Source organism: Croceicoccus hydrothermalis, from assembly GCF_022378335.1.
GTDB lineage: Bacteria > Pseudomonadota > Alphaproteobacteria > Sphingomonadales > Sphingomonadaceae > Croceicoccus > Croceicoccus hydrothermalis.
Genome location: NZ_JAIQCI010000036.1, coordinates 1 through 51,394 on the forward strand (window position 1 = coordinate 1; position 51,394 = coordinate 51,394).

The window sequence follows — 51,394 nt, forward strand, 5'->3', positions numbered from 1 at the left end:
GACACCCAGTTCCTAATTCAGATCAGAGGCTTAGGCCACTCCCGCTAACCCTTTAGGACCGGTCCGGTGAATACGACGGGCTAAAACTTCTCGAGCAGGTAGCTGAATTGACTAAAGAAAATTCCCAATTGAAAGACCGATCAATAAATAATTCAGGAACAGAAATCGACCACTATCTTCAATCGGGAAGTGATCCGCTGAAAATTTTTGGAGAGTGGCGTTTGTTGAATGATGAGACTGAAACTTGGGCGGATCACACTTGGGAAATTAACTCCACATGGGATGATATTTTTAAACTCATTGGTCCTGCTTTAATCGGTGAAGCAAACGAGTGAGAGATCCGGAGTATTCTATCAAACTTGCAAACGGCCTCGAAGGTTGAAGGGCCTTATAGTTCATACCGCCCAGGGGGGTGTTACCCTGGAATGCTGGAACGAGGTTATCACGCAATTTCGGGCGCTAGATTTGATTAAGGAGGGTGAGCGACGACGCGCGGTCGCTGATCGCCAAACGTATTGGGGTATCACGCCGCGTGGCGACAAGCATTTGTTGACTTTGTTGGCTAAGCGAAAAGAAATTACGGATTGACCGCAATGGGATCGCCCTTGACCCCGCGGCCATTCTCCCCTAGGCGCGGCGCACGAAAGGTTGGATTCGTCCAACAGTCATAGAGCTGAACATTGCCGGTGAGGCGCGCACATGCGCGAATATCCGTCAAAGTAACCCTGCGGGCCATGCGTCGGGGTGGAGTGTTTTTCGGCTCACCGAACGGCGTCGGGCGGCGTATTTTATACACCGCCGTTTTCGCGCGTGACGTGAACCACCGAAACCAACATATCCGCATACCGCGCATGCCTTGCCATGCAGGCGAAGGATTGCGGCGTGTCGTCCCATTGGGGCAGCGCGCAACAGGAAGAAATTGCCCTTTCCCATCCGCCGAAACGCGCGGGGAAGGGCGGAACCGGCGGGAAACCTCCTGTCGGAAACAAGGAAGATACTATGCCGACGATCAATCAGCTGGTCCGCAAGGGCCGCGTGCCGCAAAAGGCGAAGTCCAAGGTTCCGGCGATGGAAGCCAACCCGCAGAAGCGCGGCGTTTGCACCCGTGTCTACACCACCACCCCGAAGAAGCCGAACTCCGCGCTTCGCAAGGTGGCCAAGGTGCGCCTGACCAATGGCCGCGAAGTCATCACCTACATCCCGGGCGAAGGCCACAACCTTCAGGAACACTCCGTCGTGCTGATCCGCGGCGGCCGTGTCCGCGACCTTCCCGGCGTGCGCTACCACGTGCTGCGCGGCGTTCTCGACACGCAGGGCGTGAAGGATCGCAAGCAGTCCCGTTCGAAATACGGCGCCAAGCGTCCGAAGTAAGCCGCGCGGGGTGCAGGCCGCATGCCCGCGCCCCCGGCTGCTCTTTTCAGGAGTTAATGTAACATGTCACGTCGTCGTCGCCCCGAAAAGCGCGTCATCCTGCCCGATCCCAAGTTCGGTGATCAGATCCTGTCGAAGTTCATGAACAATCTCATGTACGACGGTAAGAAGTCCACCGCCGAATCGATCGTCTATGGTGCGCTCGAAACCGTCGAGACCCGCGCCAAGACCGACCCGGTGCAATTGTTCCACGATGCGCTGAACAACATCATGCCGCAGATCGAGGTCCGCAGCCGCCGCGTCGGCGGTGCCACCTATCAGGTCCCGGTCGAGGTTCGCCCCGAGCGTGCGCAGGCGCTGGCCATTCGCTGGCTCATCACGGCGGCCCGCAACCGCCCCGAAACGACCATGGCTGCCCGCCTTTCGGGTGAGCTGATGGACGCGTCGAACAACCGCGGCAACGCGGTCAAGAAGCGCGAAGATACCCACCGCATGGCCGATGCCAACCGCGCGTTCAGCCATTACCGCTGGTAACATGCGCCGATGAGGCGAAACGGTGGATAGACATGGCGGATCGTCTCCGCCCTGTCTTCCGCCGGTCATATTTATAACTATATGGGGCAGGTCCGGCCACCGCAGGCCGTCCATCCCATAGCACCCGAGGAAACTCCCATGGCCCGCGAATATCCGCTGGAACGCTATCGCAATATCGGCATTATGGCGCATATTGACGCTGGCAAGACCACGACCACCGAACGCATTCTCTACTACACCGGCAAGTCCTACAAGATCGGCGAAGTCCACGACGGCGCCGCCACCATGGACTGGATGGAGCAGGAGCAGGAGCGCGGCATCACGATTACGTCCGCCGCAACGACGACCTTCTGGGCCGCCGAAGACGGCGCAGGTCCCAAGCACCGCATCAACATCATTGACACCCCCGGCCACGTGGACTTCACCATCGAAGTCGAACGTTCGCTGCGCGTGCTCGACGGTGCGGTCGCAGTATTCGACGGCGTTGCCGGCGTTGAGCCGCAGTCGGAAACCGTGTGGCGCCAGGCGGACAAGTACAAAGTTCCGCGGATGTGCTTCATCAATAAATTGGACCGCACCGGCGCCGACTTTTATTATTGCGTTAATTCCATCGTCGAACGTCTCGGTGCGACCCCGCTTGTTCTGTATCTCCCGATCGGTGCAGAGGCGGACTTGCAGGGTGTTGTCGATCTCGTGAACAATCGCGGCATCGTTTGGGAAAACGACGGTCTGGGCGCGACCTTCAACTATGTCGACATCCCGGCCGACCTCGCCGACAAGGCTGCCGAATATCGCGAGAAGCTCATCGAAACTGCCGTGGAGCAGGACGATGAGGTCATGGAAGCCTATCTCGAAGGGCAGGAGCCCGATGCCGCGACGCTCAAGCGTCTGATCCGCAAGGGTACGCTGGCGCAGGCATTCGTGCCCGTCATCTGCGGCTCGGCGTTCAAGAACAAGGGCGTGCAGCCTTTGCTCGACGCCGTCGTCGATTACATGCCCTCGCCGGTCGACGTGCCCGCCATTCGCGGAGTGCTCCCTGACAGCGACAAGGAAGAGACCCGTCCGTCGAGCGACGATGCGCCGTTCTCGGCCCTCGCGTTCAAGATCATGAACGATCCGTTCGTCGGCACGCTGACGTTCACACGCATCTACTCCGGTCAACTCGCCAAGGGTTCGGTCCTGAACTCGGTGAAGGACAAGAAGGAAAAGATCGGCCGCATGCTGCTGATGCATTCCAACAACCGCGAAGACATCGATGAGGCGTTTGCCGGCGATATCGTCGCGATTGCGGGCCTGAAGGAAACGACGACAGGCGACACGCTGTGCGCATCGTCCGCGCCGATCATCCTCGAGCGCATGGAATTCCCCGAGCCGGTCATCGAACTGTCGGTGGAACCCAAGACGAAGGCCGACCAGGAAAAGATGGGCGTCGCGCTCAATCGCCTCGCCGCCGAGGATCCCTCGTTCCGGGTGACCACCGATCACGAATCGGGTCAGACGATCATCAAGGGCATGGGCGAGCTTCACCTCGACATTCTCGTCGATCGCATGAAGCGCGAGTTCAAGGTCGAGGCGAACGTCTGCGCACCGCAGGTGGCGTATCGCGAGTCGCTCGCCAAGGAAGTCGAAGTCGACTACACCCACAAGAAGCAGTCGGGTGGCTCCGGTCAGTTCGGCCGCGTCAAGGTCGTCGTCACCCCCGGTGAACGCGGCCAGGGCGTTGTTTTCATCGACGAGATCAAGGGCGGCAATATTCCGCGCGAATATATCCCGTCCGTTGAAAAGGGTTTCCGCGAGCAGGCCGAAAGCGGCTATCTCGTCGGCTTCCCGATCATCGACTTCACGATCAAGCTGGTCGACGGCGCGTATCACGATGTCGACTCGTCCACCGTGGCGTTCGAAATCGCGGGTCGCGGCGCAATGCGCGACGTTGCGCAGAAGTCGGGCATCAAGCTGCTCGAGCCGATCATGAAGGTCGAGGTGATCACGCCCGAGGATTACCTCGGCGACGTCATCGGCGATCTCAATTCGCGGCGCGGTCAGATTCAGGGCACCGACACCCGCGGTATTGCGCAGGCGGTCGATGCCTTCGTGCCGCTGGCGAACATGTTCGGCTACGTCAACGAGCTTCGTTCCTTCACGCAGGGGCGTGCGCAGTACTCCATGCAGTTCTCGCACTATGACGAAGTTCCGGCAAATGTCGCAGCCGAGGTGAAGGAGAAGCTTGCCTAAGCGGCAGGTTCGGTTTAGGGGCGGCGCCTGATTCAGCGGGTGCCGTCCTTCCCGCAGTCAATTTAAATCAGACGAACAGAGGTTTTACATCATGGCGAAAGCTAAATTTGAGCGGAACAAGCCGCACTGCAACATCGGCACCATCGGTCACGTCGACCACGGCAAGACCACGCTGACCGCCGCGATCACCAAGGTGCTCGCCGAAACGTCGGGCGGCACGGCCGTCGATTTCGCAAATATCGACAAGGCGCCCGAAGAGCGCGAGCGCGGCATCACGATCTCGACCGCGCACGTCGAATACGAGACCGATGCGCGCCACTATGCGCACGTCGATTGCCCCGGCCACGCCGACTATGTGAAGAACATGATCACCGGCGCGGCGCAGATGGACGGCGCGATCCTGGTGGTGAACGCTGCTGACGGCCCGATGCCGCAGACCCGCGAGCACATCCTGCTCGCACGTCAGGTCGGCGTGCCGGCTCTGGTCGTGTTCATGAACAAGGTCGACCAGGTCGACGACGAAGAGCTGCTCGAGCTCGTCGAACTCGAAATCCGTGAGCTGCTGTCCAGCTACGATTTTCCGGGCGACGATATTCCGATCGTTGCCGGCTCGGCTCTCGCCGCCCTCGAAGGCCGCGACGACAACATCGGCAAGGAAAAGATTCTCGAGCTGATGAAGGCTGTCGACGACTACATCCCGCAGCCCGCTCGCCCGGTCGATCAGGCATTCCTGATGCCGGTCGAGGACGTCTTCTCGATCTCGGGTCGTGGTACGGTTGTGACCGGTCGCGTAGAAACCGGCATCGTGAAGGTTGGTGAGGAAGTCGAGATCGTCGGCCTCAAGGACACCACGAAGACCACCGTGACCGGCGTCGAAATGTTCCGCAAGCTGCTCGATCAGGGCGAAGCCGGCGACAACATTGGTGCTCTGGTTCGCGGTGTTGCCCGTGACGACGTCGAGCGCGGCCAGGTTCTCTGCAAGCCCGGCTCGATCACGCCGCACACCGAGTTCAACGCCGAAGTCTACGTCCTGTCGAAGGACGAGGGCGGTCGTCACACGCCGTTCTTCGCGAACTATCGTCCGCAGTTCTACTTCCGCACGACCGACGTCACCGGCGAAGTGATCCTTCCCGAGGGCACCGAAATGGTTATGCCGGGCGACAACGTGACCATCGCGGTCAAACTGATCGCGCCGATCGCGATGGACGAAGGCCTTCGCTTCGCAATCCGTGAAGGTGGCCGGACTGTCGGTTCGGGGGTTGTCAGCACGATCACGAAGTAATATACGCGCTCCATCGACCGGGTCGTAACAGATTCGGTCGACCGGAATTTTCGGAAGGGCCGCCCCTTCCCACGCCAGAAGCCTTCGGGATATGGCGATGGAGAGGTGGGGCGGTTCTTTCTTTGTTATGGAATGGCATTTGTCATTCTCGGCTCTTTCGCATCGGTAGTTGGAAATGGAAGCTCAGAATATTCGTATTCGCCTCAAGGCGTTCGATCATCGCGTTCTCGACCAGGCGACTGGCGAAATCGCAGAAACCGCGCGCCGCACCGGCGCACTCATTCGTGGCCCCATTCCGCTGCCGACGCGTATTGAGAAGTTTACCGTGAACCGCGGTCCGCACATCGACAAGAAGTCGCGGGAGCAGTTCGAGGTTCGCACCTACAAGCGTCTGCTCGATATCGTGCAGCCGAATGCCTCGACCGTCGATGCTTTGATGAAGCTAGACTTGGCCGCTGGTGTGAACGTGGAGATCAAGCTCGCTTGATTTTCCTGTCCTCGGGTAACCGAGGGCGAAGATTTCGGGATACCGCCGGGCAACCGCCCGGGCTGCGTCCCCCGTCTCGCTTCGTTCGTGAAGCACATCGGCCCGGACGGGGCGACGCATGACAAATTGGGCCGATCAAGCCTGCTGGATGGTCCGGCAGGCCTCTGTAAGGAGATTTGATCATGCGCACTGGCGTGATCGCCAAAAAGGTGGGGATGACCCGCCTTTTCCAAGAGGACGGCCGGCATGTACCGGTGACGGTCCTGGCGTTGGAAGATTGTCAGGTTGTTTCGCACCGCACCCTTGACCGCGACGGCTATGTCGCGGTGCAGCTCGGTGCCGGCGAAGCAAAACAGAAGAACGTTGCGAAGCCGCAGCGCGAGCATTTCGCGAAGGCCGAGGTTGGCCTCAAGATGAAGCTCGCCGAGTTCCGTCTCGAAGGCGAGGACGGCTTGCTGCCTGTTGGCGCATCGATTTCTGCGGAGCATTTCGTTGCCGGGCAGAAGGTCGACATCACCGGGCATACGCAGGGCAAGGGCTTTGCCGGTGCGATGAAGCGCTGGGGCTTCGGCGGTCTGCGCGCAACGCATGGCGTATCCATCTCGCACCGTTCGCACGGTTCGACGGGTAACCGTCAGGATCCGGGCCGCGTCTTCAAGAACAAGAAGATGGCCGGTCACATGGGCGATCGCCAGCGCACGCAGCAGAATCTCGAAATCGTGCGTACCGACGCAGACCGCGGCCTGCTCTTCGTCAAGGGTTCGGTGCCGGGTGCGAAGAATGGCTGGCTGATCGTGCAGGACGCGGTGAAGCTTCCGCTTCCCGAGGGCGTCCCGTTCCCCGGCGCGCTGCTCGAGAAGAAGAACACGCAGCCCGATCATCAGGAAGCCGATGCCGGCATGGTCGAGACGGCTGCAGAGCACGCTGTCGTCCCCGAGGTCGATGCCGAGCAGCAGGCAAAGCTGCTGAACGAGCAGGAAGCCGGCGCCGATACGCTGAGCAATGACACCACCGCCGGCACGTCCGACGGTGCAGCCAAGGAGTCCTGATCGTGAAGGTCAATGTTAAGACCCTCGAGGGCAAGGCCAATGGCGATGTCGAGCTGTCGGATGCCGTGTTCGGTGTTGAGCCGCGCGCCGACATCTTGCACCGCGTCGTTACCTGGCAGCTTGAAAATCGCCGCGGCACCGCCCGTCCCACGCGTGAGCGTTCCGACGTTGCGCGCACCGGCAAGAAGTACGGCAATCAGAAGGGCGGCGGTACCGCGCGTCACGGCGATCGCAAGGCACCGATCTTCATTGGCGGCGGCAAGGCTCACGGTGCGCGCAAGCGGGATTTCGATATCTCGCTTCCCAAGAAGATCCGTGCGCTCGGCCTGAAGATGGCGCTTTCTTCCAAGGCGCAGAACGACAATATCGTCGTTCTTGACAGCCTCGAGATGAAAGACGCCAAGACGAAGGTCCTGCTGTCGAATTTCGAGAAGCTGGGCTTTGGCCGCAAGGTGCTGGTCATCGATGGCGAGAGCGTCGACGAAGGCTTCCGCAAGGCATCGGGCAATCTGATCGGGGTGGACGTGCTCCCCGCGATCGGCGCCAATGTCTATGACATTCTGAACCACGACACGCTGGTGCTGACGAAGTCCGCTGTCGAAAAGCTGGAGGCGCGGTTCAATGGCTAAGCAGCAGGACATCGACGTGCGGCATTACGACGTGATCGTTGCGCCGCACATTACCGAGAAATCGACGCTGTTGTCGGAAAACAACGCCGTGGTCTTCAAGGTCGCCGATTCGTCGACGAAGCCCGAGATCAAGGCGGCCGTCGAGGCGCTGTTCGACGTCAAGGTCACGAATGTGAACACCGTCGTCCAGAAGGGTAAGACGAAGCGTTGGAAGGGCAAGCCCTACAAGCGCACCGACATGAAGAAGGCGATCGTGACGCTGGCCGAAGGCCAGTCCATCGACGTCACCAGCGGGATCTGAGGCGCGGAACATGGCACTCAAGAATTACAAACCGACGAGCCCGGCACGCCGCGGCCTCGTCCTCGTCGACAAGTCGGCGCTCTGGAAAGGTCGCCCAGTCAAGGGGCTGACCGAAGGCAAGCGCAAGACCGGCGGCCGTAACAACAAGGGGCATGTGACCTCGCGCGGTATCGCAGGCGGGCACAAGCAGAAGTACCGCTATATCGACTTCAAACGTCGCAAGTGGGACATGCCGGCTACGGTCGAGCGCCTTGAATATGACCCCAACCGCACGGCGTTCATCGCCCTCGTCAAGTACGAAGACGGCGAGCAGTCCTATATCCTCGCGCCGCAGCGTCTCGCCGTTGGCGACACGGTCGTCGCATCGGAGAAGGCGGATACGAAGCCCGGCAATGCCATGCTCTTGTCCACCATGCCGGTCGGCACCATCTGCCACAATCTGGAGATGAAGCCGGGCAAGGGCGGGCAGATCGCCCGTTCGGCAGGCACCTACGCCCAGGTCGTTGGGCGTGACCGCGGTCTCGTGATCGTTCGCCTGAATTCGGGTGAGCAGCGTTACCTGCGCGGCGATTGCATGGGTACGGTCGGGGCAGTTTCGAACCCCGACAATTCGAACCAGACTCTGGCGAAGGCCGGTCGCAAGCGCTGGATGGGTCGTCGCCCGCTGACGCGTGGTGTGGCCAAGAACCCGGTCGACCACCCGCACGGCGGTGGTGAAGGCCGGACCTCCGGCGGTCGTCATCCGGTGACCCCGTGGGGCAAGCCGACCAAGGGTGCTCGTACCCGCAAGAACAAGCAGACGGACAAGATGATTATCCGTTCTCGCCACGCGAAGAAGAAGAGGTAAGCCATGGCACGTTCCGTCTGGAAAGGCCCCTTCGTCGATCTTCACCTTCTCAAGAAGGCCGAGGCTGCGCAGGACGGCGCAACCCGGGGTGCGATCAAGACCTGGTCGCGTCGTTCGACGATCCTGCCGCAGTTCGTCGGCCTGACGTTCAGCGTCTATAACGGCCACAAGTTTATTCCCGTGTCCGTCAGTGAGGACATGGTTGGGCACAAGCTCGGTGAATTCGCGCCCACGCGCAGCTTCCCGGGTCACGCCGCTGACAAGAAGGGCAAGCGCTGATGGGCAAGCAATCCGCTCCCCGCCGCGTAGGCGACAACGAGGCTCTCGCCGTGGGCACGACCATTCGTGGTTCCGCGCAGAAGCTGAATCTCGTTGCCGGCCTGATCCGCGGCAAGAAGGCCGAGGATGCGTTGAACATCCTCTCCTTTTCGAACAAGGCGATGGCGCGCGACGCGCAGAAGGTTCTCGCATCGGCCATCGCCAATGCCGAGAACAATCACAATCTTGACGTCGACGCTCTCGTTGTCGCCGAGGCCAGCGTCGGCAAGTCGATCACCATGAAGCGTTTCCACACGCGCGGTCGGGGCAAGAGCACCCGCATCCTGAAGCCGTTCAGCCGGCTGCGCATTGTGGTTCGCGAGCAGGAAGAAGAGGCGTAAGATGGGTCAGAAAAGCAATCCGATCGGCCTGCGCCTGCAGATCAACCGCACCTGGGACAGCCGGTGGTACGCCGAAGGCGGCGATTACCGTCAGCTGCTCAAGGAAGACATCGAGATCCGCAAGTATATCGTCGATACGCTGCCACAGGCCGCCATTTCGAAGGTCGTGATCGAGCGTCCGGCAAAGCTTTGCCGCATCTCGATCTATGCTGCCCGCCCCGGTGTCATCATCGGCAAGAAGGGCGCGGACATCGAAAAGCTGCGCGCGAAGCTGTCGAAGATGACGTCGAGCGAGGTCAAGCTGAACATCGTCGAGATCCGCAAGCCGGAAATCGATGCCAAGCTCGTCGCGCAGGGCATTGCCGATCAGCTGGTTCGCCGTGTGGCCTTCCGTCGTGCGATGAAGCGCGCGGTGCAGTCCGCGCTGCGCCTTGGTGCCGAGGGCATCAAGATCACGTGTGGCGGCCGTCTCGGCGGTGCCGAGATCGCCCGCGTCGAATGGTATCGCGAAGGTCGTGTTCCGCTGCACACGCTGCGCGCGAACGTCGATTACGCCGATGCCGAGGCGCTGACCGCCTATGGCATCATCGGTATCAAGTGCTGGATCTTCAAAGGCGAGATCCTCGGCCACGACCCGATGGCGCAGGACCGCCTGATGATGGAAGCCCAGACTTCCGGCGTCCGTCCGGCACGCTGAGAGCTTGGGAGCTGAGTAGATAACATGCTGCAACCGAAAAAGACCAAGTTCCGCAAGGCGTTCAAGGGCAAGATCCATGGCACGGCCAAGGGTGGCACCACGCTGAACTTCGGGTCCTATGGCCTGAAGGCGATGGAACCCGAGCGGATCACCGCGCGCCAGATCGAGGCGGCTCGCCGTGCGATCACGCGCCACATCAAGCGTCAGGGGCGTCTGTGGATCCGCGTGTTCCCGGACGTTCCGGTTTCGAAGAAGCCTGCCGAAGTCCGTCAGGGTAAGGGCAAGGGTTCGGTCGAATACTGGGCCGCTCGGGTGAAGCCCGGCCGTATTCTGTTCGAGCTGGACGGCGTTGCCGGTCCGCTCGCGGCCGAAGCGTTCGAACGCGCCGCAATGAAGCTGCCGATCAAGACCAAGGTCGTTGCTCGCCTCGGCGACAGCTCCCACCTTGGTGGCGAATAAAGGAAGTCGAGAAAATGGCAAAGATTGAAGATCTTCGCGGGAAGACCGACGACCAGCTTTCGTCCGATCTCGCTGAGCTGAAGCGCGAGGCATTCAACCTCCGTTTCCAGGCTGCAACCAACCAGATCGAGCGTCCGGCGCGGATCAAGGAAGTTCGCCGCGACATCGCCCGCATCAAGACGCTTCAGACCGAACGGACCCGTTCGGCCGAAGCGCAGGCTTGAGGAAACACCGATGCCCAAACGTATTCTGACCGGCACCGTGGTGTCCGACAAGACAGACAAGACCGTCGTGGTGAATGTCGAGCGCAAGGTGAAGCACCCCCTTTACGGGAAGATCATCCGCCGTTCGAAGAAATATCATGCACACGACGAAGAGAACGCCTACAAGCCCGGCGAAGTCGTGCGGATCGAAGAGACGAAGCCCATGTCCAAGCTGAAGACGTGGCGTGTCATCGACCGGATCGTCGCCGGCAAGGGTGAGGCCGTCGAGGCGGATCTCTCCGAAAACGCCTGAGGCGTTAGACAAGTTTGTGGAACTGCCGGACATATCGTTCCGGCAAGCCAATTGAGAAGGAACCGGATCCATGATCCAGATGCAATCCAACTTGGATGTCGCTGACAACAGCGGCGCCAAGCGCGTCCAGTGCATCAAGGTGCTGGGCGGCTCGAAGCGGCGCACCGCGAGCGTTGGCGACGTGATCGTCGTCTCCGTGAAGGAAGCGCAGCCGCGTGCCAAGGTGAAGAAGGGCGACGTGCACCGTGCCGTGATCGTCCGCACCCGCAAGGATGTGCGCCGCCCGGACGGCAGCGTCATTCGTTTCGACGGCAATGCCGCCGTGCTGGTGAACAAGAACGAAGAGCCGATCGGCACGCGTATCTTTGGCCCCGTCGTGCGCGAACTGCGCGGACGCGGTTTCATGAAGATCGTCAGCCTGGCTCCGGAGGTGCTGTAATGGCTTCTGCAAAGATCAAGAAGGGTGACAGCGTCGTTGTCCTGTCTGGTAAGGACAAGGGGCTGACCGGCACTGTGCTGCAGGTCATGCCGAAGGATGGCAAGGTGCTCGTGGACGGCGTGAACGTCGCCACCCGTCACCGCAAGCCGACGCAGGCGAACCCGCAGGGCGGCATCGACCGCAACCCTGCGCCGATGGCGATCTCCAAGGTTGCCGTCGCCGACCCGAAGGATGGCAAGCCCACCCGCGTCCGCTTTGAAGAGCAGGACGGCAAGAAGGTGCGTGTCGCCGTCAAGTCCGGAGAGAAGATCGATGGCTGATTATACCCCCCGTTTCCGCGCCAAGTACGATGACGAAATCGTTAAGGCGATGACCGAGAAGTTCGGCTACAGGAACGGCTTCGAGGTTCCGCGGATCGAGAAGATCACGCTCAACATGGGCGTCGGCGAGGCGAGCCAGGACAAGAAGAAGGTCCAGACCGCCGCAGCCGAAATGGAGCTGATTGCCGGGCAGAAGCCGGTCATCACCAAGGCAAAGAAGTCGATCGCACAGTTCAAGCTGCGCGAAGACATGCCGATCGGTTGCAAGGTCACCCTGCGCCGCGAACGCATGTACGAATTTCTCGACCGGCTGGTCACCATTGCCATGCCGCGTATCCGCGACTTTCGCGGACTGAACCCGAAGAGCTTCGACGGGCGCGGCAATTACGCGATGGGCATCAAGGAGCAGATCATCTTCCCCGAGATCAGCTACGACCAGATCGAAACGGTGCGTGGGATGGACATCATCGTCACCACCACTGCCAAGACCGACGAGGAAGCGCACGAGCTGCTGCGCCTGTTCGGTTTCCCGTTCCCTGCCGATGAGCAGGACAAGAAGGAGGCGGCGTGAGCCGCCCCGGAAAGAGAGCTTAAGTCCATGGCGAAACTGAGTTCCATCAACAAGAACGAGCGTCGCAAGAAGCTCGCTCTGAAATATGCTGCGAAATACGCGAAGCTCAAGGCTATCGCGGACGACGAATCGCTCGAGGAATCCGAGCGTTGGGTCGCGCGGCTTCAGATGGCCGAAATCCCGCGCAACGGTAATCCGACGCGCATCCGCAACCGCTGTACGACCACCGGTCGCCCGCGTGGTTATTACCGCAAGTTCGGTCTCAACCGTATCGAACTGCGCGATCTTGCCAACAAGGGCATGATCCCGGGCGTAACCAAGTCGAGCTGGTGAGGATCTGAACGATGGCAATGACCGATCCCCTGGGTGACATGCTCACCCGTATCCGCAACGGCCAGCAGGCGAAGAAGGATTCCGTCCTTTCGCCGGCGTCCAAGCTGCGCGCGAATGTCCTGTCGGTTCTGGAGCGCGAAGGCTACATCCGTGGCTATAGCGAAGACGAAACCGGCAAGCACAAGGCGCTGCGGATCGAACTGAAATATTTCGAAGGCGAACCTGCGATCAAGCATGTCGCCCGCGTGTCCAAGCCGGGCCGCCGCATCTACTCGGGCAGCAAGGAGCTTCCCAGCGTGCGTGGCGGTCTTGGCATCACCATCGTCTCGACGCCGCGTGGCGTGCTTTCGGATGCCGAAGCGCGCAACGAGAACGTCGGCGGCGAAGTGCTTGCGGAGGTGTTCTGATGAGCCGCATCGGTAAACGTGCCGTCCCCATGCCCAGCAATGTCGAGGCGAAGATCGCCGACGACGTGCTGACGGTGAAGGGGCCGAAGGGCACGCTGACCCTCGGACTGGCCGACAACATTTCCTACGAAGTGCGTGATGGCGAGATCTCCGTGCAGCCTGCCAATGATTCCAAGGAAGCACGCGCTTTCTGGGGTATGCAGCGCACGCTCGTTTCGAACCTCGTCGAGGGTGTGACCGAGGGTTACACCAAGGTCCTCGAAATCAATGGCGTCGGCTATCGTGCGCAGGCTTCGGGTCGCAAGCTCAAGCTGCAGCTCGGCTTCAGCCACGACGTCGATCTCGATGTGCCTGAGGGTGTTGAGGTCAAGACGCCGGATCAGACCACGGTCGAGATCAGCGGCATCGACAAGCAGGCCGTCGGCCAGTTCGCCGCCGAGATCCGCCGCTGGCGCAAGCCCGAACCCTATAAGGGCAAAGGCATCAAGTATCGCGGCGAGTATGTCTTCCGCAAGGAAGGGAAGAAGAAGTAAGATGGCAAAGCTTTCCCTTTTCGAACGTCGCCGCCGCCGGGTCCGTACCGCGCTGCGCGAGCGTGGCAATGGCCGCCCGCGTCTCTCGGTGCACCGCACCGGGCGTCATATCTATGCCCAGGTTATCGACGATGCGCAGGGTCGGACCCTGGCCGCGGCATCGACGCTGAACGGCAAGACCACCGGCGCCACCGCGGATGCCGCCGCTCAGGTGGGCAAGGATATTGCCGCCGCCGCCAAGAAGGCGGGCGTGACGTCCGTTGTGTTCGACCGTGGCGGTTTCCTTTTCCATGGCCGCGTCAAGGCGCTGGCCGACGCCGCACGCGAGGGCGGGCTGGAGTTCTGATGATGGCTGACGAAAACAACAACGAAGCGACGCAGGTCGACAACGCGGGCACCACGCCCACGCCGACGACGGCAAGCACCGAAGCGGCCGACAATCAGTCGTCCGCCGCCGGTGATCCCTCGCAGCCGCGCGAACAGCGCGGTCGCGGCGGACGCAACGATCGTGGCGGCAACGAGCGTGGCGGTGGCCGCGGTCGTGGGCGCGGCGGGCGTGACGATCGCCGTGGCGGTCGCGGCAACAATGACGATGGCGAGGAACTGATCGAAAAGCTCGTTCACATCAACCGGGTTTCCAAGACGGTAAAGGGCGGCAAGCGCTTCGGCTTTGCGGCGCTGGTCGTGGTCGGCGACGGCAAGGGCCGGGTCGGGTTCGGCAAGGGCAAGGCCCGCGAAGTTCCCGAGGCGATCAACAAGGCCACCGCCGCCGCGAAGAAGACGATGGTCCGCGTTCCCCTAAAGGAAGGCCGCACCCTTCACCATGACGGCAAGGGCCGTTTCGGTGCGGGCAAGGTCAATGTCCGCACGGCTCCGGCCGGTACGGGCATCATCGCGGGCGGTCCAATGCGCGCCGTGTTCGAGAGCCTGGGCGTTGCCGACGTCGTGACCAAGTCGGTCGGCACGTCCAATCCCTACAACATGATCCGTGCGACGTTCTCGGCACTGGCGAACCAGTCGTCGCCGAAGTCCGTGGCGCAGCGTCGTGGCAAGAAGGTCGCCGACCTGCTGGGCCGCGGTGGATCGACCGAGGCCGAGGCAGAAGCCGAAGCCGCGGCAGTCGTGGAGTAAGCGATCATGGCCAACACCATCAAGATTAAGCAGACCGGTTCGCCGATCCGCCGCCCCGAATCGCAGCAGAAGATCCTTGTCGGCCTGGGGCTGGGCAAGATGCACCGCGTAGTCGAGCGTCAGGACACGCCCGAGGTTCGCGGCGCGATCGCGAAGATCCCGCACCTGGTGCAGATCATCGATTGATCGACACCGGACGTGACGATTGAAAGGCCGGGCAACTGCTGCCCGGCCTTTTTCGTGAAGACGACAATACCGCGGGGACAATCCTTCGGCGCGGGGGGTGACATTTCCCTGCGCTATGGCTAAGGCGCCCACTTCCGACGGTTCCTTCCGGGACCGAAAGCGCGAATCAAAGCGAAAGCGAGTGCAGATTATGAAATTGAATGAAATTCGTGACAACGATGGTGCCCGCAAATCCCGCATGAGGGTGGGCCGTGGTATCGGCTCCGGCAAGGGCAAGACCAGCGGTCGCGGTCAGAAGGGTCAGAAGAGCCGTTCGGGCGTCGCCGTCAAGGGCTTTGAGGGCGGTCAGATGCCGCTCCACATGCGTTTGCCGAAGCGCGGCTTCAACAACCCGTTCGGCAAGGATTATGCCGAGGTGAACCTTGGCATGATCCAGAAGTTCATCGACGCCGGCAAGCTCGATGCGAGCGGCGTGATCGATCACGCCGCACTGAAGGCCGCCGGTCTCGCGCGCGGCGGCAAGGACGGTGTCCGCCTTCTCGCCAAGGGTGAGATGACGACGAAGGCGCAGTTCAAGGTCGCCGGTGCGTCGAAGGGCGCGCGTGAAGCGGTCGAGAAGCTGGGCGGCTCGGTCGAGACGCCCGCGGCGGCCGAGTAAGGTCTTGCAACCGGCCCGGGCGGAAACGTTCCGGGCCGGTTCGTTCGTCCGTCGATATCGGCTATCTTTCAGGTGCCGCGACGCAGGAACATTCTTTCGCCCCAACAAGGCATTTGAACGATCATGGCATCACGAGCCGACAATCTTGCAAGCAATCTGAGCCTCGCCAATTTTTCAAAGGCGACGGAGCTGAAGAACCGGATCTGGTTCACGATCGGCGCGCTGATCGTGTTCCGTTTCCTGAGTTTCGTTCCGCTTCCCGGGGTTAACCCGCTGATCCTTCAGGATCTCTACGCACAGACGCGCGGCGGTGTGCTCGATCTGTTCAACACGTTTTCGGGCGGTAGCCTCGAGCGCATGAGCCTCATCGCGCTCGGCGTCATGCCTTACATCACGGCATCCATTGTGGTGCAGCTCGCCGCGTCGCTTCACCCTGCGCTGGCCGCGCTCAAGAAAGAGGGCGAGAGCGGGCGGAAAAAGCTCAACCAGTATACCCGCTACGGCACCGTCGGGCTGACAGCGGTGCAGGGCTATTTCCTTGCGGTCGGCCTTGAAAGCTACGCCGCTGCGAGCGGTTTGCAGGCCGTCGTCGATCCTGGCCTCATGTTCCGCATCGGTGCGGTCATCAGCCTTATCGGCGGTACGATGTTCCTGCTGTGGCTAGGTGAACAGATCACGTCGCGCGGCATTGGCAACGGCGTTTCGCTGATCATCATGGCGGGCATCATCGCGCAGTTCCCGACGATCACCGCACAGCTTTTCGAAGGCGGCCGTTCCGGGTCCATCTCGCCGTTCCTGATAGTGGCGCTTATCGTCGTGATCGTCGGACTGGTGCTGTTCATCTGTTTCATGGAGCGCGCGAACCGGCGTTTGCTCATCCAATATCCGAAGCGTGCGGGGCAGCGCGGCATGATGCAGGCGGATCGCAGCCATCTGCCGCTCAAGCTCAACACCGCCGGCGTCATACCTCCGATCTTTGCGAGTTCGCTGCTGCTGCTGCCGCTTACAATCACGCAGTTCGCCGGCAGTTCGGTCACGCCCGACAGCACGATGGGCGGGATTTTGGTGACGCTGAACCAATATCTGCAACATGGTGCGCCGCTGTACATGCTGCTCTATGCGGCGGGGATCATCTTCTTCACCTTCTTCTATACCGCGGTCGTGTTCAATCCAGAAGAAACGGCGGAAAACCTGAAGAAGAACGGCGGCTTCATTCCGGGGATCCGTCCGGGGCGGAACACGGCGAACTATCTCGATTACGTGCTTACACGCATCACGGTCATTGGCGCGGCCTATCTGACGCTGGTCTGTGTCCTGCCGGAATATGTGATTGCGCAAACGGGCTTGCCTTTCTTCCTTGGTGGCACCAGCCTGTTGATCGTGGTCAACGTCACTGTCGATACGATCGCGCAGATTCAAAGCCATCTGCTTGCGCATCAATACGGCGATCTCATAAAGAAGGCGAAGCTGAAAGGCCGCCTGCGATAGCCGGCTCAGCCGGACGGTTTGGGGAAACCTCGCATGAACATCATCCTTCTCGGCCCTCCCGGAGCGGGCAAAGGCACCCAGTCCCAGCGGCTCGTCGATCGGCATGGCATGCGCCAGCTTTCGACCGGCGACATGCTTCGCGCCGCGGTGAAGGCGAAGACGCCGATCGGGCAGCGGGCGAAAGCGGTGATGGATGCAGGTGAACTCGTTTCGGATGAGATCGTGTCTGCGCTGATTTCGGCCGAACTCGAAGCGATGGACGAGGGCACGGGCGCGATTTTCGACGGCTATCCCCGCACAGCGGTGCAGGCCGCCGCGCTGGATGAAATCCTGGCCAAACACGGCCGCGAGCTCGATCATGTCATCGAACTCGAGGTCGACGAAGACGCGCTCGTCGAACGGATCGTCGGGCGGTTTTCCTGCGCCAATTGCGGCAAGGGCTATCACGATATCTTCGAACGGCCGAAGGTCGAAGGCATCTGCGACGCCTGCGGTTCGACCGAGTTCAAGCGCCGGCCCGACGACAATGAGGAAACCGTGCGCACGCGCATGGCGGAATATCGCGCCAAAACCGCGCCCATCCTTCCCATCTATGATGAACGGGGGATCGTGTCGCGCGTGGACGGTATGGCCGATATCGAGGCTGTGACCGATCGGATCGAAGCCATTCTTTCCTGAGCGCTGCGCGTCATGGCGCGGGCCTGGTCACCATGTCGGAGCGCCGGGCGTTGACAGTCCCTGCGAATCTGCGTAAGCGCGCCCTTCGCTCGCTATGAATTCGGATTTGTCCGCTTTCCCGTATCGCCGGGGTTGCCGGCTATCCGGTGTTCGTGCGGGCATCAACGCTATGAGATGGGGAGTCGCCGCACTGCCTTCGGTAATAACCGAAGGGTCGGCAACGGCCCTGTGGAGCAGGAGAAAAAAGTGGCTCGTATTGCCGGGGTGAACATCCCCACCAACAAGCGCCTGATTATCGCGCTGACCTATATTCACGGTATCGGCCCGCAGTCCGCCAAGGACATCGCCGACAAGCTCGATATCGATCACACCCGCCGGGTTCAGGATCTGACCGACCAGGAAGTCGTGCAGATTCGCGAAACGATCGACAGCGACTACACGGTCGAGGGCGATCTTCGCCGTGAAACCGCAATGAACATCAAGCGCCTGATGGATCTGGCCTGCTATCGCGGTCTTCGCCATCGTAGGGGCCTTCCCGTTCGCGGCCAGCGTACGCATACCAATGCACGCACCCGCAAGGGCAAGGCAAAGCCGATTGCCGGCAAGAAGAAGTAAGCGGGCGTAGGCCCAGCTTTCCCTTCCCAGTTCTACGACAGGAATTTCCATTATGGCACGCGAACCCCAGCGCATTAAGCGGCGCGAGCGCAAGAATATCTCCAGCGGCGTCGCGCATGTGAACGCCAGCTTCAACAACACCATGATCACCATCACCGACGCGCAGGGCAATGCGATCAGCTGGTCCTCGGCCGGCATGATGGGCTTCAAGGGCAGCCGCAAGTCGACGCCCTATGCCGCGCAGGTTGCCGCCGACGATGCCGGCAAGAAGGCGGCGGAGCATGGCGTCCGCACGCTCGAGGTCGAGGTCAAGGGCCCCGGTTCCGGCCGTGAAAGCGCGCTGCGCGCACTGCAGGCGGTGGGTTTCACCATCACCTCCATCCGCGACGTGACCCCCATCCCGCACAATGGCGTGCGCCCGTCCAAGCGCCGCCGCGTCTGATCCGAACGCGCGAGGGCGAGCCGGAAGGATCCCCGGCCCGTCCTTCGGATCATCTGCCTGGCGGCCGTCATCCGGATGGCGCCGCAATTCATGTTAAAACCCTAGGGGAAGTCCATGTCCGTCAATAACAAGAACTGGCAGGAACTGAAAAAGCCCAACAGCCTCGAAATCAAGAGCGGTGGCGATGCCAAGCGTCGCGCGACCTTCGTCGCCGAACCGCTGGAACGCGGCTTTGGCCTGACGCTCGGCAATGCGCTGCGCCGTGTGCTTTTGTCGTCGCTGCAAGGCGCGGCGATCACGTCGATCAAGATCGACAACGTCCTTCACGAATTCTCGTCTCTCGCCGGCGTGCGCGAGGACATCACCGACATCGTGCTCAACATCAAGCAGGTCGCACTGAAGATGGAAGGCGAGGGCGCGAAGCGTCTCAACCTGTCCGTCACCGGCCCTGCCGAAGTGAAGGCGGGCGATATTGCCGTGACCGGTGATATTGAGGTGATGAACAAGGATCTCATCATCTGCCACCTCGACGAGGGTGCGACGCTGAACATGGAACTGACTGCCGAGAGCGGGAAGGGCTATGTTCCCGCGGCGCAGAACCGCCCGGCCGATGCGCCGATCGGCCTCATTCCGGTCGACGCGCTCTATTCGCCGGTGCGCCAGGTGTCCTACAAGGTCGAGAACGCCCGCGTCGGGCAGGAGCTCGACTATGACAAGCTCAATCTGACGGTTGAGACCGACGGAACGGTCACGCCCGAGGACGCCGTGGCCTATGCCGCGCGCATTCTTCAGGATCAGCTGACGCTGTTCGTGCATTTCGAGGATGGCATTCCGCAGGGCGTGCAGCAGACCGCCGGCGTCGCCGCGCAGCCGGAGGAATCCGACGCCAACCAACTCAACCGCTACCTGCTCAAGAAAGTCGACGAGCTCGAGCTGTCGGTGCGTTCGGCCAATTGCCTCAAGAACGACAACATCATCTACATCGGCGACCTGGTGCAGAAGACGGAAGCGGAAATGCTCCGCACGCCGAATTTCGGCCGCAAGTCGCTGAACGAGATCAAGGAAGTGCTGTCCAGCATGGGCCTGCGTCTCGGTATGGATATTCCGGGCTGGCCGCCTGAGAATATCGAGGAAATGGCGAAGAAGCTGGAGCAGGAACTGCTCGGCTGATCGCAATCGCGTCCCGGTCCGGTCCGGTCCGGGGCGCCACGGGTTAGAAGGCTGCCCGTATGACAGCCTGTACCGGGGTACCTTGTACGGCCCCCTTACGAACCAGGAAGAACGAAATGCGTCATAAAATCTCCGGCCGTAAGCTGCAGCGCAAGACGGGCCACCGCAAGGCCCTCCTGCGCAACATGGCCGCCGCGCTCATCAAGCATGAGCAGATCAAGACCACCACGCCCAAGGCGCGCGAACTGCGTCCCTATATCGAAAAGCTGATCACGCTGGCGAAGAAGGGCGGCCTGTCCAATCGCCGGCTCGCGCAGGCGCGTCTCATGGACGATGCGCAGCTGGTGAAGCTGTTCGATACGCTGGCAACCCGCTACGCCGATCGCGAGGGCGGTTACACGCGCATCGTGAAGGCCGGCTTCCGCGCGTCGGATGCGGCACCGATCGCGATTATCGAACTCGTCGACCGCGATGTCGATGCCAAGGGTCAGGATTCCGGCCCGGTGCAGACCGAAGACGAATTCGAGGACGCCTGATCGCGTCACGAAACGCACGACCGGAGGCGCCGCGGAACATCGTTTCCGCGGCGCCTTTTTCATGGGCTTCATTCTCGTTTCATCTGAAATCTTGTATTCGCGACACAGATTGCGCATCTGAAGCGCAGTACAGATCGAAGAGGGAATGATTGCATGATTTCAGGCAAACGCATGGCCGGCCTGCTCGGTGCCGTATCGCTTGCCGCGATCGCGGTGCTGCCGTCGCAGGTGTCGGCTCAGGGAGCGCCCTCCGCTATGAAAACCGATGAACCTGCCCGCCCCGACTACCCCGAAACGAAGCGGGGCGATGTGAGCGAGACATTCTTCGGCGAACAGGTCGCCGATCCTTATCGCTGGCTCGAGGTGGATGTGCGCAACGACGCCGAGGTGGCCGATTGGGTCGCGCGGCAGAGCGCCTACGCCGATGATTATCTCAAGCAATTGCCCGAGCGTGCGTTCTTCGAAAAGAAGCTTTCGCAATTGCTCGACTACGAACGGTTCGGCACGCCGGTCAAGGCGGGCGATGCGCTCCTCTACGAACATAATACCGGGCTTCAGAATCAGAACGTGCTGATGATCGCGGACGCCGACGCGGAGTCGATCGACGGGAACGCGCGCGTCCTGCTCGACCCCAACGCGTGGTCGGACGATGGCACGACCGCGCTCGCCGGATGGAAGGCGTCGAAGAGCGGCAGTTCCTGGCCTATCTGGTTCAGGAGGGGGGCAGCGACTGGCGCACGATCCGTTTCGTCGATACCGCCACGGGCGAACCGCTCGACGACAGCATCGAATTGGCCAAATTCACGGGGCTTACCTGGCTTGGCGACGATGCCATCCTCTATTCACGCTTTCCCGAACCCGAGGCAGGACAGGATTTCCAGGCGCTGAATTACAATCAGGCGGTGTATTATCACAAGATCGGTACGCCGCAGTCGGAAGACCGTTTGGTCTATGCGACCCCCGACATGCCCAAGCTGGGCCATGTGGCCAGCACGACGAGCGATGGCCGCTGGGTCGTGATTAACAGCAACGAAGGCACCGATCCGACGTCCCGCGTCCACCTTATCCCGGTCGGGCGTGGCGACTGGACGCCGATGACGCTGATCGGGGAGGCCGAGGCGCAGTGGGATCTGATCGACGGGATCGGCGACCGGCTGTGGTTCGTGTCGAGCAAGGGCGCGCCGCTCAAAAAGATCACGATGGTCGATCTGTCGGGTGACGCGCCGCAATTCACTGACGTGGTCGCCGAGGCGGAACAGAACCTAGAAGGTGCGGCGATCGTGGGCGACCGCATCGTGGCGAGCTATCTCGTCGATGCGGCTTCACAATTGCGGCGCTATACGCTGGATGGCGATAATGCGGGAACCGTGGAACTGGCCGGGATCGGGTCCGTCGGCGGGATCAGCGGCGAGCCGGGCGACGACGATGCCTGGTTCGGTTTCTCGTCCTTCACGACGCCCGGCACGATCATGAAGCTTGATCCCGATACCGGGGTGACCCGCGAATTCGCCACGGTCGACCTGGCCTTCGATCCCGGTAATTACAGTGTGGAGCAGGTGTTCTACCCCTCCAGGGACGGGACCGAGATCCCGATGTTCATCGTCAAGCGCAAGGACGTGACCGGACCCGCGCCGACGATGCTTTACGGCTATGGCGGGTTCAACATCTCGCTGACCCCGTCCTATAGCGCCACGCGCATGGCGTGGCTTCAGGGGGGCGGCGTTTATGCGATGGCGAACCTGCGTGGCGGCGGGGAATATGGCGATGCGTGGCACGATGCCGGGCGGCGCGCGAACAAGCAGAACGTGTTCGACGATTTCATCGCAGCGGGTGAATGGCTTAAGGCGAACGGTGTCGCGGGTAAGAACCAGCTCGCGATCGAGGGGCGGTCGAATGGCGGTCTCCTGATGGGGGCCGTCACGAATCAGCGTCCCGACCTGTTCGACGCGGTCCATGCCGCTGTCGGGGTGATGGACATGCTGCGCTTCGATCGCTGGACCGCCGGGCGGTACTGGGTCGACGATTACGGCTATCCGGATCGCGAGGCGGACTGGCGCGTTCTGCGCAGCTATTCGCCGTATCACAATATCCGCTCCGGCACCGACTATCCTGCCATCCTCACCACTACGGCCGACACCGACGACCGCGTGGTTCCGGGGCACAGTTTCAAATATGTCGCCGCGCTTCAGAATGCCGAACTCGGCGAACGGCCCCGTATCATTCGCATCGAAACCAATGCCGGGCACGGCAGCGGCAAACCTGTCGCGAAGATCATCGAGGAGTTTTCGGACATCATGGGCTTCCTCGCCCACTGGACCGGTTTCACGCCGAGCGAGAATCGATAGGATTCAGGATAAACCCCGCGAATATGAACAAATCCTATCCGCGGGGTTCAGTGAGGACACATTGAAACGGGTGTAGAACGGTTCCCGACGGGCAACCCTGCCCTCGACCCTTGCCAAAGGAAGGAACCGCCATGCCCCCTGTAATGAAAACGCCCATGATGAAGGCGGTTGTCGGGACTGCCGCCGCCGCAACCATGATGGCGGGCAGCATCACTCCCGCATTTGCCGATCGGCGTGATCGCGGTATCGACACAGGCGACATTATCGCAGGGGCCCTGATCCTTGGCGGGATTGCGGCCATCGCAACCTCCGGCGGGCGCAATGACCGCTACCGCGACCGTTACGACGATCGTTATGACCGGCGTTACGATCGCCGTTACGACAATCGCGATGGCTATTACAGGGGCGGTTCGGCGCGCGATGCCGTCGAACGTTGCATCCGCACGGCCGAGCGCGAAGCCTATCGCCGAGGCTTTCGCCGCGTGGACGTGACCGACGTTCGCGATGTCGACCGCCGCCGTGACGGATATCGGGTAAAGGGGCGTATCGCGGTCGACACCGGCTATCGCGGGGGGCGTTATGGCAATGGCTGGGGCGGCGATTATCGCGGCTATCGCAACGACATGCGTGGCTGGGATTCGGGCCGCTTCGAATGCCGGACCGATCGTGGGCGCGTGAATTACCTCGATTTCGATAATATTCGCGGACTGCGTTGATCCGCATTGCGCCCGGTCGGTCTTGTTCCGTCCGGGCGCTTTTTGCCGCGTCAATCGTCGCGAGAATAGGCCGGAAGTTCGATTCGCCAGATGAGCGCCGCGCCGCGAAGGGCGAAACCGGCAAGTGCCGAGATGCTCCACACGGCCCCCTGTGGCAAGCCCGTCATCGTCAACAATGCGCAGCCCGACGCCGCCAGCGCCGCCGCCGTGACGTAAAGCTCCGGCCGCATCAGGATCGACGGCACGCCGGCCAGAACGTCGCGGATGATCCCGCCGACACACCCCGATACCACGCCCAGCACGATTGCCGGCAATAGCGCCACCTCATAGGCAAGCGCCTTTGCCGTGCCTAGCACCGCAAAGGCGGCAAGCCCGGCGGCATCGGCCCATTCCAATAGACGGCCCTCCCACCATCGCGACGGCGTGAACCATGCGACCAGCGCGACGGCGAACACCACCGGTGCGACCTGTCCCGACCGGATCCAGAACGCCGGCACATCGATGAGCAGATCGCGCACGGTCCCTCCGCCGACCCCCGTGACCAGCGCAAAGAAACACACCGTCACGAAGCTTTGCCGCAATCGCGCGGCGAGCAGTGCGCCGGTCAGCGCAAAGACCGCCGTGCCCGCAAGGTCGAGCAGCGGCGGCAGGGCGGGGCCGTCCATGGGGCGCGGCCCGATCAGATGTGGATGGGTTTGCCGCGCACGGCCATGGCCGCTTCCTTGATCGCCTCCGAATGGGTCGGATGCGCATGGCAGGTATAGGCGATGTCCTCGCTCGTCGCGCCGAATTCCATGGCCTGCGCGATCTGTGCGATCATCGTGCCGGCGAGCGACGCGATGCACCATGCGCCCAGCACACGATCGTTCTTCGCATCGGCGATGACCTTCACGAAACCCTCGGGTTCGCGGTTGGTCTTCGCGCGGCTGTTCGCCATCATCGGGAAATTGCCGACCTTGACCTCGTGGCCGTCTGCCTTCGCCTCGGCCTCGGTCATGCCTACGCCTGCGATCTCCGGCATGGTATAAACGACATTGGGAATGATCGCGTGATTGACGATGCCCTGCTCGCCGGCGATGTTTTCGGCCACGGCGATACCCTCGTCCTCGGCCTTGTGGGCGAGCATGGGGCCGGGGATCACGTCGCCGATCGCCCACACGCTGTCGACCTTGGTGCGGAAATCGTGATCGGGCACGATCTGGCCGCGTTCGTTCGGCTCTAGACCGATCGCATCGAGGTTCAGCCCGTCCGTATTCGGCCGGCGCCCGATCGCGACAAGCACGCAATCCGCCTCGATCGTCTCGGCATCGCCGCCGTTGGCGGGCTCCATGGTCAACGTGGCGGTCTTGCCCTTGACCTCGACGCCGGTGACCTTGGTATTGAGCTTGAGCTCCATGCCCTGCTTCTTGAAGATCTTGCCCGCTTCCTTGCGGATATCCTCGTCCATGCCGGGCAGCAGCTTGTCCAGATATTCGATGACCGTGACCTTCGCACCGAGCCTGCGCCATACGCTGCCGAGCTCCAGACCGATGACCCCGCCGCCGATGACGACCATGTTCTCCGGCACGCGGTCGAGCGCGAGACCGCCCGTGCTGTCGACGATGATGCCGCCCTCATTGTCGATGTCCACACCGGGAAGCGGGGTTACGGACGAGCCGGTGGCAATGACGATGTTCTTGGCCGAATGCTGCTCCTCGCCCACCTGCACGGTGTGCTTGTCGACGAAGCTGCCACGCCCCTTGAGCCAGGTGACCTTGTTCTTCTTGAACAGGAACGCGATCCCGCCGGTCAGCTCCTTGACCGCGGTTTCCTTTTCGCCCTGCATCGCCGGCAGGTCGAGCGTGACATTGTCCGCCATGACGCCGAACTTCGCCATGGTGCCGCCATGCGCTTCCTCGAACAGCTCCGAGCCGTGCAGCAACGCCTTGGACGGAATGCACCCGACATTGAGGCAGGTCCCGCCCAGCGTCTCGCGGCTTTCGACGCAGGCGGTTTTCAGCCCGAGCTGCGCTGCGCGGATCGCGGCGACATATCCGCCGGGGCCGGAGCCGATCACGATAACGTCAAAGTCGAATTCAGCCATGTTCCATCTCGTTCATCTTGTCGGGCCAGTGCTGGCCGGTATCGGGTGCGCGCGCCACCGGGCGCGAACGATTAAAGGTCGATAAGGAGGCGCGTCGGATCCTCGATCGCGTCCTTGATGATCTTGAGCGCGGTCACCGCCTCGCGCCCGTCGATAAGCCGGTGATCGTAGGACAGCGCGATATACATCATCGGCCGGATCTCGACCTTGCCGTCGATGGCCACCGGACGGTCCTCGATCCGGTGAAGACCGAGCACCGCGCTCTGCGGCGGGTTGATGATCGGCGTCGACATCAGCGACCCGAACACACCGCCGTTGGAAATGGTGAAGGTGCCGCCCTTCATCTCTTCCATGGTGAGCGTGCCGTCCTTCGCCTTCTTGCCGAAATCGGCGATGTCCTGCTCGATCCGGGCAAAGCCCTTCTTGTCCGCATCGCGCACGACCGGCACGACCAGCCCGTTCGGCGCCGACACGGCCACCGAAATATCGACATAGTCGTGATAGAGGATCTCGTTCCCCTCGATCTGGGCATTGACCGACGGTACGTCTTTCAACGCAAGGCACGCCGCCTTCGCGAAAAAGCCCATGAAGCCCAACCGGATGTCGTGCTTCTTGGCAAAGAGATCCTTGTACCGGGTGCGCGCCTCGATGACCGCGGTCATGTCGACATCGTTGAAGGTGGTGAGCAGCGCCGCGGTGTCCTGCGCGCTCTTCAACCGCTTGGCGATGGTCTGGCGCAGGCGCGTCATCTTCACGCGCTCGACATTGCGGCCGCCGGCGTCTCCCGTCGCGCTGGGCGCGGGGGCAGGGGCGCTGGTGCTCGCGCCGCCCGCATCGCGAGCCTTCGCGGCGGCCAGCACGTCTTCCTTGGTCAGGCGTCCGTCCTTGCCGGAGCCCTTGATCCCGGCGGGGTCGATCCCGTGTTCCAGCACCGCGCGGCGCACCGCCGGCGACAGGACCGCGGCATCGGCGCCATCGCCGCCCTGCGCATTGTCGCCGCCATCCTGTTTCGCGGGCGCGCCCTGCTTCTCCTCGTCATTCGCCTGGGCGGGCTTGGGGGCCGGCTTGGCACCGCCGCCGCTGCCTTCCTCGATCGTCGCGATGAGCGCGCCGACTTCGACATTGTCGCCGACCTCGGCCATCAACTCGCCCATGACGCCGGCGGCGGGCGCGTTCACGTCGATCGCGACCTTGTCCGTCTCCAGGCTGCAGATCGGCTCGTCTGCCTCCACCCGGTCGCCCGGCTGTTTCAGCCATTCGCCGACGGTGGCTTCGTTGATGCTTTCACCCAGGGTGGGAACCTTGACTTCGGTGCTCATCGCTTACGCGTCCTTTCGCGGCGTCATGCCGGTCATGCTGATGGCGGGGAGGGGGCCTGCGCCCCTCACTTGCGCCGCCGGATTTCGTCTTCGACCGACAGGCCGAGGGCATCGGAAACAAGGGCTGCCTGCTGCTCCGCATGGCGCGAGGCGAGACCCGTCGCGGGCGAGGCCGCAGGCTGTCGCCCGGCATAGCGGGGCCGGCGCACCGGCGCTTCGGCTTCGGCGAGCGCCTGCTCGATCTGGCTTTCGACAAAGAACCATGCGCCATTGTTGCGCGGCTCTTCCTGACACCAGACCACTTCCTCCACGTTCTTCATGCGGGCGATGCGGGTCGCCAGCGGTTCGCCGGGGAAGGGGTAAAGCTGCTCGATGCGCACGATGCTCGTGTCATCCTGCCCCGCGGCATCGCGCGCCTCGATCAGGTCGTAGGCAACCTTGCCCGAGCACAGTACGAGCCGCTTCACCTTCTCGTCCGCGATGTCCTTCGTGTCGGACAGGATCCGGCGGAAATGCCGGTCGCCAAGGAATTCCTCGCGCGTCGAGCGTGCCATCGGATGCCGCAACAGCGATTTTGGCGTCATGATGATGAGCGGCTTGCGAAACGGGCGCAGCATCTGACGGCGCAGGACATGGAAATAATTCGCAGGCGAGGTAATGTTGCACACCTGGATATTGTCGCCCGCGCACAGTTGCAGGAACCGTTCCAGACGGGCGGAGCTGTGTTCCGGCCCTTGCCCTTCGTAACCATGGGGAAGCAGCATGACGAGGCCATTGGCGCGCAGCCATTTCGCCTCGCCCGCGGCGATGAACTGATCGATCATGATCTGCGCGCCATTGGCGAAATCGCCGAACTGCGCCTCCCACAGCACGAGCGATTTGGGATCGGCGAGCGCATAGCCATATTCGAAGCCCAGCACGCCATATTCGGAAAGCGGGCTGTCGTAGACCTCGAACCGCCCATGCGGCACCTGGCACAGCGGGATATATTTGCGCTCGTCCTCCTGATCGACCCAGGCGGCGTGCCGCTGGGAGAACGTGCCGCGGCCCGAATCCTGACCGGACAGGCGCACCGCGAACCCTTCGGATACCAGCGACCCGAAGGCCAGCGCCTCCGCCGTGGCCCAGTCGAAGCCCGCCTTTCCATCGAACATCTCGCGCTTCGCGTCGAGCACGCGGCCCAGCGTGCGATGGATCTTGAGATCGTCCGGCACGGTGGTGAGCGTGCGGCCAAGGCTGTCGAACAGCTTGCCCTCGATACCCGTGTCGACGCTGCGCCGCGCGGTTTCGGGGTCGGCCGGCTTGTTGAGGCCGGACCAGCGCCCCGCGAACCAGTCGGCCTGGTTCGGCTTGTAGCTCTTTGCCGCCGCGAACTCTTCCTCGAGGTGATCGGTGAAGCTCTTTTCCTGCTCCTTTTCCCAATCGCCGTCGATCACGCCTTCCTCGCGCAGCCGCTGGCTATAGAGCGCGGCGACACCGGGGTGGTTCTTGATCTGCTTGTACATGAGCGGCTGGGTAAAGCTCGGCTCGTCACCCTCGTTATGGCCGAACCGGCGATAGCACCACATGTCGATCACGATGTCGCGCCCGAATTTCTGACGATATTCGATGGCCAGCTTGCAGCAGAAGGTGACCGCCTCCGGATCGTCGCCATTGACATGCAGGATGGGCGCCATGACCCCCTTCGCCACATCGGAGGGATAGGGGCTCGACCGCGCGAATTGCGGGCTGGTGGTAAAGCCGATCTGATTGTTGATGACGAAATGGATGCAGCCGCCGGTATTGTATCCGCGAATGCCCGAAAAGCCGAGGCATTCCCATACGATGCCTTGCCCCGCAAAGGCCGCGTCGCCGTGGATCAGCACGGGGAGCACCTGCTTGTGCTTGCCGCGGCCTTCCTCGTCGGTGCCAATGTCGTCGTGGAACGTCTGCTGCGCGCGGACCTTGCCCAGCACGACGGGATCGACCGCTTCGAGATGCGACGGGTTGGGCACCAGGCTCATGTGCACCTTGATGCCATCGAATTCGCGGTCGGTGCTCGTGCCGAGGTGATATTTCACATCGCCCGAACCGCCGACATCCTCGGGGTTCGCGCTGCCGCCGGAAAACTCGTGAAAGATCACCTTGTACGGCTTGCCCATCACATTGGCGAGCACGTTCAGCCGGCCGCGATGCGCCATGCCGTAGACGACCTCGCGCACGCCAAGCGCGCCGCCATATTTGATGACCGATTCCAGCGCCGGGATCATCGCCTCGCCGCCGTCGAGACCGAAACGCTTCGTCCCTACATATTTCTTGCCGAGGAATTTCTCGTATTGCTCGCCGCGGATCACGGCGGACAGGATCGCCTTCTTGCCCATCAGGGTGAAGTCGATCGACTTGTCCGCGCCTTCCATCCGGTCCTGAAGGAAGCGGCGCTCCTCCACATCCGAAATATGCATGTATTCAAGGCCGACGCTGCCGCAATAATTGGCGCGCAGAATGTCCACCATCTCGCGAACCGTGGTCCATTCGAGGCCCAGATTGCCGCCGATATAGACCGGCTTGTCGAGATCGTCGCCCTTGAAGCCGTGATATTCCGGCTCAAGATCGGCGGGAAGCTCGCGGTGCGAAAGACCCAGCGGATCGAGATCGGCGGCAAGGTGCCCGCGCACGCGATAGGTGCGTAGCAAAAGCATCGCACGGACCGACGCATCGGCGGCGGCCTCGACCGCCTTTTCATCGACCGGCGCGCCCTTTTTCTTGGCCGCGTCCTTGACCTCGGCCTTCATGCGCGTGGGGTCGAGCGCCTGCGTCAGGTCGTCGAACGCCCCTTCGCCCGTCATGGGCCAGGCCTTGCGCGCCCAGCTCGGACCTTGCTGCGGTCCGTCGTAATCGAGGTCGGGAAGGGGGGACGAATTCTCGTTAGCCATGGCGCTCAATCTCGCAGCCTGCCGGGCGTTCCGGCGATAATATGAAAATCGTGGCGGGCCGGATCACGCAGCGCACGACGCCGCGTGCCGCGATCCGGCCCACCCGCGGCCTCAGGCCAGTTCCTTCAGCAGACCGTCGAGCGTTTCGCCAAGCTTGGACGGCGAGGGCGAGACGCGGATGCCCGCATCCTCCATCGCCGCAATCTTGTCGTCCGCGCCGCCCTGACCGCCCGAAACGATGGCGCCCGCATGGCCCATGCGCCGGCCCGGAGGCGCGGTGCGGCCCGCGATGAAGCCGACCATCGGCTTCTTGCGGCCCTTGGCGGCCTGGTCCTTGATGAACTGCGCGGCTTCTTCCTCGGCGCTGCCGCCGATCTCGCCGATCATGATGATGGACTTCGTCTCGTCGTCGGACAGGAACAGATCGAGCACGTCGATGAAATTCGTCCCATTGACGGGGTCGCCGCCGATGCCGACCGCGGTCGTCTGGCCAAGGCCCACCGCCGTCGTCTGATGCACCGCTTCATAGGTCAGCGTGCCCGAACGCGACACGACGCCGACGCTGCCCTTCTTGAAGATGGAGCCGGGCATGATGCCGATCTTGCACTCGCCGGGGGTCAGCACGCCGGGGCAGTTCGGCCCGATGAGGCGCGACTTGCTGCCTTCCAATGCGCGCTTCACCCGCACCATGTCAAGCACGGGAATACCCTCGGTGATGGCCACGATCAGTTCCATCTCGGCGTCGATCGCCTCGAGGATGGAGTCGGCGGCGAACGGCGGCGGCACGTAGATGCACGATGCGGTCGCGCCGGTTTCGGCCTTCGCCTCGGCGACGGTGTTGAAATTGGGCAGGCCGATATGCGTCGTGCCGCCCTTGCCCGGCGTCACGCCCGCAACCATCTGCGTGCCGTAATCCAGCGCCTGTTGCGTATGGAACGTGCCGGTGGAACCGGTCATGCCCTGCGTAATGACCTTGGTATTCTTGTCTACGAGAATGCTCATCCCGATCTCCTTGTATTCTGTTCGCGATCCGCGTTCAGGCGAGGTCGCCGTCGAGACCCTTGCACGCCTCGAGCAGTTCCTTCACCGCATCGACGCTGACCTGAAGATTGCTCTTTTCCTCGTCGTTCAATTCGATCTCGACGACATCCTCGATGCCGTCCTTGCCGATGACCGCGGGCACGCCGACATAAAGCCCGTCGACGCCATATTTGCCGGTCAGATGCGCGGCACAGGGCAGGATGCGCTTCTGATCGCCGAGATAGGCCTCGGCCATGGCGATCGCGCTGGTCGCAGGCGCGTAATAGGCCGACCCATTGCCGAGCAGGCCGACGATCTCGCCGCCGCCCTTGCGCGTCCGGTCAACGATTTCGTCGAGGCGCGCGGTGTCGACGCCCTTGATCTTCGCCATGTCGGCAACGGGGATGCCGCTGATGGTGGAGTAGGACAGCACGGGCACCATGGTGTCGCCGTGACCGCCGAGGACGAAGGCGTTCACATCCTTCACCGACACGTCGAATTCCCACGCGAGGAACGTGGCAAAGCGCGCCGAATCGAGCACGCCAGCCATGCCGACGACCTTTTCATGCGGCAGGCCCGAAAATTCGCGCAAGGCCCATACCATCGCGTCGAGCGGGTTGGTGATGCAGATGACGAAAGCGTCGGGGCAATTGTTCTTGATACCCTCGCCGACCGATTTCATGACCTTGAGGTTGATGCCGAGCAGATCGTCGCGGCTCATCCCCGGCTTGCGGGGAACGCCGGCGGTGACGATGACCACATCAGCGCCGGCAATGTCGGCATAGTCGTTCGTGCCTGTGATCTTCGCGTCGAAACCCTCGACCGGGCCGCATTGCGAAAGGTCGAGCGCCTTGCCCTGGGGCATGCCCTCGGCAATGTCGAACAGGACGACGTCGCCCATTTCCTTCTTCGCAGCCAGGTGGGCGAGCGTTCCGCCAATCATGCCCGAGCCGATCAGGGCGATTTTCTTGCGTGCCATCAGGTCGATATTCCTCTTCGCATTCGCGGGTCCGGACCAGTGCGCGCAGCGACAGCCCGCGAACAATCGCGGCACGGCCTTCTGATAGGGTGGGTAGGCGTCACATCACTCGATTGCAACCGCCAAAACGATAGGCTGAAAACAATCTTCGATAACACTTCGCAATAGCAAGAGGGGGTTTTGCACGCAACCATGCGCCGGGGGCTGGTCCGCTTTTGTGGCTCGGGCTAGACCGGGTCGTATATGCGGCGAGACGAACTCGAAACCATCTGGCTACGGCTTACGCGGGTGGATTTGCCGGGCGTGGCGGCGTCGCATGGCTGGCCGGTGCGGCACGATCACTGCTTTGCCCGCATCCTGCTCGACAATGCGTGTGGTGGGCGGTGGTGCGATCATGTCGCGGGGCGCCCGGCCTATCGGCACGCACCGCCCGAGATGCTGAACCGTGCAATCGCATTTGGGGAGGCATGCCTTGCCGATTCGGCGTTGCTGCCCTTGCTGAACGCGCGTTCGCTTCGCTGGTGCGGGAAGGGTGGCGGGTCGTCCGGCTTGGCTTGAACGGCTTCCTGCCACACGCTGGCCCACCGCGACCGCCCCCGTCGCGCATGGCCTTGCTCCGACAGGCGGGCGGCGTTCTTCCCGGCTCACCCTCATCGTGCGGACCGGCTTGCGCCGGGGCCGTTTCTTCCATGCCGCATCGCGCATATCGGCGGCCATCATGCAAATCGGACCGGCGCGGGTCGCCCCGGCCGGTCCGATAATCAATCCGCGAATGCAGCGATCAGCCGGTTTCATCCGCATTGGTCGGTTCGGCATCGCCGGGAACGAAACCGCGCGCCTCCAGCATCGGCTCCACGCGCGGGTCATGGCCGGTCAGCGTGCGAAACGCCGTCCCGTAATCGAGCGTACCGCCGCGCGACAGCACCACGTCGCGATAACGATCGCCATTCGCGCGGGTCATGCCGCCATTGGCATCGAACCAGGTACCGACATCGTGATACAGCATCTCGGTCCAAAGATAGGCGTGATAGCCAGCGGAATAGGAGCTGCCCCCGAACACGTGCCGGAAATAGGGCGAGCTGTAGCGCGGCGGCACCATGCCGGTATTCAGCCCGGTATCGGCCAGAGCCCGCGACTGAAACGCGGCCACGTCGGCCGGAACCTGCGCCGGGGTCAGCGTGTGCCACGACATGTCCATCATCGCCGCGGCAAGCGTTTCGCCAAGCGCAAAGCCCTGGTTGAACTTCGCCGCGGCGTCGATCTTGTCCATCAACTGCTGCGGGATCTGCTCGCCCGTGCGGTAATGCTTGGCATAATTGGCCAGCACGCGCGGCTCGCTCGCCCATTTTTCGTTCATCTGCGACGGAAACTCGACGAAATCACGCGCAACCGCCGTGCCCGACATCGATGCATATTCCTGATCCGCGAAAAAGCCGTGCAGCGCATGGCCGAATTCGTGGAACATCGTCGTGGTTTCATCGAAGGTCAGCAGCGTCGGCTCACCCGCGCCGGGTTTGGGGATATTGAGCACGTTGTAGATGACCGGCTTCGTGCCGTCGCGATGCGATTGATCGACGAAGTTCGACATCCACGCCCCGCCGCGCTTGCTCTCCCGCTGATACGGATCGAAATAGAACAGGCCCAGTTCCGACCCGTCGCGGTCGAACACCGTATAGGTGGTGACATCGGGGTGATAGACCGGAATGTCGTCCCGCTTTGCGAAGGTCAAGCCGTAAAGCTGGTTCGCGGCGTAGAACACCCCGTTTTCGAGCACGTTGTTCATCTCGAAATAGGGTTTGATCTCATTTTCGTCGAGATCGTATTCCGCCTTGCGCACCTTCTCCGCGTAATAGCTCCAGTCCCACGGCTGCACCGTGAAATCGCCGCCCTCGGACCGGATCATGGCATTCAGCTTGGCGGCCTCGCGGCTCTGCGCCTGCGCCGTGGCGGGGGCGAGGCCGCGCATGAATTCGATCGCCGCATCCGGGCTCTCGATCATGCGGTCGTACATCTGCCACTCGGCGAAATTGTCCTCGCCGAACAGCGCCGCTTTCTCGGCGCGCAGCTTGACGAGTTCGAGGACGATTCCGTTGGTGTCGTCCTCTCCGCCCTGCGAATTGCGCGTCAGGCTCGCCTCGAACAGGCGGCGGCGCGTTTCCCGGTTGTCGAGGCTGGAGAGGAGCGGCTGCTGCGTCGTGTTCTGCAGCACCAGCGCATATTGCCCGGCCTTGCCCCGCGATGCCGCCGCATCGGCCGCGGCCTCGATCTGCGCGTCGCTCAAGCCTTTGAGCATCGCCCGGTCCGACACGATCAGCGCGGCATCGTTGGTGCCCGCGGTAACCTTCTGCCCGAATTGCGTGGTGAGCGTCGACATGCGCGTGTTGAGATCGCGCAGGCGCGCCTTGTCCGCATCGGACAGGTTGGCGCCGGCGTGCACGAACTGTTTGTACGTTTCCTCCAGCAAAGCGGCATCGTCGACCGTCATGCTCATCGCGGCGCGATTGTCGTAAACCGCCTTCACCCGCGCGAACAAAGGCGCGTTGAGATAGATGGCGTCGGAATGCGCGGCCATTTCGGGGCTGATCTCGGTCTCGACGGCGTCCAGCGTGTCGTTCGTATTGGCCCCCGTCACGGCATAGAATGCCCGCGCCGCACGGCCAAGCAAATCGCCCGAAGCGTCGAGCGCGGCAATCGTGTTGGCGAAGGTCGGCGGAGCCGGGTTGTTGGCGATCGCCTCGACCTCGGCTTTCTGAATCGCCATGCCCTGGCGCATGGCCGGAAGGTAGTCGCCGTCTTCGATTTCGGTGAAGTCGGGCGCGTGAAAGGGGAGGTCGGACGGGGCCGCGAATACGCCGGTCGCCTGCGGAACCGCACTCATATCCGGCATGCCGCCGCTTCCCGGAAGCGCCGCGGCGCCGGTCGCGGGGTTCATCGTATCATTGTCCATCGTCGCGCATCCCCCAAGGGTCAGCGCAAGAGCTGCGCTCGCCAGTAATCCTGTCCGCGTCAAATCGTTCCTCCTGTCAAACATGAACGGCGTGATAGCGCTTCATGGTTGAACCGGGCATTGATAGCAAATGAAACGACCGCAACCGTTTCGCGAAAGGGCGGCGGCGATGCGATCTCCGACAGCGATGGGCACTGGACGAAATCGCAAAACCCGCGCCGGTCGATGCGCCGATGGCAAAGGCGATCATGCGCGTGCGGGCCTCGATGACCTGCGGCACGAACGCCATGACCATCTGACCCTTGTTACCATCGTTGGCCAGTATCCCGCGCCGTGCACCGCATCGCTCGAACTCTCTGGGCCATCGCGTGTAGCCACGTTCCCGACCCGAACCGCTTTGCCGTTTCAACGATATCCATTCAAGGCCGTGCTATCCATCTGTTTGATCGCTATCTTCGCTTTACGGCAGAACACGGACATTGCGCAGTCGGCAAATTAACAGAACCGGGCAAAACCAGTATTACAGAGGAGCGTTGCAGGCGGCGCATTTCGGCAAGGATGCCATGCAAATTGGCCGAAAAACGCGTTCACACCCTCGATAAGGCGCGCAGGCGCACCCGCCCGCCTCACCGCATCGGCCTCACCGCATCGGGTAGGACACCGCCGGCTCGTAAAGCGATCCGGCGCGGCTCAGATGGCTTTCGTACAGGACGAAGCGATCCACCTCGAACTGCGGCGTGCGAAGCGTGGCGTGCGCGCGCAGGAAATCGCCGATCGGGCCGCTCGCCAGATTCAGCCGGGCAAGCGTCACATGCGGCACGAAGCGCCGGGTTTCAGGGTCGCACCCCGCCGCGCGGCAGGCCTGCTCGACCTTGCGCTGCAAGGCGAGGAGTGGCTGCGAACGCGACACACCGGCCCATACCGCCGTCGCCCGCCCCTTGCGCGCGAAATGGCCGATCCCTTCGAAACATAGCGGGAAGGCGGGATGTGCCACGCGGGACAGCGCATCCGCGACATCATTGCCAAGCGGGCTGTCCACCTCGCCGATAAAGCGCAGCGTGAGATGCAATTGCGCGTCCGATTGCCAGCGCGCATTCTCGATCCCGTCCATCGTATCGATCAGCGCATCACCGATCGCTTCGGGAAGGGGGATACCGACGAAAAGCCTGTGCACGGTGGCCGTTACGGCGCAGGATCGCCGCGCATCAACGCGGCGGCCTGCGCGGCGAGTTCGGCAAATTCGGCGCGAAGCGGGCCGGTGCCCCCTTGCGTCCGGGCCAGCGCGGCGCTGTCGTCCAATGTCCACGCGCCCAGCCTGTCATCTCCGCGCAGGGTCTGCGCATATCCCGCCACGGCGAGCGCGAAGGCCATGTCCCCGCGCGCCGGTTCCGCATCCGCGATCATGCTCGCGGAGATCGCCCGTTCGATCAGCATGGATCGCGTCCCCTCCGGCATTTTATAGCGCAGGCGGACCACCGCCATTTCGCCCGACCGGTCGCCGCGCGCGGAGGGGCGCGCATTGGCTTCGTACCGGCGTTCGGGGAACCACCCCTTCGCGCCCGTCGGCACGATTTCATAGAGCGCCGTCACCTGATGGCCCGCGCCGATTTCGCCCGCATCCACCCGGTCATTGGCGAAATCCTGTTCGGCGAGTGCGCGGTTCTCATAACCGATGAGGCGATATTCCGCGACATGGGCCGGGTTGAACTCGACCTGTATCTTCACATCCTTCGCAATGGTGACGAGCGTCGCGGCCAGCTCTTCGTCGAGCACCTTGGCCGCTTCCTCCGCGCGGTCGATATAGAAATAATTGCCGTTCCCGTGGTCGGCGATCTGTTCCATCATCGCCTCGTTATAATTGCCGGTGCCATACCCCAGCGCGGTGAGCGAAATGCCGCCCTCCCGCTCGCGCTCCACCATGTCGATCAGCGCATCCCTGTCGGTCAGCCCGACATTGAAATCGCCATCGGTGGCCAGCATGATGCGATTAACCTCGCCCGCGCGGTAGTTCTGCCGCGCCAGATCATAGGCGAGCTCGATCGCCGCGCCGCCTGCCGTCGCCCCGCCCGCGGACAGCCCGGCAATCGCGTCCATTACCGCCCGCTTGTCGTTTGTCGGTTTCAGAGCGACTTGGGTATAGCCCGAATAGGTCACGATGCTCACCCGGTCGTCGGGCCGCAAACGCTCCGCCGTCAGGGCAAGCGAACATTGCACCAGCGGCAGCTTGTTCCGCGTCGCCATGGAACCCGACACATCGACGAGGAACACCAGATTGACCGGCCCGCGCGTGTCCCGGTTCGGCGCCACGCTCGACAATCCGATGCGCAGCACGCGCGTGTCCGCGTTCCACGGCGTGCGCGCCATGTCGGCGGAAATGGTGAAGGGCGGCCCGTTCGCATCCGGCGCGGGATAGGCGTAGCGGAAATAGTTCAGCATCTCCTCCGTCCGCACCGCGGCCTGCGGCGGAAGCTCGCCATCTGTGATCATGCGCCGCACATTGGCGTAGCTTCCTGTGTCGACATCGACCGCGAAGGTGGACACCGGCGCCTCGGCGACGCGCTGCACATCGGCGACTTCCTCGCCCGCATAGCGCTCGCGATTCTGCGCCGCGGGGGCATAGCCGCTCTGCGGCTGGACCATCGGCGCGGCGCTGGCCATCGGTGGAGGAGGCGGCGGCGGCGGCGGCGGAGGCGGGAGCGGCGGCGACCCGGCGGTCCGGTTTACGGGCGGCGCGCCCGGTGCCGGTCTGGCCATTCGCACGCCGGTCGTCACGATCTGATCCGCCTCTCCCGGATCGAGGAACGGCGCACAGATGTGTGCGGCAAGGGTCGCCTGCGATGCCGAGTGCGACAAGGCAGCGGCATCGCCGGGCGTCGCTGCTGCCGGCATCACCGGCGCCTGTACGGACGATGCGGGCACCGGCGTCGTCGCACAGCCGCCAAGCGTCATCGCCACCGCGCCAAGCCAGAGCGCATGTTTTCCTGTCATCGCGTATCTCCCTTTCCGCGCGCCCATGCTGAACACCGCAGCCGCCGAGCGCAAGCGCGATTATTGCGCAGCGTTCTGTTCCCCGCACGTGACATAGCGACGCACATCCTCGCCCTCACCGGGGCGATACCGCACCGTCCCATCGCCGTTCAGGGCAAGATAGATCGCGCGCGTATGTTCGGCCGGTCCCACCGTTTCGCGCAGGGTGATGGCAATCGCGTCGCCGTCCACCGCGACATGGGTGACGGGGCCGCCGGTCTCGAAAAAATTCACCCGGTCGCGCCCGACCGTCACCGCCTGGAATGATGGGGCATATTCGTGATCGCCGCGGCATGCACCGGGGTCGAGCGCGTAGGTCGCCCGGAACCGGACCGGCACCTCACGCGGGGCATCGGGCCCGGTCGCGATGTCCTGGCTCTCTTCGGCGTCATCGATGCCCGCCGCCTCACCGCCGGGCATCGACGGATGATCGCCTGCAGAAGAACCGGAGTCATCGCCGGAGGAAATTTCGCCGGTCGCATCGCCTTGCGGGGCGTCTTCTTTGCCGTCGCCCGCAGAACAGGCGCACAGGAAGAGCGCGGCAAAGCAGGGCAACGCGTATCGCATGCTCCTCAAACCGGGCGGGGCGTGGATCGGTTCCGCGTCCGCGCGATGGAACGGCCATGCGTTGCAATCGTCAAAACCCCGCCCACATGAACAACGACCATTTTCACCCTGCGCCGGATGCGAGGCATCGTCATGCTGCATGGCTTTGTCGGCCATCGCTTGACTGGCGCGAACATTTGCGGAACACGATCGTCCATGGCCCTTACCAAGATATCCGTGCGCGGCGCGCGCGAACACAACCTCAAAGGTGTGGACATCGACCTGCCGCGCGACAGCCTCATCGTCATTACCGGGCTGTCGGGGTCGGGCAAATCCAGCCTCGCCTTCGACACCATCTATGCCGAGGGGCAGCGCCGCTATGTCGAGAGCCTGTCCGCCTATGCGCGGCAATTCCTCGAAATGATGCAGAAGCCGGACGTCGAACATATCGACGGCCTCTCGCCCGCCATTTCGATCGAGCAGAAGACGACGAGCCGCAACCCGCGTTCGACCGTGGCGACGGTGACGGAAATCTACGATTACATGCGCCTGCTCTGGGCAAGGGTCGGCGTCCCCTACAGCCCGGCGACGGGCCTCCCGATCGAGGCGCAGACGGTCTCCAACATGGTCGACCGGGTGATGGAATTGCCGGAGGGGACGCGGCTCTACCTGCTGGCCCCCGTGGCGCGTGGGCGAAAGGGCGAATATCGCCGCGAAATGCTCGAATGGCAGAAGGCCGGCTTTACCCGTGTGCGCATCGATGGCGAAATCCACGAGATCGCCGACGCACCCAAGCTCGACAAGAAATTCAAGCATGACATCGAGGTCGTGATCGACCGCCTCGCCGTGCGCGAGGGGATCGAGACGCGGCTGGCCGACAGTTTCGAAACCGCGTTGAAACTCGCCGATGGTCTGGCCTATGTCGACCTCGCCGATGGTGTCGTGCCGGGACGAGAGGAAGAGAGCGAGGGCGCCGCCAATGCCACCGGCGGCCAATTGAAGGGCGCGGGGCTGCCCGCCAATCGCATCGTCTTTTCCGAACGTTTCGCCTGCCCGGTGAGTGGCTTCACGATCGAGGCGGTCGAACCGCGCCTGTTCTCCTTCAACGCGCCGCAGGGGGCGTGCCCGGCCTGCGACGGGCTGGGCGAAAAGCTCCTGTTCGATCCGCAGCTTGTCGTGCCGAACGAAAACCTCTCGCTCAAAAAAGGCGCGGTCGTGCCCTGGGCGAAGTCCAACCCGCCATCGCCCTATTACATGCAGGTGTTGTCGAGTCTCGCCGCCGCCTATGACTTCGACCTCGCCACCCCGTGGGCCGAATTGCCCGAAACCGTGCACGACACCATATTGTTCGGCACGAAGGGGAAGGCGGTCCCGCTCACGTTCAAGGACGGGCGCAAAAGCTATACGGTGAAAAAGCCGTTCGAAGGGGTCATCGGCAATCTCAACCGCCGCATGCTCCAGACCGAAAGCGCCTGGATGCGCGAGGAACTTGCCCGCTATCAGACCGCGCAACCGTGCGAGACCTGCGGCGGCGCCCGCCTCAAACCCGAAGCCTTGTCGGTGAAGGTCGCGGGCGAGAGCATTTCCGGCCCCGTGCGCCTGTCCGTGTCCGACGCGCTCGCCTGGTTCAAGGATCTGCCCTCCAAATTGACGGATCAGCAGAACCAGATCGCCGCCGCCATCCTCAAGGAGATCGACGAACGCGTCGGCTTCCTCGACAATGTCGGCCTCGACTACCTCAACCTCGACCGCACCAGCGGCACGCTGTCGGGCGGCGAGAGCCAGCGCATCCGCCTCGCCAGCCAGATCGGCAGCGGGCTTTCCGGCGTGCTCTACGTCCTCGACGAGCCCAGCATCGGCCTGCACCAGCGCGACAATGACCGCCTGCTCGAAACATTGAAACGCCTGCGCGATCTCGGCAATACGGTGATCGTCGTCGAACATGACGAGGATGCGATCCGCGCCGCCGATTACGTCGTCGACCTCGGCCCCGGCGCGGGCGTCCACGGGGGCGAGATCGTCGCCGAAGGCACGTTGAAACAGGTGCTGAAGTCCAAAAAATCGCTCACCGCGCAATATCTCAACGGCACGCGCGAAATCGCCGTCCCGACCGAGCGGCGCAAGGGCAACAAGAAGAAGATCACCGTCCACGGCGCCCGCGCCAACAATCTGCGGAACGTCACCGCGTCGATCCCGCTCGGCACGTTCACGTGCATCACCGGCGTGTCGGGTTCGGGCAAATCCAGCTTTACCATCGACACGCTGCACGCCGGCGCGGCGCGGGCGTTGAACGGCGCGCGCATCATCGCGGGCGCCCATGACAAGATCACCGGCCTCGAAAATTGCGACAAGGTCATTCAGATCGACCAGTCCCCCATCGGCCGCACCCCGCGTTCGAACCCGGCGACCTACACCGGCGCCTTCACCAATATCCGCGACTGGTTCGCCGGTCTGCCGGAGGCGAAGGCCCGCGGCTACAAACCCGGCCGCTTCAGCTTCAACGTGAAGGGCGGCCGGTGCGAGGCATGTCAGGGCGACGGGCTGATCAAGATCGAGATGCACTTCCTCCCCGACGTCTATGTCACGTGCGAGGAATGCGGCGGCAAGCGTTACAACCGCGAAACGCTGGAGGTGCGGCACAAGGGGCACTCGATCGCCGACGTGCTCGACATGACGATCGAGGATGCGGAAACATTCTTTGAAAACGTGCCGCCCATCCGGGACAAGATGCGCATGCTGAACGAGGTGGGGCTGGGCTATGTCAAGGTCGGGCAGCAGGCGACGACCCTGTCCGGCGGCGAGGCGCAGCGCGTGAAACTGGCCAAGGAACTGGCGCGCCGCTCAACCGGGCAGACGCTCTATATCCTCGACGAGCCGACGACCGGGCTTCATTTCGAGGATGTGCGCAAATTGCTGGAGGTGCTGCACCGCCTTGTCGATCAGGGCAATTCGGTGGTGGTGATCGAACACAATCTGGACGTGATCAAGACCGCCGACTGGCTGATCGACCTCGGCCCCGACGGCGGCGTGCGCGGCGGCGAGATTGTTGCCGAAGGCACGCCGGAGGATGTCGTGAAGGAAGAGCGCAGCTTTACGGGGCATTATTTGCGGGGGATGTTGTAAACTAACCTCCGATTATTATTTCGAATGCTTTCCCACCAAATAGTTATTCACCTTTCAAGTGACCTCCCTAAATATCAAAAGCGGGGTGACGGCATGTGCCGCAGACGGTCGCCCTAAAGAAACGCGAACCAAGGGAGAAAGCATTTTCGATATCTGCCCTACAAGGCTATGCGTCAGTCCCAAGTCGTTTTCGTCGAACTGGTTGCTCAAGTCTGGAGTTAAGTACTCAGGTTTTGCGCTGAGTATTCCTAACATCGACCATTCCCCGGATAACATCTCGCCGTAGGTGAGCGTAATGTCGCTTGCTAAGCCAACTAGATGGTCCTGATTTATCACGCTCCATACAAGGCGATCGTCCTCGCCTTCACTCGTAATTAATCGTGCATAGACCGAGTGAGGCATAAGCTGAATCATATCGAGGAATAATTCGGTATTTTCTTGTTGTTCTTTAGCCGCGGCTTTTTGCGCAGCGGTCATACTTGGAGATTTTCTGCCGTTTGGCACGTTACCCTTAATTTTCCGTTGTATCGAAGGGGCTTTCCAAGCTTCCCTCATCATGGCTAAGTCTTGGATACTTAAATAGCCTTTAGTAAGCACAAACTGTCCAATGTGCGCTTTGTCTACATTGCGTTGTATCATGTTCCGTTCGTCTAGAACGTCTAAAAACTGTAATGCGTTAGCCCAATACGGATCGTAAACCCGCGTCATGCTTTCGCTTCCCGACTCGCCGGGGCCGATCTCGAGTTCCACATTGCCACCACCTAAAGGTGTATTGCCGCCAATTCCGAAGCGTTTCCCTCGTTTTGAACCCTTCGCAACCCCTTCCGACTGTGTAACTTCATTCAAAAGTCCACTACTATCAAACTGCGAAAGATAGGATGCTATTCGCCTGCTATCGTGGTAAAGAAAGTCAAAAACGGAAGCGATTTCGGCTTCTTCTTGCGCCTCGGCGGATGCTATCGCGCCTTTCGTTGACATATTTCTTTACCTCTTCGTCATCACGCTTTATTTTTTCAGCAATATTTCTGGCCTCGTCGGCGCGAGATTCGATAACACCAGTAAGGGGCTCCTCAACCCCCGTGTTGGAAAGCTTTTTATTTTTCTGTTCAGGTTTCGGGTCGCGCTGGGTCATGCCACAAGCTCATGATAAAGATTAGCAATTATTGCGCAATAAGGTAAATGTTTGAGTGTCATGGTGATCGAAGGTCAGCTACCGCCCAAATTTTATTTTCCTACAACTCCGCACATCCCTAAATCCCCCGGTTCCCTGCAACAAACTCACAGGTGAACCATGCCCCTCTACATCCCGCCGCCCGGCGACATCGACCATCTCGACCATGCCCGCCGCTGGGCCGATCATGTCGCGCACGGGCGGATAGGGGAGGGGCCGCGCACCACCCCGGCCTTGCTCATTCAGCATATGCGCAATGAGGAAGTGCTGCTCGGCACCGCGCGCACCGTCCGCACGCGCGACGATTCCGCGATCCGGGGGCGCTGGTAATGGCCGCATCCTACACGCACGAAACGCCGCCCGCCGACCCTCCCGCCGATGACGAAACCCCGCGCCGCGTCATGCGCACGCCGCGCCGCGACGCGTGGACGAAATCCTTGATGGCGGCGTTCCTGCGCGAACTCACCGCCTCGCAATCCGTGGCGCAGGCCGCGCGCAGCGTGGGCAAGAGCCGGCAATCCGCCTATCGCCTGCGCGCCCGGTTGAAGAACACGCCCTTCGATCTCGGCTGGGAAACCGCGCTGGAGGCCGGGCTGTCGCAGCTTGCCCACGCCATGCTCGACCGCGCGATCAACGGCGTCGAGGTGCCGCATTACTATCACGGGCAACGTATCGGCTCGCACCGCGTCTATGACGAACGGCTCGCCATCTGGATCGCCGAAAATCCCTGGCGCATCGGTCGGCATCAGATCGCCCGTGAATATAGCGCGGAAGGCTGGGACCGCTTGCTCGACCGCATCGAGCACGGCCCGCTGGAATGGGAGGACGGCGAACCCGTGCCGGGCCGCGATCCGGTCGAACCCGAAACCGCCGAACGGACGGAGACGCAATTTCTCCTGCGCAGCTGGTATGCCGACCGGGCGCAGGCGGGACCGCCTGCCACCGCGCCGGGCTATCCACCCCGCGGCCACCGCCGGTAATTTTTTCGCCCATGCGCCGATCCGTAACCCTCGCCCCCGCAAAGCCGCAGATTGCCGTGCGCGCCGGCGGGGCAAACACGCGGACGGCGCATGTTGGACGTGTCACTTATGTCCGCTTCGTCAATCATGCTAACCGGGCCTTAACCACGATGTGCAAACCATCGCGCATGGCCCGCCTGACCTGCATGACGATCCCGGCAATGATCCGCCCCGCGCTGGCCGCGCCGCTTGCGCTCGTCGCGCTCGCCGCCTGTGGCAGCGAAACGGGGGACGGGGTGATGACGCCCGCCCACGCCGCCGCGGTGGAGCGATGCACCGCCCGATACGAGGCGCGGGGCCTCGCCACGGCGCGCGCAAGTCGCCTGTGCCATTGCACGGTGGCGCGGCTGCGTGCCGAACGGCTGAACCCGGCCGACCCGGTCCGGGCCGACCGGGTGCAGGGGGTGCGCCAATGGTGCGTAACGCAAACGGGCGTCACCGCCCATGCGGCAACGCCCGTTTCGCGCAACACTGTTATGGGAGTTAGTTGAGCAGCGCCATCCGCACCTGACCCCGCCCACGCGACGCCAGCCCGATCGTGCGCGCGGCGGCCTCGGACAGGTCGATGACGCGATTGCCGTGGAACGGGCCGCGATCGTTGATGCGCACGGTCACCGATTTGCCGGTGCGTTCGCTGGTCACGCGAACCTTGCTGCCAAAGGGGAGCGTGCGGTGCGCGGCGGTCAGCTCGGTGGGGTCGAAACGCTCGCCGTTCGCCGTGGGGCGCCCGGAAAGGCCCGGCCCGTAATAGCTGGCCTCGCCCGTGCCAAGCTCGCGGCGGATGTCGGAGACATCGGCCTCGACTTGATGGGCGAGGGCGGCGAGGCGGTTTTTCGCAGGCGCAGCCTCTTCGGCGGGAACCGGGGATGCGGCGGGGAGTTCGGAATCTACCCCGGCCACGCCATTGCCGATGGCAACGGTCTGAGGGGCCTCATTCTCCGACACGGCCAGCGCGGCGGAGGCGGGGACGATGGCGGCGACGCCGAACACGAGCATAGCCCGCTGCCTGCGGAGGCGGATCAGCGTGGCAAGCCGTTTGCGGCGGGTTGGAAGCGTATGTGTGTCATCCATGCTCCGCAATATAGCATGCCGGCACGGCGATTTGGGGTCGACCCGTCCGACCTGATGAACAGCTTACCCTGCTTTCGCTGGTGCAACATGGTTAATGCCGCTTAACGCTTCCCCTGTCCGGCAAGGAGTCGCAGGCGCAGCGCATTGAGCTTGATAAAGCCCGCCGCATCGGCCTGATCATAGGCGCCGGCGTCGTCTTCGAACGTCACGTGGCGTTCGGAATAAAGGCTCACCGGGCTCTTGCGACCGACCACGTCGGCATTGCCCTTGTAAAGCTTCAGCCGCACGGTGCCGCTGACATTCGCCTGGCTGTGATCGATGGCCGCCTGTAGCATTTCACGTTCGGGGGAGAACCAGAAACCGTTATAGATAAGCTCGGCATAGCGCGGCATCAGCTCGTCCTTGAGATGCGCAGCGCCGCGGTCCAGCGTGATCTGCTCCATCCCGCGATGTGCACGGGCATAGATTTCTCCGCCGGGCGTTTCATACATGCCCCGCGATTTCATGCCCACGAACCGGTTTTCGACGAGATCCAGCCGCCCGATCCCATGCTTGCGACCCAGTTCATTCAGCGCGGCAAGCAATTCGGCGGGGTTCATGGAATTCCCGTTGAGCGCCACGCCATCGCCCTTTTCGAAGTCGATGGTGATATATTCGGGTGTGTCGGGCGCATCCTCGGGATTGACCGTGCGGGAATAGACGTAATCCGGCGTCTCCTCCCACGGATCTTCGAGCACCTTGCCTTCGGAAGAAGTGTGAAGGAGATTGGCATCGGTCGAAAACGGGCTTTCGCCGCGCTTGTCCTTCGGTACGGGGATCTGGTGCTGTTCGGCCCAGGCGATGAGTGCGGTCCGGCTGGTGAGATCCCATTCGCGCCACGGGGCAATGACCTTGATATCGGGCGCCAGCGCATAGGCGGACAGTTCGAAGCGAACCTGATCGTTGCCCTTGCCGGTCGCACCATGGGCGATGGCATCGGCGCCGGTTTCGCGGGCGATCTCGATCAGGCGTTTGGAAATGAGAGGCCGTGCGATCGAGGTTCCGAGCAGATAGTCGCCTTCGTAACGGGCATTGGCGCGCATCATGGGAAAGACGAAATCGCGAACGAATTCCTCACGCAGGTCGTCGATGAAGATATGCTTGTCGGGCACACCCATCATCTGCGCCTTCTTGCGCGCAGGTTCGAGTTCTTCGCCCTGACCGAGATCGGCGGTGAAGGTGACCACCTCGCAATCGTACGTCACCTGCAACCATTTGAGGATGACGCTGGTGTCCAATCCACCCGAATAGGCGAGAACAACCTTGTTGATATCGGAATGCGACATGCGACACTTCTTTCGATTACGGCAGATTTGCGCTGCGCCTATCAGCCGCGAACCGGGGCGGCAATATGCATCATCGGTCTACCTTGGTGCTTTTTGAATTCGCCAGACAGGTAATGCGGGACCGGCGGGGCTTTTCAAACGTTGCGGTCCGTGCAATCAACTATCGAGGTTGTTACGAAGGAAACGTTTTATACCTTGGCCGGCGTAGCAAACGTCCATCTATCAAGAGGCCCCATTTTCAAAGAGGCCTTACCAGACAAGAGTATGCCATACATGCGTATCCGTAGCCTGATCCTGTCGAGCGCCATGCTCGCCGCGCCCGCTATTCTTTCCGCACCCGCCATGGCAGAGGAGGGGATGTGGACCTTCGACAATTTCCCGACCGAACGGATGGAAGGGGAGTATGGTTGGGCACCGGATCAACAATGGCTGGATCGAACCCGCGCGGCGGCTGTTCGCCTCACCGGGGGGTGCTCGGCGAGCTTCGTGTCGGATGCAGGGCTTATCCTGACCAACCACCATTGTGTGGTCAGCTGCCTTCAGGATCTCTCCACGGCGGAGAACGATCTTATCGAAAACGGCTTCAACCCCGGCAGTCTTGCCGAGGAACGCATGTGCCCCGGACAGCAGGCCGAAGTCGTGACGCAGATCACCGACGTGACCGGCGATATTCAGGGCAGGATCGAAGGGCTTACCGGAGAGGCGCTCGTCAATGCGCGCAACGCCCGTATCGCAGAGCTGGAATCCGAGGGATGTGAGGATGACACAATCCGCTGTCAGGTCGTAAGCCTGTTCGGCGGGGGGCAGTACAAGCTTTACCGCTATCGCAAATATTCCGACGTGCGTATCGCCTGGGCACCGGAGTTTCAGGCCGCGTTCTTTGGCGGCGACCCCGACAATTTCAACTACCCGCGCTATGCCCTCGATGCCGCATTCCTGCGCGCTTACGAGAATGGCAAGCCGGTCACGCCGGCCAATCACCTGCGCTGGAACCCGCGCCGTCCCGAACCGGGCGAAATCACGTTCGTGGTGGGTAACCCCGGTTCGACCTCGCGCCTTTACACACAGGCGCAGGTCGACTTCGATCGCGACCTGCGTATTCCGGTCACCATCGCGACGATGTCGGAACTGCGCGGACGGCTGATCGCCATTGGGCAAACCGATCCGGAAAAGGCGCGGCAGGCCAAAGATACCCTGTTCGGCATCGAGAACTCGCTAAAGGTCTATCTTGCACGGCAGCGTGCGTTGAACGATGCCGCATTCGTCGAAACGCTCGAAAGCAGGGAGGCCGATCTGCGCGAACGCAGCGCCGGCAATGCTGAGATCGGCGATCCCTGGACCGCCATCGACAGTGCGATGGGCGATTATCGCGATCTCTATCTGTCCTACCGTTTCATCGATCCGCAGAGCTCGCTCTTCAGCTTCGCGCAAACGCTCGTTCGCGCGGCACAGGAACGGGAAAAACCGAATGCGGAACGTCTGCCCGGCTTTACCGAAAGCGCGCTACCGCTGCTGAGCAAGAATCTGTTCGACGAACGTCCGATCTATCCCTGGCTGGAAGAGGAAACGCTCGGTTGGAGCCTGTCGAAAGCACGCGAGTATCTGGGTGCCGACGATCCCGATACGAAGCTTTTGCTCGGGAACGAATCTCCCGAAGGGCTGGCCAGCCGGCTGGTGACGGGAACCCGCGTGGATGAGCCGGAATATCGTCGCTATCTTTGGGACAATGGCATGGCCGCGATCGAGGCGTCGGACGATCCGATGATTCAGTACGCGCTGCGCCTCGACGAACGCGAGCGCGAATTGCGGCAGGCCGTGAACGAGCGCGTGACCGGACCCATCTCGGTCGCGCAGGCCGATCTGTCTGACGCCCGCTTTGCAGCCTATGGCGACACGATCTATCCTGATGCGACGTTCACGCTTCGCATCAGCTACGGCCAGGTGAAGGGCTGGACCGAACGTGGTCGTGAGATCGACCCGGTGACGACTCTTGGCGGTGCGTTCGAACGTGCAACCGGAAACGAGCCTTATGACCTCGCGTCCCAATATCTGGCGAAGGAAGGGCAGATCGATAAGGCGACGGCCTATGATTTCGTGTCGACCAATGACATCATCGGCGGCAACTCCGGCTCGCCCACGATCGCGCGCGACGGTTCCGTCATCGGCGCGGCGTTCGATGGCAATATCCATTCCATCGGCGGCAATTACGGCTATGACCCCGAGTTGAACCGGACCGTATCGGTGTCCGCCGCCGCGGTGCAGGAGGCGTTGGAGACCATTTACCCGTCGCCGCGACTGGTTCGCGAGCTGAACGAAAATTGACGGGGCAGGGGGCGTTCAGCGCCCTCCGCCACCCTCGCGCGCGAGGTATAGGACGTCGCGCTCCTGAGCGAGCAGGTGCTGCCCGGAATCGAGAAACAATGTCGCGCCGCTGGCGACGTGACCCTTGGCGAGGAAAACCGCCGCCTGCGCCAGTTCGTCAGGGGAGGTCAGCCGGCGGAGCAGATTCATGCGGCCGCTTTGTTCGTGTTCGGCATCGTGCTGATCGTGGCTGGGCAACATTGCGCCCGGGCAAAGACCGTAGATGCGATCGGAACTGCGCGCAAAATGCATTGCCATCATGCGGGTTGCGGCAAAAAGCGCGTGTTTCGACATGGTATAGGAAAAGAAGTCGGGATTTGTGTTCGCGATCTTCTGATCGATAAGGTTGATGACGCGCCTTTGCGACCCTTTGCGCGTATGACGCAGGAACGCCTGAGACAACAGGGAAGGCGACGCCGCGTTGATGGCATTGCTTCGCCGGAAAATGTCGGGATCGAGATCGTCTGCCAGATCGGGTTCGAAAATTGCCGCACTATTGACGAGGACGGTCCAGTTGGGGACGCGTATGGCAAGATCGGCGACGAAGCGGTCGATCGTATCGAGCTTTGAAAGATCTGCCGAAACGACCTCCGCGCTTGGCAGCGAACGCGCCAGGGCATGCGCAGCCTCCGTCGATCGGTGACAGTGAATGAGGACGTGGAACCCCGCCTCGGAAAAATGGCGCGCGATCGTCGCACCCAATCGCTTGGCTCCGCCAGTGATCAGAACCGTCCGACGGTCATTCTGCTTCTGCTCGCTCAGAGACATTTGCCCTTTCTATACCAGCTGATCACAATGCCAAGCCATGGTGTCGTATCGCTGTGTTCCTGAGACGCGAAGAGGCCTTCGCGTCGAAGTTGTATTGACCGGGCAGTACATCCGGTGCATGGGAGCGTGCGAAGGTATGGATCGCGTCGCGACGCGATCCGCATCATTTTAGCGCCTTTCATTTGCGGGTGTAGCTCAATGGTAGAGCAGCAGCTTCCCAAGCTGACGACGAGGGTTCGATTCCCTTCACCCGCTCCATTGCCGCCTTCCCAAAACATCCCGGAAACGCTATAAAACCTTCGGAAATCCGAGGGTTTTTGGCTTGCGCTTGTCCTGCATTTGCTCGGCTAGTCTCGCCAGATCTCTCGAAACTGGGGGCCTTTTTGGGGGCCATGTAGGTTTCCGCCAATTCGAGAGGCCCCCAGTCTGGGGGGGGCTTTTCTGGGTAAAGGTCTGAAATCATGGCGCTTACTGACGTTGCAATTCGCAAAGCCAAGGCTGGTCCGAAAGCCTACAAAAATGAGCGACTCGTTGGGGCTCTTCCTTTTGGTGGAGCGAACCGGCGGAAAACTGTGGCGAATGAAGTATCGCATCGATGGCCGGGAGAAGAAGCTGGCGATCGGACGCTACCCGGAAATTGGGTTGGCAGAGGCCCGCAGAAGGCGCGACGCGGCGCGAGAGCAGCTGGCGCACGGCAAGGATCCTTCACGCGAAAAACAGCGTGAGAGGGCGCGCGCGAAGCTTGGTGCCGAAAATACTTTTGCGTCAATCGCCGCCGAGTTCTGTGAGAAGTGCAAACATGATGGTTCAAGGGCCTGGGCACCGGCAACGGCAAAGCGCTGCGAATATCTGCTGTCGGTCCTGAACAGCTCAATTGGCAATCTGCCGATTGCCGATATCGAGCCTACCGACATCCTGACAGTCGTTCGCCGGATCGAGAGTAAGGGCAAGCTAGAAAGCGCGAAGCGAACCTTGCAACTGGCAGGTTCGGTGTTCCGTTATGCGGTGGCCACGGCGCGACTCAAGTCCGATCCGACGCGCGACTTGAGAGGTGCGCTGATGAACCCGACAGTGACACATTACGGTGCAATTCTTGATCCCGTCGAGGCTGGCGAGCTGCTCAGGGCTATCGACGGGTACGAAGGTCAACCCATCACCAAACTGGCAATGCAGCTTGCTCCGCATGTGTTCGTAAGGCCAGGTGAGCTCCGCCATTCGGATTGGAGCGAGATCGACTTCGATGAGGCTCTGTGGACAATCCCCGCGAGCAAGACGAAGATGCGCAAGGATCACCTTGTCCCTCTCTCACGCCAAGCCCTCGCGATTCTGGAAGAGGCCTACAGATTGACCGGCCCCGATGGCTACGTATTCCCGTCAGTCCGAACCCGGAGGCGACCAATGAGCGACAACACCATCAACGCAGGCCTGCGCCGCTTGGGCTATACCACCGACGAGATGACCGCTCACGGCTTCCGAGCGATGGCCTCCACGCTGTTGAACGAAAGTGGCAAGTGGAACCCCGATGCCATCGAACGCGCGCTTGCGCACGGCGACAGCGATAAGGTCCGTGCAGCCTACCATCGCGGCGCACATTGGAAAGAGCGTTTAAAGATGATGCAGTGGTGGAGCGACTACCTTGATAAGCTCCGCGAGGGCGCGGAAGTGGTGCCGATCAAGGCAGCGAAACGCTGAAGGATTACGCTAAAAATCGCAACTCTTCTGCGACCCGCGAGAGCGCGGAGAGATATCTATTAATTACTGCTACTTATCGCAAAGTGAGTTGCCTGCGGTTCAGCGTAAACCCGCTCAACTCGTAGACGGGTTGATTCCGCCCAAAACGTTATTCCGAATAAATATCAGTGATTTATCTCCCGAAATCGCGGGGTAGGGTGTGCTCCCGTTTCCAGCTACGGTGAACCACCCAGAAAAAGGCGAGAAAAGATGCTGATGGGGCAAAGGCATTTCGTGCCGATGGATTTTGAGCCAAGCTGGCGTTTGAGGCTGTTTCTGGGCCGGTGCACGAACCGCTGCGCGGAGGGGTGCTTGCGGCGCGGTTGAGGTAGAACAGCGGGCGCAGCGCCTGGATTGAGCA

57 protein-coding genes, 1 tRNA gene and 2 pseudogenes are annotated in these 51,394 nt (G+C 62.1%); 43 read left to right on the plus strand and 17 right to left on the minus strand.

From position 1 onward, the window contains the following. Positions 1 to 107 precede the first annotated feature (107 nt). The 35 genes and pseudogenes from K4G67_RS15020 (at position 108) to K4G67_RS15185 (ending at position 23,631) form a co-directional block, all read left to right on the plus strand. The gene (locus K4G67_RS15020) at positions 108 to 335 is read left to right on the plus strand and encodes a hypothetical protein (protein ID WP_239807134.1); all 228 of its coding nucleotides are present in this window, start codon (positions 108 to 110) and stop codon (positions 333 to 335) included. Between the two features lie 664 nt (positions 336 to 999). Further along, a complete protein-coding gene (gene rpsL, locus K4G67_RS15025; protein ID WP_127611038.1) occupies positions 1,000 to 1,371 on the plus strand; it encodes a 30S ribosomal protein S12 in 372 nt (123 codons plus the stop codon). Between the two features lie 63 nt (positions 1,372 to 1,434). Further along, the gene (rpsG, locus tag K4G67_RS15030) at positions 1,435 to 1,905 is read left to right on the plus strand and encodes a 30S ribosomal protein S7 (protein WP_202083619.1); all 471 of its coding nucleotides are present in this window, start codon (positions 1,435 to 1,437) and stop codon (positions 1,903 to 1,905) included. A 138-nt stretch (positions 1,906 to 2,043) separates the two neighbouring features. Continuing rightward, a complete protein-coding gene (gene fusA / locus K4G67_RS15035; RefSeq protein WP_239807135.1) occupies positions 2,044 to 4,137 on the plus strand; it encodes an elongation factor G in 2,094 nt (697 codons plus the stop codon). 91 nt (positions 4,138 to 4,228) lie between these two features. Next, complete coding sequence (tuf, locus tag K4G67_RS15040) at positions 4,229 to 5,419, plus strand: elongation factor Tu (RefSeq protein WP_239807136.1); 1,191 nt, start codon at positions 4,229 to 4,231, stop codon at positions 5,417 to 5,419. Between the two features lie 175 nt (positions 5,420 to 5,594). Beyond that, entirely contained in the window at positions 5,595 to 5,906 is a 312-nt protein-coding gene (rpsJ, locus tag K4G67_RS15045) for a 30S ribosomal protein S10 (RefSeq protein WP_202083623.1), read from the plus strand. 182 nt (positions 5,907 to 6,088) lie between these two features. After that, positions 6,089 to 6,955: a 50S ribosomal protein L3 gene (rplC, locus tag K4G67_RS15050; RefSeq protein ID WP_239807137.1), complete on the plus strand. Its 867-nt coding sequence runs from the start codon at positions 6,089 to 6,091 to the stop codon at positions 6,953 to 6,955. A gap of 2 nt (positions 6,956 to 6,957) precedes the next feature. Beyond that, complete coding sequence (gene rplD, locus K4G67_RS15055; RefSeq protein WP_239807138.1) at positions 6,958 to 7,584, plus strand: 50S ribosomal protein L4; 627 nt, start codon at positions 6,958 to 6,960, stop codon at positions 7,582 to 7,584. Then, entirely contained in the window at positions 7,577 to 7,885 is a 309-nt protein-coding gene (locus K4G67_RS15060) for a 50S ribosomal protein L23 (protein ID WP_239807139.1), read from the plus strand. The genes rplD and K4G67_RS15060 overlap by 8 nt, the downstream gene beginning before the upstream one ends. A 10-nt stretch (positions 7,886 to 7,895) precedes the next feature. Continuing rightward, positions 7,896 to 8,732, plus strand: a complete 837-nt coding sequence (rplB, locus tag K4G67_RS15065) for a 50S ribosomal protein L2 (protein WP_239807140.1) — start codon at positions 7,896 to 7,898, stop codon at positions 8,730 to 8,732. Between the two features lie 3 nt (positions 8,733 to 8,735). Continuing rightward, positions 8,736 to 9,011, plus strand: coding sequence for a 30S ribosomal protein S19 (gene rpsS, locus K4G67_RS15070; RefSeq protein ID WP_202083631.1), 276 nt, complete (start codon positions 8,736 to 8,738; stop codon positions 9,009 to 9,011). Next, positions 9,011 to 9,391: a 50S ribosomal protein L22 gene (gene rplV / locus K4G67_RS15075; RefSeq protein ID WP_202083641.1), complete on the plus strand. Its 381-nt coding sequence runs from the start codon at positions 9,011 to 9,013 to the stop codon at positions 9,389 to 9,391. Before rpsS ends, rplV begins: the two co-directional genes overlap by 1 nt. A 1-nt stretch (position 9,392) precedes the next feature. Continuing rightward, the gene (rpsC, locus tag K4G67_RS15080) at positions 9,393 to 10,088 is read left to right on the plus strand and encodes a 30S ribosomal protein S3 (protein ID WP_239807141.1); all 696 of its coding nucleotides are present in this window, start codon (positions 9,393 to 9,395) and stop codon (positions 10,086 to 10,088) included. A gap of 24 nt (positions 10,089 to 10,112) precedes the next feature. Then, on the plus strand, positions 10,113 to 10,547 hold the full coding sequence (rplP, locus tag K4G67_RS15085) for a 50S ribosomal protein L16 (RefSeq protein ID WP_202083645.1): 435 nt from the start codon (positions 10,113 to 10,115) through the stop codon (positions 10,545 to 10,547). A gap of 14 nt (positions 10,548 to 10,561) precedes the next feature. Further along, on the plus strand, positions 10,562 to 10,771 hold the full coding sequence (gene rpmC / locus K4G67_RS15090; protein WP_202083647.1) for a 50S ribosomal protein L29: 210 nt from the start codon (positions 10,562 to 10,564) through the stop codon (positions 10,769 to 10,771). Between the two features lie 10 nt (positions 10,772 to 10,781). Next, positions 10,782 to 11,063, plus strand: coding sequence for a 30S ribosomal protein S17 (gene rpsQ, locus K4G67_RS15095; RefSeq protein WP_239807142.1), 282 nt, complete (start codon positions 10,782 to 10,784; stop codon positions 11,061 to 11,063). A 70-nt stretch (positions 11,064 to 11,133) separates the two neighbouring features. Next, positions 11,134 to 11,502, plus strand: coding sequence for a 50S ribosomal protein L14 (gene rplN, locus K4G67_RS15100; RefSeq protein WP_202083652.1), 369 nt, complete (start codon positions 11,134 to 11,136; stop codon positions 11,500 to 11,502). Continuing rightward, positions 11,502 to 11,822: a 50S ribosomal protein L24 gene (gene rplX / locus K4G67_RS15105; RefSeq protein ID WP_239807143.1), complete on the plus strand. Its 321-nt coding sequence runs from the start codon at positions 11,502 to 11,504 to the stop codon at positions 11,820 to 11,822. Before rplN ends, rplX begins: the two co-directional genes overlap by 1 nt. Further along, entirely contained in the window at positions 11,815 to 12,393 is a 579-nt protein-coding gene (rplE, locus tag K4G67_RS15110) for a 50S ribosomal protein L5 (protein ID WP_239807144.1), read from the plus strand. The genes rplX and rplE overlap by 8 nt, the downstream gene beginning before the upstream one ends. 27 nt (positions 12,394 to 12,420) lie before the next feature. Further along, positions 12,421 to 12,726, plus strand: a complete 306-nt coding sequence (gene rpsN / locus K4G67_RS15115; RefSeq protein ID WP_239807145.1) for a 30S ribosomal protein S14 — start codon at positions 12,421 to 12,423, stop codon at positions 12,724 to 12,726. Positions 12,727 to 12,737: 11 nt separating this feature from the next. Next, the gene (gene rpsH / locus K4G67_RS15120; protein ID WP_202083661.1) at positions 12,738 to 13,133 is read left to right on the plus strand and encodes a 30S ribosomal protein S8; all 396 of its coding nucleotides are present in this window, start codon (positions 12,738 to 12,740) and stop codon (positions 13,131 to 13,133) included. Next, entirely contained in the window at positions 13,133 to 13,666 is a 534-nt protein-coding gene (gene rplF, locus K4G67_RS15125) for a 50S ribosomal protein L6 (protein WP_239807146.1), read from the plus strand. The genes rpsH and rplF overlap by 1 nt, the downstream gene beginning before the upstream one ends. 1 nt (position 13,667) lies before the next feature. Continuing rightward, positions 13,668 to 14,012: a 50S ribosomal protein L18 gene (gene rplR, locus K4G67_RS15130; RefSeq protein WP_239807147.1), complete on the plus strand. Its 345-nt coding sequence runs from the start codon at positions 13,668 to 13,670 to the stop codon at positions 14,010 to 14,012. 2 nt (positions 14,013 to 14,014) lie between these two features. Further along, the gene (gene rpsE, locus K4G67_RS15135; protein WP_420830049.1) at positions 14,015 to 14,797 is read left to right on the plus strand and encodes a 30S ribosomal protein S5; all 783 of its coding nucleotides are present in this window, start codon (positions 14,015 to 14,017) and stop codon (positions 14,795 to 14,797) included. Between the two features lie 6 nt (positions 14,798 to 14,803). Beyond that, positions 14,804 to 14,983, plus strand: a complete 180-nt coding sequence (gene rpmD / locus K4G67_RS15140) for a 50S ribosomal protein L30 (RefSeq protein ID WP_239807149.1) — start codon at positions 14,804 to 14,806, stop codon at positions 14,981 to 14,983. A 190-nt stretch (positions 14,984 to 15,173) separates the two neighbouring features. After that, on the plus strand, positions 15,174 to 15,641 hold the full coding sequence (gene rplO, locus K4G67_RS15145) for a 50S ribosomal protein L15 (RefSeq protein ID WP_239807150.1): 468 nt from the start codon (positions 15,174 to 15,176) through the stop codon (positions 15,639 to 15,641). 123 nt (positions 15,642 to 15,764) lie between these two features. After that, on the plus strand, positions 15,765 to 17,129 hold the full coding sequence (secY, locus tag K4G67_RS15150; protein WP_239807151.1) for a preprotein translocase subunit SecY: 1,365 nt from the start codon (positions 15,765 to 15,767) through the stop codon (positions 17,127 to 17,129). 33 nt (positions 17,130 to 17,162) lie between these two features. After that, positions 17,163 to 17,807, plus strand: coding sequence for an adenylate kinase (locus K4G67_RS15155; protein WP_239807152.1), 645 nt, complete (start codon positions 17,163 to 17,165; stop codon positions 17,805 to 17,807). Between the two features lie 246 nt (positions 17,808 to 18,053). Beyond that, positions 18,054 to 18,422, plus strand: coding sequence for a 30S ribosomal protein S13 (rpsM, locus tag K4G67_RS15160; protein WP_239807179.1), 369 nt, complete (start codon positions 18,054 to 18,056; stop codon positions 18,420 to 18,422). A 52-nt stretch (positions 18,423 to 18,474) separates the two neighbouring features. Continuing rightward, complete coding sequence (rpsK, locus tag K4G67_RS15165) at positions 18,475 to 18,864, plus strand: 30S ribosomal protein S11 (protein ID WP_057884041.1); 390 nt, start codon at positions 18,475 to 18,477, stop codon at positions 18,862 to 18,864. A gap of 114 nt (positions 18,865 to 18,978) precedes the next feature. Continuing rightward, on the plus strand, positions 18,979 to 20,034 hold the full coding sequence (locus K4G67_RS15170; protein ID WP_239807153.1) for a DNA-directed RNA polymerase subunit alpha: 1,056 nt from the start codon (positions 18,979 to 18,981) through the stop codon (positions 20,032 to 20,034). Between the two features lie 116 nt (positions 20,035 to 20,150). After that, positions 20,151 to 20,570, plus strand: a complete 420-nt coding sequence (rplQ, locus tag K4G67_RS15175; protein WP_239807154.1) for a 50S ribosomal protein L17 — start codon at positions 20,151 to 20,153, stop codon at positions 20,568 to 20,570. Positions 20,571 to 20,825: 255 nt separating this feature from the next. After that, a pseudogene (locus K4G67_RS17695) lies at positions 20,826 to 22,006 on the plus strand (prolyl oligopeptidase family protein); the annotation flags it as partial. A 294-nt stretch (positions 22,007 to 22,300) separates the two neighbouring features. Continuing rightward, positions 22,301 to 22,915 carry a prolyl oligopeptidase family serine peptidase gene (locus tag K4G67_RS17700; RefSeq protein ID WP_338026447.1) on the plus strand — a complete coding sequence of 205 codons (615 nt, stop codon included), beginning with the start codon at positions 22,301 to 22,303 and terminating at the stop codon, positions 22,913 to 22,915. Positions 22,916 to 23,058: 143 nt separating this feature from the next. Further along, on the plus strand, positions 23,059 to 23,631 hold the full coding sequence (locus K4G67_RS15185) for a hypothetical protein (RefSeq protein ID WP_239807155.1): 573 nt from the start codon (positions 23,059 to 23,061) through the stop codon (positions 23,629 to 23,631). A 50-nt stretch (positions 23,632 to 23,681) separates the two neighbouring features. On the opposite strand, the gene K4G67_RS15190 is transcribed toward K4G67_RS15185, so the two are convergent. The 6 genes from K4G67_RS15190 to mdh form a co-directional block, all read right to left on the minus strand. Next, the gene (locus K4G67_RS15190; RefSeq protein WP_239807156.1) at positions 23,682 to 24,296 is read right to left on the minus strand and encodes a trimeric intracellular cation channel family protein; all 615 of its coding nucleotides are present in this window, start codon (positions 24,294 to 24,296) and stop codon (positions 23,682 to 23,684) included. A gap of 14 nt (positions 24,297 to 24,310) precedes the next feature. Further along, complete coding sequence (gene lpdA / locus K4G67_RS15195) at positions 24,311 to 25,714, minus strand: dihydrolipoyl dehydrogenase (RefSeq protein WP_239807157.1); 1,404 nt, start codon at positions 25,712 to 25,714, stop codon at positions 24,311 to 24,313. Between the two features lie 71 nt (positions 25,715 to 25,785). Continuing rightward, the gene (gene odhB, locus K4G67_RS15200) at positions 25,786 to 27,033 is read right to left on the minus strand and encodes a 2-oxoglutarate dehydrogenase complex dihydrolipoyllysine-residue succinyltransferase (protein ID WP_239807158.1); all 1,248 of its coding nucleotides are present in this window, start codon (positions 27,031 to 27,033) and stop codon (positions 25,786 to 25,788) included. A gap of 65 nt (positions 27,034 to 27,098) precedes the next feature. Continuing rightward, positions 27,099 to 29,945, minus strand: a complete 2,847-nt coding sequence (locus tag K4G67_RS15205; RefSeq protein ID WP_239807159.1) for a 2-oxoglutarate dehydrogenase E1 component — start codon at positions 29,943 to 29,945, stop codon at positions 27,099 to 27,101. 111 nt (positions 29,946 to 30,056) lie between these two features. After that, on the minus strand, positions 30,057 to 30,947 hold the full coding sequence (gene sucD, locus K4G67_RS15210; protein ID WP_239807160.1) for a succinate--CoA ligase subunit alpha: 891 nt from the start codon (positions 30,945 to 30,947) through the stop codon (positions 30,057 to 30,059). Positions 30,948 to 30,981: 34 nt separating this feature from the next. Next, positions 30,982 to 31,944 (minus strand): malate dehydrogenase, encoded by a 963-nt coding sequence (mdh, locus tag K4G67_RS15215; protein WP_239807161.1) that lies wholly within the window; start codon positions 31,942 to 31,944, stop codon positions 30,982 to 30,984. Positions 31,945 to 32,187: 243 nt separating this feature from the next. Here mdh and K4G67_RS15220 point away from each other — a divergent pair, with 243 nt between their 5' ends. Beyond that, a complete protein-coding gene (locus K4G67_RS15220) occupies positions 32,188 to 32,502 on the plus strand; it encodes a GCN5-related N-acetyltransferase (RefSeq protein WP_239807162.1) in 315 nt (104 codons plus the stop codon). A 223-nt stretch (positions 32,503 to 32,725) separates the two neighbouring features. Here the strand turns inward: K4G67_RS15220 and K4G67_RS15225 are convergent, their stop codons facing one another. From K4G67_RS15225 to K4G67_RS15245, 5 genes are all read right to left on the minus strand, one after another. Continuing rightward, entirely contained in the window at positions 32,726 to 34,891 is a 2,166-nt protein-coding gene (locus K4G67_RS15225) for a M3 family metallopeptidase (protein WP_239807163.1), read from the minus strand. Positions 34,892 to 34,967: 76 nt separating this feature from the next. Next, the gene (locus K4G67_RS15230; RefSeq protein ID WP_239807164.1) at positions 34,968 to 35,180 is read right to left on the minus strand and encodes a hypothetical protein; all 213 of its coding nucleotides are present in this window, start codon (positions 35,178 to 35,180) and stop codon (positions 34,968 to 34,970) included. Positions 35,181 to 35,531: 351 nt separating this feature from the next. Beyond that, the gene (gene thpR, locus K4G67_RS15235) at positions 35,532 to 36,065 is read right to left on the minus strand and encodes an RNA 2',3'-cyclic phosphodiesterase (protein ID WP_239807165.1); all 534 of its coding nucleotides are present in this window, start codon (positions 36,063 to 36,065) and stop codon (positions 35,532 to 35,534) included. An 8-nt stretch (positions 36,066 to 36,073) separates the two neighbouring features. After that, entirely contained in the window at positions 36,074 to 37,879 is a 1,806-nt protein-coding gene (locus K4G67_RS15240) for a vWA domain-containing protein (RefSeq protein ID WP_239807166.1), read from the minus strand. 60 nt (positions 37,880 to 37,939) lie between these two features. Then, positions 37,940 to 38,641, minus strand: coding sequence for a hypothetical protein (locus K4G67_RS15245; RefSeq protein ID WP_239807167.1), 702 nt, complete (start codon positions 38,639 to 38,641; stop codon positions 37,940 to 37,942). A 39-nt stretch (positions 38,642 to 38,680) separates the two neighbouring features. Here K4G67_RS15245 and uvrA point away from each other — a divergent pair, with 39 nt between their 5' ends. Further along, complete coding sequence (gene uvrA / locus K4G67_RS15250; protein WP_239807168.1) at positions 38,681 to 41,587, plus strand: excinuclease ABC subunit UvrA; 2,907 nt, start codon at positions 38,681 to 38,683, stop codon at positions 41,585 to 41,587. A gap of 54 nt (positions 41,588 to 41,641) precedes the next feature. Here uvrA and K4G67_RS15255 read toward each other — a convergent pair whose 3' ends face one another. Both K4G67_RS15255 and K4G67_RS15260 read right to left on the minus strand, forming a co-directional pair. Continuing rightward, entirely contained in the window at positions 41,642 to 42,565 is a 924-nt protein-coding gene (locus K4G67_RS15255; protein WP_239807169.1) for a DUF6414 family protein, read from the minus strand. Continuing rightward, positions 42,498 to 42,719 (minus strand): hypothetical protein, encoded by a 222-nt coding sequence (locus K4G67_RS15260; RefSeq protein ID WP_239807170.1) that lies wholly within the window; start codon positions 42,717 to 42,719, stop codon positions 42,498 to 42,500. Before K4G67_RS15260 ends, K4G67_RS15255 begins: the two co-directional genes overlap by 68 nt. Positions 42,720 to 42,878: 159 nt before the next feature. Here K4G67_RS15260 and K4G67_RS15265 point away from each other — a divergent pair, with 159 nt between their 5' ends. The 3 genes from K4G67_RS15265 (at position 42,879) to K4G67_RS15275 (ending at position 44,268) form a co-directional block, all read left to right on the plus strand. Continuing rightward, the gene (locus tag K4G67_RS15265; RefSeq protein WP_239807171.1) at positions 42,879 to 43,088 is read left to right on the plus strand and encodes a hypothetical protein; all 210 of its coding nucleotides are present in this window, start codon (positions 42,879 to 42,881) and stop codon (positions 43,086 to 43,088) included. Beyond that, positions 43,088 to 43,738, plus strand: coding sequence for a hypothetical protein (locus tag K4G67_RS15270; protein ID WP_239807172.1), 651 nt, complete (start codon positions 43,088 to 43,090; stop codon positions 43,736 to 43,738). The genes K4G67_RS15265 and K4G67_RS15270 overlap by 1 nt, the downstream gene beginning before the upstream one ends. Positions 43,739 to 43,923: 185 nt before the next feature. Next, positions 43,924 to 44,268 carry a hypothetical protein gene (locus K4G67_RS15275; RefSeq protein ID WP_239807173.1) on the plus strand — a complete coding sequence of 115 codons (345 nt, stop codon included), beginning with the start codon at positions 43,924 to 43,926 and terminating at the stop codon, positions 44,266 to 44,268. On the opposite strand, the gene K4G67_RS15280 is transcribed toward K4G67_RS15275, so the two are convergent. Together K4G67_RS15280 and K4G67_RS15285 are read right to left on the minus strand one after the other, a co-directional pair. After that, positions 44,261 to 44,848, minus strand: a complete 588-nt coding sequence (locus K4G67_RS15280) for a septal ring lytic transglycosylase RlpA family protein (protein WP_239807174.1) — start codon at positions 44,846 to 44,848, stop codon at positions 44,261 to 44,263. The genes K4G67_RS15275 and K4G67_RS15280 overlap by 8 nt on opposite strands. A gap of 101 nt (positions 44,849 to 44,949) precedes the next feature. Then, positions 44,950 to 46,173 carry an argininosuccinate synthase gene (locus tag K4G67_RS15285; RefSeq protein WP_239807175.1) on the minus strand — a complete coding sequence of 408 codons (1,224 nt, stop codon included), beginning with the start codon at positions 46,171 to 46,173 and terminating at the stop codon, positions 44,950 to 44,952. 273 nt (positions 46,174 to 46,446) lie between these two features. Here K4G67_RS15285 and K4G67_RS15290 point away from each other — a divergent pair, with 273 nt between their 5' ends. Then, the gene (locus K4G67_RS15290; RefSeq protein WP_239807176.1) at positions 46,447 to 48,495 is read left to right on the plus strand and encodes a S46 family peptidase; all 2,049 of its coding nucleotides are present in this window, start codon (positions 46,447 to 46,449) and stop codon (positions 48,493 to 48,495) included. Positions 48,496 to 48,510: 15 nt separating this feature from the next. Here the strand turns inward: K4G67_RS15290 and K4G67_RS15295 are convergent, their stop codons facing one another. Further along, positions 48,511 to 49,302, minus strand: a complete 792-nt coding sequence (locus K4G67_RS15295) for an SDR family oxidoreductase (protein WP_239807177.1) — start codon at positions 49,300 to 49,302, stop codon at positions 48,511 to 48,513. A 184-nt stretch (positions 49,303 to 49,486) separates the two neighbouring features. Here K4G67_RS15295 and K4G67_RS15300 point away from each other — a divergent pair. Beyond that, a tRNA-Gly gene (locus K4G67_RS15300) sits at positions 49,487 to 49,560 on the plus strand. Between the two features lie 203 nt (positions 49,561 to 49,763). Next, positions 49,764 to 50,994, plus strand: a pseudogene (locus K4G67_RS15305) (tyrosine-type recombinase/integrase). A gap of 172 nt (positions 50,995 to 51,166) precedes the next feature. Here K4G67_RS15305 and K4G67_RS15310 read toward each other — a convergent pair. Continuing rightward, a partial coding sequence (locus tag K4G67_RS15310; protein WP_239807178.1) for a hypothetical protein occupies positions 51,167 to 51,394 on the minus strand: 228 nt, incomplete at its 5' end.

What these genes read in the sequence shown, in the direction of transcription:
- rpsL (WP_127611038.1), top strand. Translation starts at nt 1,000, where the DNA reads ATGCCGACGATCAATCAGCTGGTCCGCAAGGGCCGCGTGCCGCAAAAG.
- rpsG (WP_202083619.1), top strand. Translation starts at nt 1,435, where the DNA reads ATGTCACGTCGTCGTCGCCCCGAAAAGCGCGTCATCCTGCCCGATCCC.
- fusA (WP_239807135.1), top strand. Translation starts at nt 2,044, where the DNA reads ATGGCCCGCGAATATCCGCTGGAACGCTATCGCAATATCGGCATTATG.
- tuf (WP_239807136.1), top strand. Translation starts at nt 4,229, where the DNA reads ATGGCGAAAGCTAAATTTGAGCGGAACAAGCCGCACTGCAACATCGGC.
- rpsJ (WP_202083623.1), top strand. Translation starts at nt 5,595, where the DNA reads ATGGAAGCTCAGAATATTCGTATTCGCCTCAAGGCGTTCGATCATCGC.
- rplC (WP_239807137.1), top strand. Translation starts at nt 6,089, where the DNA reads ATGCGCACTGGCGTGATCGCCAAAAAGGTGGGGATGACCCGCCTTTTC.
- K4G67_RS15060 (WP_239807139.1), top strand. Translation starts at nt 7,577, where the DNA reads ATGGCTAAGCAGCAGGACATCGACGTGCGGCATTACGACGTGATCGTT.
- rplB (WP_239807140.1), top strand. Translation starts at nt 7,896, where the DNA reads ATGGCACTCAAGAATTACAAACCGACGAGCCCGGCACGCCGCGGCCTC.
- rpsS (WP_202083631.1), top strand. Translation starts at nt 8,736, where the DNA reads ATGGCACGTTCCGTCTGGAAAGGCCCCTTCGTCGATCTTCACCTTCTC.
- rplV (WP_202083641.1), top strand. Translation starts at nt 9,011, where the DNA reads ATGGGCAAGCAATCCGCTCCCCGCCGCGTAGGCGACAACGAGGCTCTC.
- rpsC (WP_239807141.1), top strand. Translation starts at nt 9,393, where the DNA reads ATGGGTCAGAAAAGCAATCCGATCGGCCTGCGCCTGCAGATCAACCGC.
- rplP (WP_202083645.1), top strand. Translation starts at nt 10,113, where the DNA reads ATGCTGCAACCGAAAAAGACCAAGTTCCGCAAGGCGTTCAAGGGCAAG.
- rpmC (WP_202083647.1), top strand. Translation starts at nt 10,562, where the DNA reads ATGGCAAAGATTGAAGATCTTCGCGGGAAGACCGACGACCAGCTTTCG.
- rpsQ (WP_239807142.1), top strand. Translation starts at nt 10,782, where the DNA reads ATGCCCAAACGTATTCTGACCGGCACCGTGGTGTCCGACAAGACAGAC.
- rplN (WP_202083652.1), top strand. Translation starts at nt 11,134, where the DNA reads ATGATCCAGATGCAATCCAACTTGGATGTCGCTGACAACAGCGGCGCC.
- rplX (WP_239807143.1), top strand. Translation starts at nt 11,502, where the DNA reads ATGGCTTCTGCAAAGATCAAGAAGGGTGACAGCGTCGTTGTCCTGTCT.
- rplE (WP_239807144.1), top strand. Translation starts at nt 11,815, where the DNA reads ATGGCTGATTATACCCCCCGTTTCCGCGCCAAGTACGATGACGAAATC.
- rpsN (WP_239807145.1), top strand. Translation starts at nt 12,421, where the DNA reads ATGGCGAAACTGAGTTCCATCAACAAGAACGAGCGTCGCAAGAAGCTC.
- rpsH (WP_202083661.1), top strand. Translation starts at nt 12,738, where the DNA reads ATGGCAATGACCGATCCCCTGGGTGACATGCTCACCCGTATCCGCAAC.
- rplF (WP_239807146.1), top strand. Translation starts at nt 13,133, where the DNA reads ATGAGCCGCATCGGTAAACGTGCCGTCCCCATGCCCAGCAATGTCGAG.
- rplR (WP_239807147.1), top strand. Translation starts at nt 13,668, where the DNA reads ATGGCAAAGCTTTCCCTTTTCGAACGTCGCCGCCGCCGGGTCCGTACC.
- rpsE (WP_420830049.1), top strand. Translation starts at nt 14,015, where the DNA reads ATGGCTGACGAAAACAACAACGAAGCGACGCAGGTCGACAACGCGGGC.
- rpmD (WP_239807149.1), top strand. Translation starts at nt 14,804, where the DNA reads ATGGCCAACACCATCAAGATTAAGCAGACCGGTTCGCCGATCCGCCGC.
- rplO (WP_239807150.1), top strand. Translation starts at nt 15,174, where the DNA reads ATGAAATTGAATGAAATTCGTGACAACGATGGTGCCCGCAAATCCCGC.
- secY (WP_239807151.1), top strand. Translation starts at nt 15,765, where the DNA reads ATGGCATCACGAGCCGACAATCTTGCAAGCAATCTGAGCCTCGCCAAT.
- K4G67_RS15155 (WP_239807152.1), top strand. Translation starts at nt 17,163, where the DNA reads ATGAACATCATCCTTCTCGGCCCTCCCGGAGCGGGCAAAGGCACCCAG.
- rpsK (WP_057884041.1), top strand. Translation starts at nt 18,475, where the DNA reads ATGGCACGCGAACCCCAGCGCATTAAGCGGCGCGAGCGCAAGAATATC.
- K4G67_RS15170 (WP_239807153.1), top strand. Translation starts at nt 18,979, where the DNA reads ATGTCCGTCAATAACAAGAACTGGCAGGAACTGAAAAAGCCCAACAGC.
- rplQ (WP_239807154.1), top strand. Translation starts at nt 20,151, where the DNA reads ATGCGTCATAAAATCTCCGGCCGTAAGCTGCAGCGCAAGACGGGCCAC.
- K4G67_RS17700 (WP_338026447.1), top strand. Translation starts at nt 22,301, where the DNA reads ATGGCGAACCTGCGTGGCGGCGGGGAATATGGCGATGCGTGGCACGAT.
- K4G67_RS15185 (WP_239807155.1), top strand. Translation starts at nt 23,059, where the DNA reads ATGAAAACGCCCATGATGAAGGCGGTTGTCGGGACTGCCGCCGCCGCA.
- K4G67_RS15190 (WP_239807156.1), bottom strand. Translation starts at nt 24,296, where the DNA reads ATGGACGGCCCCGCCCTGCCGCCGCTGCTCGACCTTGCGGGCACGGCG.
- lpdA (WP_239807157.1), bottom strand. Translation starts at nt 25,714, where the DNA reads ATGGCTGAATTCGACTTTGACGTTATCGTGATCGGCTCCGGCCCCGGC.
- odhB (WP_239807158.1), bottom strand. Translation starts at nt 27,033, where the DNA reads ATGAGCACCGAAGTCAAGGTTCCCACCCTGGGTGAAAGCATCAACGAA.
- K4G67_RS15205 (WP_239807159.1), bottom strand. Translation starts at nt 29,945, where the DNA reads ATGGCTAACGAGAATTCGTCCCCCCTTCCCGACCTCGATTACGACGGA.
- sucD (WP_239807160.1), bottom strand. Translation starts at nt 30,947, where the DNA reads ATGAGCATTCTCGTAGACAAGAATACCAAGGTCATTACGCAGGGCATG.
- mdh (WP_239807161.1), bottom strand. Translation starts at nt 31,944, where the DNA reads ATGGCACGCAAGAAAATCGCCCTGATCGGCTCGGGCATGATTGGCGGA.
- K4G67_RS15220 (WP_239807162.1), top strand. Translation starts at nt 32,188, where the DNA reads ATGCGGCGAGACGAACTCGAAACCATCTGGCTACGGCTTACGCGGGTG.
- K4G67_RS15225 (WP_239807163.1), bottom strand. Translation starts at nt 34,891, where the DNA reads ATGGACAATGATACGATGAACCCCGCGACCGGCGCCGCGGCGCTTCCG.
- K4G67_RS15230 (WP_239807164.1), bottom strand. Translation starts at nt 35,180, where the DNA reads ATGGCGTTCGTGCCGCAGGTCATCGAGGCCCGCACGCGCATGATCGCC.
- K4G67_RS15240 (WP_239807166.1), bottom strand. Translation starts at nt 37,879, where the DNA reads ATGACAGGAAAACATGCGCTCTGGCTTGGCGCGGTGGCGATGACGCTT.
- K4G67_RS15245 (WP_239807167.1), bottom strand. Translation starts at nt 38,641, where the DNA reads ATGGCCGACAAAGCCATGCAGCATGACGATGCCTCGCATCCGGCGCAG.
- uvrA (WP_239807168.1), top strand. Translation starts at nt 38,681, where the DNA reads ATGGCCCTTACCAAGATATCCGTGCGCGGCGCGCGCGAACACAACCTC.
- K4G67_RS15255 (WP_239807169.1), bottom strand. Translation starts at nt 42,565, where the DNA reads ATGTCAACGAAAGGCGCGATAGCATCCGCCGAGGCGCAAGAAGAAGCC.
- K4G67_RS15260 (WP_239807170.1), bottom strand. Translation starts at nt 42,719, where the DNA reads ATGACCCAGCGCGACCCGAAACCTGAACAGAAAAATAAAAAGCTTTCC.
- K4G67_RS15265 (WP_239807171.1), top strand. Translation starts at nt 42,879, where the DNA reads ATGCCCCTCTACATCCCGCCGCCCGGCGACATCGACCATCTCGACCAT.
- K4G67_RS15270 (WP_239807172.1), top strand. Translation starts at nt 43,088, where the DNA reads ATGGCCGCATCCTACACGCACGAAACGCCGCCCGCCGACCCTCCCGCC.
- K4G67_RS15275 (WP_239807173.1), top strand. Translation starts at nt 43,924, where the DNA reads ATGACGATCCCGGCAATGATCCGCCCCGCGCTGGCCGCGCCGCTTGCG.
- K4G67_RS15280 (WP_239807174.1), bottom strand. Translation starts at nt 44,848, where the DNA reads ATGGATGACACACATACGCTTCCAACCCGCCGCAAACGGCTTGCCACG.
- K4G67_RS15285 (WP_239807175.1), bottom strand. Translation starts at nt 46,173, where the DNA reads ATGTCGCATTCCGATATCAACAAGGTTGTTCTCGCCTATTCGGGTGGA.
- K4G67_RS15290 (WP_239807176.1), top strand. Translation starts at nt 46,447, where the DNA reads ATGCGTATCCGTAGCCTGATCCTGTCGAGCGCCATGCTCGCCGCGCCC.
- K4G67_RS15295 (WP_239807177.1), bottom strand. Translation starts at nt 49,302, where the DNA reads ATGTCTCTGAGCGAGCAGAAGCAGAATGACCGTCGGACGGTTCTGATC.